Raw genomic sequence first — 40,506 nt, 5'->3', positions numbered from 1 at the left:
CCAAACGAGGCGGATACGGGGCAGAAAGACGCTGAAACGCCGTTTTGACGGCCGAAATAGGTCGAGGCGGTCATTTTTCGAACAATTGATGCTGTGGCGCTGGTTTGTTCAGCGTTTCCCTTTCTGAGCTGCCTACGCGGCAGCGAACCGATGGGAGGCGGGTCAGCTGGAATATCTACATTTCTGAGCTGCCTACGCGGCAGCGAACTACATCGAAGCGAACTGGTTTGACGAGCTGGTTTTCTGAGCTGCCTACGCGGCAGCGAACTAATCTGGCGATAGGTGTAGGCCGTTTTCTGTTTTCTGAGCTGCCTACGCGGCAGCGAACTTTCTGTATCAAGCACCGGATCGGCGGGCGCTTTTCTGAGCTGCCTACGCGGCAGCGAACCCGACAACGACGGAGACCACGTAACCGCCCATTTTCTGAGCTGCCTACGCGGCAGCGAACGCAGTCGTTAGCGTGCGCCACCAGCGCCCTCTTTTCTGAGCTGCCTACGCGGCAGCGAACAACCCATACGAGCGGGTTCTAACGCCTTTTATTTTCTGAGCTGCCTACGCGGCAGCGAACGGCGGGGCTGCGGGTGGATTGATGCTAGGCGTTTTCTGAGCTGCCTACGCGGCAGCGAACTTGCAGGAATCAATTTCCCGGCCCGCCCCGAGTTTCTGAGCTGCCTACGCGGCAGCGAACCGAGCGCTGGCCGCTGCGCACAATTCGGGCAATTTCTGAGCTGCCTACGCGGCAGCGAACGAGTCGATTTCCTGCTGGCCCGCCGTGGCGAATTTCTGAGCTGCCTACGCGGCAGCGAACGATGGTATCTAGTACGCTCATGGTGCCTCCTTTTTCTGAGCTGCCTACGCGGCAGCGAACGCTAGGGGTTAGCACCCGAACGCTTTTCGAGTTTTCTGAGCTGCCTACGCGGCAGCGAACCCCAGCTCAAAAACATAGAGCTGAGCGCCAACTTTCTGAGCTGCCTACGCGGCAGCGAACCAGGTCCAGCGTTCCAAGCGCGGTCAGGCGCTTTTCTGAGCTGCCTACGCGGCAGCGAACTAGACCAAAATAAACCGTTGTCCCTGATTTTAAAGAACTATTTAAACCGCACAGCCGCCCGCCCCTCCTCTCGAGGGGCGGACCTAACTCACTGTTTCAACGAAAAACTTTTTGCAGCCCGCAAAAAAGGGTCAAAACCATGGCACGGTCGCTTCCGCAGACAATCCATACCGACTAAAGACGCCCGCCCTCGGAGCAACGCCCACATCCCCTTGCTTGAGGAAAAGACAAAAAGACTGCCCCGTGCTGCGACTACGCACAGTCACGAAAGGCAGGCTCACCGAGCGCTCCACACTGTCCGGGATACGCTCAGCAGCCTCTAGCTCCGACACCTGATGACGTTTTATATAACGACGCCGCAACCGCGCCGCATTCGTCTTCGGCTGTACCCGCCGGACCTGGCGGTGCGGCGCATCCGCCGGAACATCACCAATGTCTCCGAGCTGAATGTGGTCATGCATACCGCTCAGCCAGTTCAGCGCCATAAGCTCCTTCAGCCGCTCGGCACGACTGTGCAAACGCATGGACTCACCGAGGGAGCGCGGGCTAATCGAGTAGCCTGGAAAGCTAACACCGATATCCTCCGCCTCTAGGCAGACAAGCCCGCGGTGCAACTTGCTGAACAGCGCGCTCATCAGCATCGGTGGAGAGAATTCCGGATCAGGCCTAAGCGTGATATCAAGGTAATGCTTCATGACTTACCCCGCTTCGCCAAAGACGCCGCCGCGGATCAAAGTTGCCATGACAAAATGCTGCTGCTCGGTAGACGGCACCTGGTCTTTGATAATCCAGTTGTCCAGCAAGCTATAGAAATCTGCTTTTCTCTTGGGTTGCCGGTAGGCCTTGCCCTGGGTGGTCACCGAGCCATACGGTTCCACCGCAATAGGCCCAAGATCCTCATCTGCGGGATACCAGGTATCAATGGTACGCAACGCATTGCCAATCTTTTGCGAATGCATCGCCGCGATCTCCCCGACGTGATAGAGCGTCTTGCTCTTGTCGCCTCGCCCACGATTCAGGACCAGTTCCTGGGATGGGAATACCTCCTGACCACCGCCAATGCGCGCGAAAGCCACGACATCCAGCAGTACGTGCTCTTCCCCGGCAAGGCCGCTGGCAATCAACGATGCCAGTTCCTGCAAGGCGGGCTGCGCCTCGGCACTGGGGTCGAACCCTCTTAGCGAGAGGGTCAAGGCGTCGAAGCGCCACACCGCCGCATTCTCACCCCGCACTTGCCTGCGCACCTGCACCTCGACCTGCTCCGCACCGACCCGGTTACGCCACAGGAATCGGCCATTGGCCAGGTTGAAGGCATAACGCCGCGCAAGCTCACCAAAGCCCTCGGCTTCCACATAACCCCGCACTGTTTCAATCAACTTCTGCTGGTATTCGGCGTTATTACACGCCGAAGGCTGCCCCGCGCCACCGAGTACCCGCAGCGAAAAGCGGGCCATCAAGGTATCCGCGTCACTGGGCAGGGTCGCAACGTCCACCGTCTGCAGGTTCGGGTTCTCGATCTCTGCATCAAGCTTCGCCGGATCCTGCTTGCTGGCCTTCAGGCGGTTAGATATGGTCCCGCGAACGGACTTCTCCCGGATGGAAACGCTCGGCCAGTTATCGGCACTCTGACGATCATCCCAGCGGCCGGCGAAAAACAGGGCATCAGAGGGGTCGAGCTTTCGCTCAAAAGCCAATACGGAAGCGGTTTTGAGTGCATTCGTCATGTTGTTACTCCTTAAAAATCACTCGTCAGCTGAAGCGGCGGGGCGATAGTCGTTGCGACAGCGGTACAAACCGGCGGAAGCTTCACTGTGCGGGTACCACACAAGATCGCCCGCCGTCCGCAGGCGATGGGGGCTTTTCCACTCGCCAATGGAATAGAGGCTCTCCACGAACCGGAATGGAGTCTGCGCATCGCGCGCGTTGGCCACGTGGCCCGGTGGATACAGCGGCGACAAAGCGCCATAACCAATGGCGATAGGCACAGTCCAGCCCGGCGTTCGCCGAACCTGCCAACGAACCTCACCGTTGGACGCATCACCGCCAGTCGCCTGTTCCGGCCGAAACTCCAGCCGGGTCAGTGACAGCCAAGCATCCAGCGCGGTGACTGTGCTGTCCTCTTGACGCAATTCCGCCAGTCGGCTTTGCAATAGATCATCGCGCGACACCAACGCGAAACCCGGCAGCCAACGCCGGCGCATCCCGCGAAACTGCTCCTCACGCCCCTCGGCATCTTCGTTAAGAGGCGTCAGCTCAGGACGCTGCGGGGTCGACCGCCCAGCCTGCGCCGGCACCACGCTACCGCCGGCTATACGCATGGTGGCCACGAGACCGGCCAACTCCTGCGCCATCGCCGCGCGCGCATCGGCTTCAGCGGTGCTGGCGGCGCCCTCGACCGCAAAAATCAGGGTGATCTCCAGATGCACCCGCCCTTCCTCGACAATGGCGGCTGTCTTGCCATCCTTGCCCACCGGGTTACGGGTCAGGTGAAAGGCGCGCGTATAACCGCTCCGGCTGACCTGCGGCTCAAAGGCATGGCAAATTACCCCCACCGCATTGAATTGCAGATCAATGTGTTCGGGCAGCTTGCGCTCGAGCGCATGCATCAGGCCGATAAACGCTGTCATCGACGGAAAGCCCCAAGTCATCGGGCTGGAAATCGCATTGGCGTTTTGCACCCGCAGCCGTGGCAATACCAACAGGGCTTCTATATCAGGCATGGCAAAGTTCCTCCTGCAGTGCGCTGAGTTCCTTATCGAAACGGGCCATCCAGCGACGGTCCGCATCCAGTCCCCGCGCCCAATTCGCATCATTCTCCAGCTCATCCGACCATTGCTTGTACTCCACATCGCCCACAGACAGCGGCCTACCGATTTCGCCATTTAGCCAAGTGGCGAAGCGATGCCGAATCGATTCAGGCCACGCCATGGCCTCTCGCTCGGTGCGAAAAGCCTCGTCGTTTGCCGCGCGCCCTCCATCCAGCCAAAGCCGCTCCTCCGGCGGTAACTGACATTCCGGTCTGGCGCTCCAGCCAGGCGCCAACTCGTTGATCTCGGCAGCAAACTGCAGGAGCTCATCGATCACGGCACTACTTAGCTCATCGCGCCGATCCCGCGTTGCCATCGTCTTGCCCGGGTCCGACCCGAGAAAACGGCGCAGCTCCGACACCAGCGCACGAACCGCTTTGCGCCGTGCAAAAATGCCGTTACGACCGAAAACCGTCTCGGTGTTTAGAGGCGCGGGGATATCGCGAGAGCGCCAAACCGGCGGCAGGGAGGCGAACAGGTAGTTGTTCCCACCTCGCTCACTATTGAGCTGGCTGATGTTCTGAGGCTTGGTGCCACCCATCTTCTGCACCGCCAAGCCGGGGTAGTCATAATGCGGCTCCGGGTGATGACGCTTTTCACGCCTTGCCTCCCGCGCAGCCTTGGCCGCCTCACCGAAGCGGTGTTTGTTGACCGTCTCGAAAACGCGATGGGATAACGATGAGGCATGCAACGGCGCCAGCAGGTGATAATCGGCATCATGGGTCGGATCGTCGCCGGCGAGCCAGTACAGCTGCTTGGACAACACGTGGGAGGACGGCGCGTACAACGGCTCCGCGATCTGTCCCAAGCCATCCAATAGCTGCGCTGCCCTGGTCGAATCGTCGCTTAACGCTTGCCGTAAAACTTCATCCCTTCGCAGCACACGCTTGAATAGCGGGATGCCTCTGAACTCCAGCCGCAGAAACTGGTTGATATCCTTGTCCAGATTCGCGGCATTGGCAGTGACAAGATCAGGGATGTAGTCCTCGCCAAGTACACCTGTGCCCAGATAGCCCCCCCTGCTCGCCCACTCCGGGTCAAGAGGCGCCAGTATGCTCGTCGCACCCTTGGCCGAAGGGTGGGAAAACTTTGCCGCATGGGTCACGCCTTGCAGGACTTTCATGCGCTCCGCTGCGTAAGCGAACCAGTTGTCGAACTCGAACCGCTGTATCAATGCCGCCTTTTTCTCGGCGTTGCCGCCGGCTTCTTCCAGGCGCAGCTGGAGCCGATCATGCAGAAAATCCTGCAGCGCAGCTCTCAGGCTCTTGGCTTCATCCTCACTCATCACAACTCCTGTAGTCGTTACTCTTGGGCGTCCCTCACCGCTGAGTCGCAAAACCCAGGCTCGGATGAAAACGCCACCCTCCATCGTTATCCGGTAATGTCACTGTGCCGAAACGCAGCGCACAGGCCTCCAGCGCCATCCCGCGAGCTTCGGCCAGCGCCACCAGCTCTGTGATGTAATCGCACCCACCCCAGGGGTTGATGCGCGGGCCAGCCAACTCATCGAGCCGCACGCGGTGGTTCTGGCTGTTTTCGACTTGCACCGGCAGAGGCGGCTTGTGCCGTCCCTGTTCATCCAGCCGCATCAAGGTGTAGTTTTCACCGGACTCATCGGGCATCAGCACCAGATCGACTCGCGGCGTGTTGTCCTCACGAAAACGCTGGTGTTGCTGCAAGCCGGCAGTCAAATGCGCACGGGGCAGTGCGTACCAGCTGTATGCCCCCGACGGAGGCAACTTCGGCGCGGCACGGAGCCTCTTGCGCTGGCGAGCCGATAGCTGACTGATGTCCTCCGGAACTGTGGGTGCCTGCGCCATGACAGGCGCCAGCATGTGCCGGCCCAGCCGGGCATGTTCCAGATCCACGAGCTTGTCGTTCGGGCGCAGATCATCCCGCGCGGTGATACGCGGCCTGGCATCTATCGCTTGATACTCCGAGGGTTCGAGCAGGCGCTCCAGGCGATGGCTGCTGAGCCGGAACTCATCACCATCCTCGAAGCCAGGCTTGCAATACGCCGGCTGCCCGGGCCGCTCCAGGTGTCTCAGGTTGGTATCCAGCAGACGCAGATTCGCCGTTTCACACTCGCCCTCGCGGTGGCGGCGAACCCGCCCCGCCAGCTGAATCAACGAACGCATGGAGGAAGGCTCCACCACCGCCCAGTCATAATCGTGATCGCGACCGACCTCGGTGACCGGGGAGCCGAGTACGATGAACAGGTGATCCTGCTCCTCATGGACGTCCAGATGCTCACGTATATCGGGCAAGTCGAAGGCAGCATCCGGCACACGGCGATTAAGAGCTTGGTCCAGCCGCGCCTCCATGGCCGAGCGCAGCAACAAGGGATACTGGGAGTGGTACACGCATAGATGAATGCGCTGGCCGGATGCCGCGCCCTGCCCGTACATGGCCAACGCCACATCGAACAGCGGCTCGATGTTGGCCATCCGAATCAGACCAAAACTCACCCGCTTCCCGCTACGCGGGTCGATGCTGTGGTGCGCCTGGTGCAATGCCTGGGCATGTCCGAGCATCTGGCCAGCCAGCTCCTGTCGGATGCCGGACTTCTGCCGAGCGCCGGTGCGCAGAGGCACGAGTTCGCAGCGCCGACGTACCGGCGCCTGAGCCAAGCGCTCCCGCCGCCGCTGCGCGAAGCGATCATGGGCCGTCGCGAACGCCTCGCTATCAGCACAGTCCTGGTGCATGCGGTCGTGCTCATCAAACCAGGCACAGCAGACGTCCACGGCAAGCCCCGGCTCGCCACGGTTGCGCTGAAAGACGGCGCGACCTTCCCGATAGGCCTGATACAGACCCTGGATTAGTGACGGCGGCAGCGTCGCCGAGGACAGTAGCACCCGCGAACCCAGCAACCCCGCCCAGTGCACCAGGCGAGTCAGCGCGGGCAGATCGTCCATATCGAAATCATCCGGCTCGTCAAGCACCAGATCACTGCTCATCAAGCGCAGCATGGGTGCTATCTGACGCCCACCCCGCTGACTCTCCGTGGCGGGAACGAGGTGATCTACGGTGCACACCATGACCGGCGCGGAGAGCAGCGCCTTGACGCCGGGGTCGTGCGCCACGCGCTTGAGCACCGGGTGGGTTTCGAGATTGCCCTCGAACAGCACGCAATTGTCTTCGTGGAGCAGGCTTTGCGAGGAGGCGGATCCACTTTGTTCCGCCATCTCCTCATAATGCTCATACAAGGCGCGATTGGCGGCACCACCCACCCGCACGGCAAGCTCATCCTCGCCCAGGCCCAACATCTCCCGGTAGGCCTTGCCGGTCTGCAGGGTCAAGGTGCGCAGACCCAGCGCAATGGAGAATCGAGCGCCCCGCTCAGGGTCCGCCAGGGCATAAAGGATGCGGCCGTTCGCCAGGGTCTTCCCACAGCCGGTGGAGGCCATGTTAACGCCGAAAAAACCCTGCTCCCGCGAGCGATCCCGCAGGGAGGCGGCCAGGTCGTAGGCCTTGTCCTGCCAGCGGAAACGCGCATCAGCGCTGCGCCGACGAAAACCCTTGTGGCGCAAGCGGGGCAGATGCCGCTCAAAGCCCGGCAAGGTGTTACTGACCGCCTGACTGTGCGCCTCTACCCCAATAAGGTGCTCATCCAGCGGCTGTTTGAGTTTCCCCGAAGCTCGGTCCGTGTTGGCATACAGCGGGTAACCCGGCTCGCCTTGTTCACGCGGGTCACCGTCGCCGAGGCTGGAGTAGTAATGATCGGCCAGCATCAGGCTGAGCCGAGCCAGATGCATCACGTAGGCGTTGTCCAACCAGCGCCTGTCGCTAAGCGGCAATCGTTTCAACAAGCGCCCGGCCAGCCGTCCGGCTCGCTGGCGCCATTTGTCGGTAAGCACCGGCAAGCGCTCATCGAAGCGCCAATACGGTGCGATGAGCTTCGGATCGGTGGTATCGCAGGCTTCGTTCCAGCCCGCGTGGATACACCCCGGGATATTCCGTAGGCGTTCGCTGCGAAAGTCCGAGACCTTGGCGCCGAGACGTTTAGATGATCGCTCTGCGCCAGCCTCCTCGGGCACCAGCGGTAAGCGATGGTGTGTCAGCACCAGCCAGCCTATGGCGCTTGCCAGGGGCGGCATGCCCTGAAACGGCGTGGGGCTGTCGACATCCAGGGCATCACGCTGCAGCCGTTGCAGCCACGCCGCGTCATCGTCGACACCAGAATGCTGCAAGCGTGCAAGCCAGGTTTCGTCGTCATCGTCCCCGACGAAGGCCTGGAACAGACGCAGCGAAATCCACTCGTGACGGTAGAGATTTCTCTCCTTCACCATCGGGTTGCGCAGCCGCTTCTGGAAGGCGGCACAGGCTTTGCCCAGGTCATGCAGCAAGGCCGCCATCCCCGCCAGCAGGGCGATATCCTGGCCGGTATGCCAGTCATTCTCATCGTCGCGACGCAGCACGTCCCGAGCCGTACGACTGGTAGGCACCGTGCCGCGCAGGCCAAACCGCCCGGCATCACCCACCACCCAAACCAGCTCGCTGTGGTCCCTGCCGCGTATCCAGTGACACGCAACCGCCGTGTTCCTGCGCGCACTTTTGCGCAACAAGCGGCGCAGGGTATTCAGGCCTTCCTGCGTAATGGCCGTCTGCCACGTTCGATCGCCCTTGCGCTCGGCAAACTGATCAAGAACGCGACGACTCTCCTTCAGCGCGTTCTTGTCGCACTGGGAAACCAGCAGCACATTCATGGCGCCTGCCTCCCAAGTGCCACGGCGATGTGCTTCAGCGTGTCGATCATGAAATCTAGAGATTCAGTCTGGGTGAGGCTCTCGATGCAGGCCTGCCGAAACTCCTGCTCTTCGTCGCCTCGCATGGCCGAAATAAAGGCCTGGGGGAGGATTACTGCGTCCTTCACCAGGTCCGCCACATCGAACACCAAGCCACCACGCCGGGTTTTACCGTGCAGCACCGCCAAACCATGGGGAACCCCCAGCACCCAGGTAGCCGTCGCTGCCAGGCCGTAGGCGAGATAGTTGCCGTGATCCAGAAAACGATTCGCCGGGTCGGTACCACCGCCGCGTTTTGTGCGCACAAAATCGCCGTAGGCGGAAGCTCGGGCGGCTGTTTTGAAAAGCTGTTTGGTGAGTCGCGCTTCCAGGGTCAGCAGATTTTCCACATCCGGTGCACAGGCGACTTCCTGGCGGGCGCGCTCCAGCGCACGGTGCAAAGCGTCAGGGTCCACCCCGAAGCCGGCGTCCTTGAGCGCCCTGCTCTGTAGCCAGTGGGTTTCTATGCGGTCAAGGCGGGCGCGCTGGAATGCGCGGGCCGCTTCCAGGCGCAGGGTATCGTCAAACCAGAAGCGCACCCAGTGCTGCAGATACTCGGTCGGCCGATATTCGCTTTGCGGGCTGAACCACGCGACCTCGACATCCACTTCGTTCGCGCTGAATAGTGGCGTCCCCCCACCCCCGCAAAAGCCGACCAGCACACCTGCCCTGGCCAACTCCCGCATGGCCGCCTGGGTAATGGAGGTGCCGGTACCCAGCAACAGGGTCGTGGTATTGGCGATGGGGATATTCCAGTAGAGCGCCCGCTTGCCCGCATCGGTGACGAACTCCACCCGACCACCCTTCACCAGCACCCGGCTGTGCTGCATGTAATAGATATTGGCCCGCTTCGAGTGCAGGATCGTCTTGAGGTCGCCTGGTGAGAAGTCGTCCATCTCGGTCTCGCCGTTACGTTTTTGATTGTTCCGGCTACTACCTATACATCAGGCACAGACTCAGAAGCTGAGCCTGCCCGCTGGTAGTGTTCCAACGCTGCCGTCAGGCTCGCCGCCACCGCGCTTCGCAAATGGGCTGGCGCAACCACCTCGGCGTCCGCGCCATAACGCAACACGTCCATAAGCAGTTCATCGGGGTGGTGATAGGGCAGGTAGAGGCGGTAACGGCCATCCGGCAGCCATTCGGCCCGTTGGTCAGGGTGCCAGCGCTCTTCCGCGACCCAACGCGCCCGCGCCGGCGTGAAATCGATAACGGCCGTCGCGGTGGGCTCGCCGGAGAAGATGCCGTAACTGCTGCTGAGGCAACGCTCCAGCTCCTCCTCAGGCACATCCAGCGCGGTCTCATCCAGCCGTTCCGGCGCCGCTATGCGTTCCACGGCGAAGCTGCGTAACCCCGCGGCCCTGTGGCACCAGGCATCCAGGTACCAGTTGTCCCGGTAGCGCACCAGCCGCTGCGGCGAGACGGTGCGGGTTTTCTCCTGGCCATCGCCGCGATTGCGGTAAACCAGCCGGAGCCGGCGACGCCCGAGCAAGGCATCCGCTACGGGCCGGAAGGCGGTGCCGGGATCGCGTCCGCCGATGCGCAGAACGCGCACCCGGCGCCGCAGTTCGACACTGTCCTGACCGTGATTGCGGCTCAGCTCGACCAGACGCTCGCGCAACGCATCCAGGGTGCCATCCAGCACCCCTTCCTCCAGCGTGTCCAGGGCATCCAGCATGACCAGTAACGCCGCCAGCTCATCGGCGCGGAACCAGAAGCCCGGCAGTTCAAACGCTTCGTCGCTGTAGTAGTAACCGTTTTGATCACGGTCGTATTCGATAGGCGCACGCAGGTAATCGCGCATCTTGCCGATCACGCGCACCGTGGTGGCTCGCGAGCATTCCAGCTCTTCCTCGATGCGTTGCCGGGAAACGGGTCGGCGCGACTGGCGCAACAAACGGTCCAGTGCACAGACCTGATCGAAGGTATGCATACCGCCTCATCCTGAAGGCTTTATTCGGATTCATTGTTTTTCTGGTGGGCGAAGCTCGCCACACCTCAAGACCATGCCACGCCAGAATGGATAAGCCCACCCCGGCTCACCACCACCCCTTGCGCTTGAACCACCACAACATCCCGCCGCCCGCCGCCGCCAGCAGCGCCAGCACCCCCGGATAACCATAGCGCCAGCCCAGCTCCGGCATGTTCCAGGGGCTTGCCGCGGGGTCGAAGTTCATCCCGTAGATGCCGGTGACAAACGACAGCGGAATGAAGAGGGTGGCGATGATGGTGAGCACGCGCATCACCTCGTTCATCTGCCGGTTCAGCGCGCTGATCAACAGGTCCAGCACCGCCGCGCTCATGTCCCGGTAGCTCTCGGCCAGGTCCAGGATGTGGCTGGCGTGATCCGCGGCATCGCGCAGGTACACCAGCGTACCCTCGCCGATAAGGGCCTGCTCGGTGCGCAGCAACTGCGCCAGCGCCTCGCGCTGGCTCCACAGGGCTCGGCGCAGGAACATCAGCTCGCGGCGGGACTCGTGGATGCGGTCCATCAGCTCCCGCTGCTTGGGGTTGGCCATCACCGCCAGTTCCAGCTCTTCCAGCTCCTCGGCATAGCCCTCCAAAATGGGGAAGCCCTGGTCCACCACCATGTCCACCAGCGCATAGAACAGGTAATCGACGCCGTTGGAGCGGATGCGCCCCCCGGGGCTGGTCTCCAGGCGTCGGCGCACGGGGGCGAAGAGATCCCCGCCGGTCTCGTCGATGCTGATCACGAAGCCGCGACCGAGGAACAGGCTCACCTGGCCGATGGCGAGCTTGCGCCCCACCCAGCTCGGCCGGCGCAGCACCAGGAACAGATGATCCTCGTAGTCTTCCACCTTGGCCCGCTGATCACCGTGCAACACGTCCTCCAGCGCCAGCGGGTGCAGCCCCAGGCTTTCATCGAGCTGGGCAAGCAGCGCGGGGTCCGGGCGGCCGTCCAGGTTCAGCCACAGGCGCTCGCCCCGGGCCAGCCATTCGGCGCACTGGCGCGGGCTGACGTCGTCTTCCAGCAGGTAGCGCTCGGCATCGTAGCGCAGCAGCTGCACCCGGCAGGGCGCGGCTTCGGCGCGGGGCTCCAGCAGACCCGGCGGGCTGCCGGGGGCGTTGTAGTGCTTGCGGAAATAGTTCATGGGGGCTCCGTGGCTGGGCGTCCGGGGAGAGTTTAGTGCGTGAACGGTGAATCCTCGATTCCCCGTCGCCAGCCCTCCCACACAGACGTACAGCCTTGGTGCTTCCCGTGGCCCCTTCGACGTTGCCCGCCAACAACAAAAAGGCCCGGTCGAACGACCGGGCCCTGCTGGGGCGAACGGCGGCGCCGGCCTTAGAAGTCCACGCTCAGACCCACGTAGGCGGTGCGCGGCAGGTTCGGCCGCGCGCCGTCGGGCAGGCGGGAGACGATGCGCTGCTCGTCGAAGACGTTGTCCACCTTGAGGAACACGGTGGCCCGGGGGGTCAGCGCGTAGCGGCTGATGAAGTCCACCACGGTGAGCGACTCGGTCTTGTTGAAGCTGCCGCGGCGCTCGCAGCCGGCTTCCGTGCACATATCGTCCAGGTAGCGGACCACGGCGTAGTTGTCCCAGCCGCTGTTGTGCTCCAGGCCCACCCGCAGGGCGAGCTGGTTCTCCGGTACGTCCTTGAGCCGATCCCCGGAACGCAGGCCCGACGCGGCGTTGTCCTTGCTGATCTCGGCCCTGGTGTAGGTGTAGCCGAGGCTCACCGGCAGGTAGAAGGCGCCGAGCTGGGTGCCGGTCTCGAACTGCAGTTCCAGGCCGGAGATATCCGCCTCGCCGGTGACGAAGGAGCCGGACGTGCTGCCATTGCTGCAGGGCGCGGCCAGGGAGCAGTTCTCGGTCTGGTCGGAGAAGTCGCTGTGGAAACCGATGGCCTCGGCGAAGAAGCGCTCGCCGAAGAAGCGCACGCCGGCTTCGTAGTTGGTGCTGTTCTCGGGCTCCACGTTCTGGGTGGCGCCGCCGCCCACCGGGGAGAAGCCGCGATGCACGCCGCCCAGCAGCTGCCAGCGGTCACTCACATCGTAGGTGAACGAGACGCCCGGCAGCCATTCGTCGCTGTCGTTGGAGCGGGTGCTGTCCACCGTGTTGCGGTCCGGGTCGCCGTACTGGGTGCGGGCCGTCTCCACATCCTCGTAGCGCAGCGCCAGGTTGAGTTTCAGCCGCTCGGTGGCCTGCCACTGGTCCATCACCCAGAAGCTCACCGCCTCGGCGGTCTCGATGCGGTTGTTGCTGCCACTGGGCGCGGTGCGCCCCTGGAATACCAGCGAGCCGTTGACCTGGTCGTAGGTCTCCACCGGCTGGAAGCGGTCCATCTCGTCTTCGTGGTAACGCGCGCCCACGGCGAGCTGGTGGGCGCCCAGATCCACATCGAAGTTGAGCTGCAGACCCTGGGACTCGTAGGCCCGGGCATTGTTCTTGTACTGCAGGCCGGCCACGTCCACGGTGCCGTCCAGGATGCCCTGGGCATTGGCGTCGCCGTTGTTGGCATCGCGCACATAGGCCGCACCACCACTGAGCTTGAACCAGTTCCGCTCGAACTCGTTGTGATACAGGGTGGCGGTACTGCTCACCCGGTCGGTCCACTGGAACTGGTGGGTGAGGTTCACGCCGGTGTGTTCATTGTTCATCTGGTCGATGCTGGAAAGGCCATAACGACGGTTCGGGTCGTCGTCGAAGTCCGCGTCGGTCAGGCCCAGATAGCTGGCGTTGGATGTCTCCTCGGAGTGCTGCAGCTTCAGCAGCACGCTCTGGCGCTCGCCCTGCCAGCGCAGCTTGCCCACGTAGTCCTGGATGTCGTAGCCGGTGTCGCGGTTGCTGCGGTCGATGTCCTTGTAGCCCTCGGCCGCGCGCTGCACGGTCTCCAGCAGGAAACCCCAGTCGCCCACCGTGTTGCCGTAATGGGCATGCACATCGGTGCCGCCGCGCTCGTTCACCACCGCTTCCAGGTGGCCGGCGGATTCGTCGGGAATGGGGGTGGAGACCAGGTTCACCACGCCGCCGGTGGTCTGGGGGCCGTGGCGCAGCAGCGGCGCGCCCTTGAGCACCTCCACCGAGGACATGCGCTTCATGGTGGGGAAGTAATAGGCGGCCGGGTTCGAGTAGGGCGCCGGCGCGATCATCACGCCGTCCTCCAGCAGGGTGATCTTGCTGGAACGCTCGGCGGTCGCCCCGCGGATACCGATGTTCGGGCGCAGGCCGAAGCCCTCTTCCTCGCGCACATAGATACCGGGGGCCGCCTTCAGCGCCTTGTTGATGTCCGTGGTGGCTTCACGCTCCAGCTGCTCAGCGCCCACCACATAGCCGGAGCCGGGCAGGGTCTGGGCGGCGGCGGGGTCGCCGATGATTTGCAGGGGGTCGAGCTTCACCGGCTCCCCGGCGTCCTGGGCCCAGGCGGCGCCTGAGGCCAGGCACAGGGTAGCGGCGATGGTAAGTGAAGAATGTCGGGACATGCTGGGCTTCCTGATTCTTGATTGCCAATGCCAATGAGAATGATTGCTATCACGGAACGCTGCGCAAATTACTCCCGCGCCCCGCCAAAGTCAACGCCCCCGCGCGCCACACCCGAGCCCGGCGGTGCCTGGCATGCCCCGCCCGCCTCATCTACCATGCTCACAGTCCCACGCCGGGCAACCCCCGCGCCCGGCGCCAGCCGAACAGAGTGAACCCATGAAGATCGCCTCCTGGAACGTCAATTCCCTGAAAGTCCGCCTGCCCCACGTACTGGACTGGCTAGCCCAGCAGCAGCCCGATGTGCTGGGGCTGCAGGAGACCAAGCTCACCGACGAGAACTTCCCCGCCGAGGCCATCCGCGAGGCGGGTTACCAGGTACTCTATTCAGGGCAGAAGACCTACAACGGCGTGGCCGTGCTCGCCCGCCAGCCCATGGCCGAGGTGGTCACCGACATTCCGGGCCTGGACGACCCCCAGCGCCGGGTGCTGGCGGTGACCGTGGGGGGCCTGCGCTTCATCAACCTCTACGTGCCCAACGGCCAGGCGGTGGGCTCGGACAAGTACGCCTACAAGCTCGGCTGGCTGAGCAAGCTGCACGATTGGATCGCCGATGAAGTCACTCGCCATGAGCACGTCGCGGTGGTGGGGGATTTCAACATCGCCCCGGAGGATGCCGATGTGCACGACCCGGAGGAGTGGGCCGGCAAGATCCTCTGCAGCGCCCCCGAGCGCAACGCCTTCACCGGCCTGCTGGGCCTGGGTTTTCGCGATACCTTCCGCCAGTTCGAACAGGAAGCGGGGCTGTTTTCCTGGTGGGATTACCGGATGAACAACTTCCGCCGCAACCGCGGCCTGCGCATCGATCTGATACTGGCCAGCGACAAGCTCGCCGCGCACTGCACGGCGAGCACCGTGGACGTGGCGCCGCGCCGCCTGGAGCGCCCCTCCGACCACGCCCCGGTGGTAGCGGAATTCGACCTGCCATGAAATACAAGGACCTGCGCGACTTCATCGCCAAGCTCGAAGCCGAGGGCGAGCTGAAACGCATCAGCGCCGAGGTGGATCCGCATCTGGAAATGACCGAGATCTGCGATCGCACCCTGCGCGCCGAAGGCCCCGCCCTGCTCTTCGAGAATCCCAAGGGCCACGACGTGCCGGTGCTGGCGAATCTCTTCGGCACCCCGCGCCGGGTGGCGCTGGGGATGGGCGAGGACTCGGTGGAGGCGCTGCGCGAAGTGGGCAAGCTGCTCGCCATGCTCAAGGAGCCCGAGCCGCCCCGGGGCATGAAGGATGCCTGGCAGCAGCTGCCGGTGTTCAAGCAGGTGCTGAACATGGGGCCCAAGCGGGTGAAGAAGGCGCCCTGCCAGGACGTGGTACTGGAGGGCGATGCGGTGGATCTCGCCCGCCTGCCCATACAGACCTGCTGGCCGGGGGACGCCGGCCCGCTGATCACCTGGGCGCTGGTGGTCACCCGCGGCCCACACAAGCCCCGCCACAACCTGGGCATCTACCGCCAGCAGGTGATCGGCCGCAACCGCCTGATCATGCGCTGGCTCGCACACCGGGGCGGGGCGCTGGATTTCCGCGACTGGCAGGAAGCCCACCCCGGCGAGCCCTTCCCCGTGGCTGTCGCCCTGGGCGCGGACCCGGCCACCATCCTGGGCGCGGTCACCCCGGTCCCGGACAGCCTCTCGGAATACGGCTTCGCCGGCCTGCTGCGCGGCTCGAAGACCGAACTGGTGCGCTGCCTGGGCTCCGATCTGGAAGTGCCGGCCAGTGCCGAATACATCCTCGAAGGCCATATCTACCCCGACGACATGGCCCCGGAAGGCCCCTTCGGCGATCACACCGGCTACTACAACGAGGTGGACAGCTTTCCCGTGTTCACCGTGGAGCGCATCACCCACCGCCGCGAGCCCATCTACCACAGCACCTACACCGGCCGCCCGCCGGACGAGCCGGCGGTGCTGGGGGTCGCGCTCAACGAAGTCTTCGTCCCGATCCTGCAAAAGCAGTTCCCGGAAATCGCCGATTTCTACCTCCCCCCCGAGGGCTGCTCCTACCGCATGGCGGTGGTGACCATGAAGAAGCAGTACCCGGGCCACGCCAAGCGGGTGATGCTGGGGGTGTGGAGCTTCCTGCGCCAGTTCATGTACACCAAGTTCGTCATCGTCACCGACGAGGACGTCAACGCCCGGGACTGGAAGGATGTGATCTGGGCCATGACCACCCGCATGGACCCGGTGCGCGACACGGTGCTGATCGAGAACACCCCCATCGACTACCTGGACTTCGCCTCGCCGGTCTCGGGTCTGGGCGGCAAGATCGGCTTCGACGCCACCAACAAATGGCCCGGCGAGACCGATCGGGAATGGGGCCGGCCCATCGTCATGGACCCGGCGATCAAGGCGCGGGTGGACGCCCGCTGGCACGAATTCGGCCTGGACACCGACACGGACTGACGCGCAGCAGGGCCCACCACCCTTCTCCTGCGGCCGACAAATGGGCGACAATGCACCCATGAGCTACACCATCACCATCGAGAACACCGGCGCCCGTTTTCCCGCCGAGGAGAACGAGAACATTCTGGACGCCGCCCTGCGGGCCGGCCACATCATCCCCTACAGCTGCCGGGGCGGGACCTGCGGCAGTTGCGCGGGCAAGGTCGTGGAAGGCCATATCGACTACCCCCAGGGCGAGCCGCCGGCGCTGAACCCCACCGAGAAGGCCGTGGGCCAGGCCCTGTTCTGCCAGGCCCAGCCGCGCTCGGACCTGGTCATCGAGGTGCGCGAGGTGCGCGCCGCCGACGACATCCAGCCTCGCAAGCTGCCGGTGCGGGTGATACGCAAGGAACAACTCGCCCACGACGTGGTGCGCCTGTACCTGCAGCCCCCGGGGCAGCAGCGGCTGCAATTCCTCGCCGGCCAGTACGTGGACATCCTGCTCAAGGACGGCCGCCGCCGCGCCTTCTCGCTGGCCAATGCCCCCCACGACGACGAGGCGCTGGAGCTGCACGTGCGCCACGTGGAAGGGGGCGAGTTCACCGCCTTCGTCATGACCGAGATGAAGGAAAAGGCGCTGCTGCGCCTGGAAGGCCCCCACGGCCAGTTCTACCTGCGCGAGGATTCCGAGCGGCCCATCCTGATGATGGCCGGCGGCACCGGCTTCGCGCCGCTCAAGGGCATGCTGGAGCACGCCTTCCACCACGGCGTGCAGCGCCCCATCCACCTCTACTGGGGCGTGCGGGCGAAGCGTGATTTGTACCTGGACGACCTGCCCCGCCAGTGGGCCGAGCAGCACCCCAACTTTCACTACACGCCGGTGCTCTCCGAACCCCAGCCGGAAGACGCCTGGGAAGGCCGCACCGGGCTGGTGCATAACATCCTGCTGCAGGACCACCCGCGGCTGGCCGGTTACGACTTGTATCTCAGCGGCCCACCGGCCATGATCCACGCCGCCACGCGGGATTTCAGCGCGCACGGTATGCAGGACGACCGGGTGTTCTCGGACGCCTTCGAATTCGCCGCCGACTCCAGACCCGGCGGCGGTTGAGCCCGCTGCGCGCCGCGCAGCGAAAACAATAACCACAGACGCCGCGCCATGACCTCCGCCCGCCCCCGTCTTCGATCACACGCCCAGCAATGGCTCACGCTGCTGCTGGGCCTTGTGGTTACCATGGCGCTGGTGGCCCTGAGCCACCACTGGAACCAGCAGCGCTGGCAGGCCCGGCTGGCGCAGGTCGCGGCGGAACGCAGCTACCTGCTCCAGAACGGTATGCAACGCGCCCTGGATCTCACCCTGCACGCCAATGCGCTGGTCGCCGCATCCGACAAGGTCACCCGCCGCGAGCGCTACACCTTCTTCCGCATGATGCTCAGCACCTACCCGGAGGTGCACAATATTCTCTGGCTGAAGCGCGTGGCGGCGGCGCAGCGTGAAGCCTTCGTGCGCGAACAACGCGCCGAGGATCCGGACTTTCGGGTCTGGGAGCGGGCCGCCCAGGGCCGACGCGCCACCACCCCCGGCATCACCACCTACGTCACCACCGAGACCGGCTTGCCCGGCACGCTGGAGACCATGCGCGGCTTCAGCCCCGGCGGCGAATATGATGAAAACGCCGAGGCGCTGACACGCGCTGTCGCCGAACGTCGAACAGTACTGGGGCCGCCGGTATCACTGGTCAGCGATACCCGGATTACCGGCGTGGTCGCCTTCATGCCCATCCCCCGCAACAGCCTCTCGGAGGACGATGTCCTTGGCGTCATCGCGCTGGTGTTCGATCTGCAGCGCACTTTCCTGACGATCTTCGGCCCCGACATGGCCCAGGGGCAAACACCGCTGCGCATCGAAGACGTCAGCGGTGAAACGCCGATCTTGCTCTATAGCAGCCATGCTGACGGCGCGGCGCTGCCGCCGGTGGCGCACCAGGAAACCCTGGAGTTGGGCGGCCGGCAATGGCGCATCAGCTTCATGCCGCAACCGGCCGGCATTCCGGCCAGCGGCTTCGCCGCCCTGCTCTGTGGCCTGTTGCTCACCACCCTGGCCGTGGCACGCCTGCGCCATCTACAACAACGCGCCGACCTGGTGGCCGCCGAAGTGGCCGTGCGCACCCGGGAACTGGCCGAGAGCAACGCGGCCCTGAACCACAGCCTCAGCGAAAAGCAGCAGGCCCTGGAGGAGCTGGCCGTCAGCGAGGCCCGCTACCGCCTGCTGGCCGACCACGCCTCGGACCTGATCACCCAAGCCACCCCGGAGAATGCCGTTTTCGAGTACGTCTCGCCCGCCAGCCGACGCCTGCTGGGCCATGAACCCGAGGCGCTCATCGGCCGCTCCGCCTACGAGCTCTTCCACCCGGGCGATGTGTACCGCATTCGCCTCGCGCATGAGGAAGCCCTGCGGGCACCGGGCGTGTATGCGTTAAACCACCGCATGCGCCACGCCGCGGGCCACTACGTGTGGCTGGAGACCACCCACCGGATCATCGCCGACGAACGGGGCCGCCCCACGGCCATCGTCTCGGTCATCCGCGACGCCAGCGACCACAGCGCCCCGCGACAGGCGCTACGCGAGCGCGAGGCGCTGTTCAGAGGCGTGTTCGAGGAAGCCCCGGGCGGCATGGTGCTGTTCGACACCCGGCGCCGCCTGCTGCGGGTCAACCAGGCCTTCTGCGAACTGGTGGGCTACAGCCGCGACGAGCTGCGTCACTTGAGCCTGGACGATATCACCCATCCCGGCGACTGGCAGACCACCCCCGGCTGCATGCAGAAGCTGATCGGCGCGGATGCCAAGCACTGCAGCTACGAGCAGCGCTACCTGAACAAGCGTGGCGAGACTCGCTGGACCCGCGTCCAGCTCTCCCTGGTGCGCGACAACCAGGGCGAGCCCCTGTACTTCATCGCCCAGAAACAGGACATCAGCGGCGAACGCGAACAATCCGCTCAGGTCTGACCCGCGGAACGGCCGTCACCGCCCCTTCCCGCCAACGCGACGCCAGACCCGCGGGCGCTGTTGAATGATCGGCCCCATCCAAGGTCTGCAATGACCTGAAACCGCGCGACGATTATACTCAGCCACCCGTACCGCGACAGAATCCGCCCGCCGGCGGCACAAGAACCCATGGCGTATTTCCAACACGACGGCCTGCGCTTTTACTACGAAGTCATCGAGCGCGAACATGATCCACAGTCCGCCGAGACCCTGGTGCTCATCACCGGGCTGGCCGGTGTCGTTCAGGGCTGGAGCCTGCAGACCGCCGCCCTCGCCCGTCATTACCGGCTGGTGATGATGGACAACCGCGGCGCGGGCCAGTCGGACAAGCCCGCCGGGCCCTACCACATGAGCGATTTCGCCGGTGACCTGGCCGCCCTTTTCCAGCACCTGGCCCTGGACGCCGCCCACGTGCTGGGCATTTCCATGGGCGGGCTCATCGCGCAGGAGTTTTACCACCGGCACCCAGGGCGGGTACGCAGCCTGGTTCTCGCCTGCACCGGCGTGGGGGCGAATGACCCGGCGTTCGTCCCCGCGGAGACGGAGGTCGAGCAGGCGCTGCTCATGGACCGCGCCGAGCACAGCCCGGAGACGGTGATGCAGGCCTGGGTCCGGAGCTTCTACCACCCGGATTTCCTGGCGAAAGTGCCCGACCTGGCCGAGCGCCTGCTGCGTTTCCAAGCCGCCTGCCCGCAACCGCCCGAGGCCTATGCCGCGCAACTGCAGGCCTGCCTGGACCACCCCCCCAACTCGCCCCGGCTCGCCGGAATCCAGGTCCCCACCCTGGTGATCCACGGCGCCCAGGACCTAATCTGGCCGCTGGCCAACGCCGAGTACCTGGCCGCCCATATTCCCGGCGCCCGCCTGGTCGTGATTCCCGACTCCGCGCACATGTTCCTGGTGGAGAAACCTCGGGCATTCAACGCCGCGGTACTGGAATTCCTGCAAGAACAACACACGGCCGCGGCTTGAGCGCCGCCGCCCATCCCCGGGGGAAAACACCCATGCTCCGCACGCCCGCACGGATCGCCACCCTGCTCCTCCTCGCGCTGCTGCTCGGCGGCTGCGCCAGCCAGGGCGCACTGCAGGGCGAAACCTACGACCCGCTGGAACCCGGCAACCGCGTCGTCTACGGGTTCAATGACAGCATCGACCGCCATGTGCTCGCCCCCACCGCCCGCGGCTGGGCGCGCATCACCCCGAGCTTCGTGCGCACCGGGCTGAGCAACTTCTTCCATAACGCCGGCTACCCCAACGTGGTGCTCAACGACCTGCTGCAGGGCAAGTTCCAGCGCGGCGCCCTGGACACCGGCCGTTTTCTCACCAACACCACCCTCGGCGTACTGGGCCTGTGGGACCCGGCGAGCCACCTGGGCATGCCGCCCCACGACGAGGACCTGGGCCAGAGCTTCGGGGTCTGGGGCGCCGGCCCGGGGGCTTATCTGGTGCTGCCGCTGTTCGGCCCCAATAGTGTGCGGGACGTGGGGGGGATACCCGTGGCGGCGCTCACCGATGTGCTCAATTACACGGTGAGCGGCGGCGCGCTGATTGGCCTGCGCGTGGTCGAGGTGATCAACCGCCGGGCGGAGCTGGAGCGGGCCGTGCGCATCCGCGACGAGGCGGCGCTGGACCCGTATCTGTTCACCCGTGAAGCCTGGCTGCAGATGCGCCGCACGCGCATCCATGACGGCAATCCGCCCATCGAATACTACGACGACGAGCTGTTCGAGGACGACCCCTACCTCGACGAGGACCCCACAGAACACGCCCGGGCGCAAGGAACGCGTTGATGACCCTATTGCAGATCGTAGTGCTCGCGGTGGTGCAGGGCATCACGGAATTTCTCCCCATCTCCAGCTCCGCCCACCTGATTCTCACCCCCGTGTTCGGTGACTGGCCGGACCAGGGGCTGGGCTTCGATCTGGCGGTGCATCTGGGCACCCTGGTGGCGGTGGTGGCCTATTTCCGCCGGGACCTGTGGCAACTGGGCGGCGATGGCCTGGCCAGCGTCGTGCAACGGCGCCACGTGGGCGAGAGTCGACTCGCCTGGCTGTTGGTGCTGGGCACCATTCCCGTGGGCCTGGCGGGCCTGTTGTTCGCCGATTTCATCGAAGGCGAGCTGCGCTCGGTGACGGTGATCACCGTCACCACCATTCTCTTTGGCCTGCTGCTGGGGTTCTCGGATGTGTTCGGGCGCCGCGCGCGGGGCCTGGCGAGCATCGGCCTGCGCGATGCGCTGATCGTGGGCGGCGCCCAGGCCCTCGCCCTGATACCCGGCACCTCCCGCTCCGGTATCACCATGACCGCCGGACTGATGATCGGGCTGGACCGCGAAGCGGCGGCGCGCTTCTCTTTCCTGCTGGCCGTGCCGGTGACCGTGCTCGCCTCGGCCCACAAGCTGCTGCAACTGGCCGGTAGCGGCGAACCGGTACAATGGGGCGCCTTTCTCCTTGGCGGCGTGCTCGCGGCCATCACCGCCTTCCTGTGCATCCATTACTTCCTGCGCTGGCTGAACCGCTTCGGCCTCCTGCCCTACGTGGTCTACCGCCTCGCGCTCGGCGGCATCCTGATCGCGCTGTTCTGGTAGGCACGCGGCTCGCCGCCCTTGATGCGCATCAAGGCGCGCGTCGGCGACGCCCTTGCATACTGCCGCCATGCAAAGGGAGGACTCACCATGAACACGCAGTATCTTCGGGACAGAACCCGCGAACTCTTCCGCGGCATGATGGCCGCCGCCACCGAACGCCGGCTGCACCTGGAGCTGGGCGACGCGGAACTGGGCCGCCTGTACAAGGAACTGGGCGTGGATCGCGACGGCTTTCGCGGGCTGCTACTCAGTGGCGGCGAATGGCGCGAGCGCCTGCCGCGCATGATGCGCCGTTTCGGTGTGAAACCCGAGGGCATTGCCGAGGGCGCACGGCTGGAGGACATGCAGCGGGTCTGCGCCGGCTGCCCGGCCCAGTACCGCTGCGCCCGGGCCCTCGCCCGGGGCGACAATGCCGCCACCTGCGCGGCCTTTTGCCCCAACGCCGACACCTTCGAGTCGCTGCAAGCCGCCTGACCCCGGCGGGCCGCGCAACTTTCGCCCCACGCTCACCGCCCCCATAGTTGGCTTGCCTGTCCACGGATAAGGAGCGGGCCATGCATATCGCACAGATCGCGCCGCTGTACGAAAGTGTGCCGCCGCGGCTGTACGGCGGCACCGAACGGGTGGTGAGCTATCTCACGGAAGAGCTGGTGGCCCAGGGCCATCAGGTCACGCTGTTCGCGAGCGGTGATTCACGCACCCGCGCCAAGCTGCACCCGGTCACTCCCCGCGCCCTGCGCCTGGACCCCGAGCGGCCCGGCAGCCTGCCGCCGCATCTGTGTCAACTCGACCAGGTGGCGCGCCGCCGCGGCGAATTCGACATCCTGCATTTCCATATCGACTACCTGCACTTTCCGCTCAGCCGCGCCCTGCGCCTGCCCCACCTCACCACCCTGCACGGGCGCCTGGACCTACCGGAACTGCCGCCGCTGTATAGGCAGTTCCCGGACATGCCCGTGGTCTCCATCTCCGACGCCCAGCGCCGCCCCCTGCCCGGTGCCGGCTGGCGCGCCACCATCCACCACGGCCTCCCCACGACCCTCTACACATTCAGCGACAGGCCCGGCGAACACCTGGTGTTCATCGGTCGCATCTCACCGGAGAAACGCCTGGACCGGGCCATCGAGATCGCCCTGCGCAGCGGCCGACCACTCAAGGTGGCGGCCAAGGTGGACCCGGCCGACCAGGATTATTTCCACCGCCACATCGCGCCCCTGCTGGCCCACCCCCAGGTGGAGTACCTGGGCGAAGTGGACGATGCCCGCAAGCAGGCGCTGTTGGGCGGGGCCGCCGCCCTGCTCTTTCCCATCGACTGGCCCGAGCCCTTCGGCATGGTGATGATCGAAGCCATGGCCTGCGGCACCCCGGTGATCGCCTGGGACCACGGTTCGGTGCCGGAGCTCATCCGGCCCGGGGTGAACGGCTTCGTGGTGCGCAGCATCGACGAAGCGGTGGCGGCCGTGGCCCGGCTGCCCGAACTGGATCGACGCAGCTGTCGGAATCTGTTCGAGCGGCACTTCTCGGCCGAGCGCATGGCGAGGGACTACCTGCGCCTGTATGACGAACTGCTGGTGCCACACGGAACAGCGAAGGAGGTGCGCGCGTGGCGGAGGATCTGATCCGGGTCGACGAGCAGTGGTATGTGCTGGCCACCTCCTCGCGGGCCGACGACCGCACGCACGTGCTCAAGGCCGGCGAAAGCTTTTCCCTGTGCGACCGCCACGGCGACATGGCCCCACTGGGCAATGGCGAGGCGGGGCTTTTCCACCGGGGCACGCGCTATCTCTCACGCTGGGAGCTGCAGCTGAGCGGACGCAATCCGCTGCTGCTCAATGCCTCGGTGAGCGAGGGCAACGAGCTGCTGCACGCCGATCTGACCACCCCGGACATCCACCAGGACCACACCCTGGTCCTGCCCAAGGGTACGCTGCACCTGTTTCGCGCCCGGGTGCTGCGGGACGGCGCCCAATACGAGCATCTGCGGCTCAGCAATTACGGCCTGCGCCCGGAGAGCACCTGGCTCGAGCTGAGCATGGACGCGGACTATGCCGATATCTTCGAGGTACGCGGCCACTCCCGTCGGCAGCGCGGTCATCTGCAGGAAGAGCAGCTGGAAGCGGATACCCTCACCCTGGGCTACCAGGGGCTGGACGGCGTGCACCGCTGCACCCGCATTCACTTCAGCGAAACACCCGCGCGGCTGAACGAGCATACGGCGCGCTTCGACGTGCAACTGGCGCCGGGCGCGCACTGGGAGCTTTTCATCAGCGTGCTCTGCGAGCAGGACGGCGTGTGCCCGACGCCCCTGAGCTACCCCGCCGCCCTGCGCAAGACCCAGCGCGAACACCGGCAAAGCCGCTGCGAGCAGGCCCGCATCAGCAGCTCTCACGAACAGTTCAATGACTGGCTGGAGCGTTCGGTGGCGGACCTGACCATGCTCACCAGCCCCACCCCCCAAGGCCCCTACCCCTACGCCGGCGTGCCCTGGTTCAGCACGCCCTTCGGCCGCGACGGCCTGATCACCGCCCTGCAGTGCCTGACGGTACGCCCGCAGCTCGCTCGCGGCGTGCTGGCCTATCTCGCCGCGCACCAGGCAGACACCCTGGACCCGACGAAGGACGCGGCACCGGGGAAGATCCTCCACGAGACCCGCCAGGGCGAGATGGCGCGTCTGGGCGAGGTGCCCTTCGCCGGCTACTACGGCAGCGTCGACGCCACCCCGCTGTTCGTGCAGCTGGCGGGCGCCTACTACCGGCGCAGCGGCGACCGGGCACTGATCGAGCGCATATGGCCGAACATAGAACGCGCCCTGGCCTGGATAGACGATTATGGCGACGCGGACGGCGACGGCTTCGTGGAGTACGCCCGCCACAGCACCAATGGCCTGGTGCAGCAGGGTTGGAAGGATTCCGAAGATTCCGTGTTCCACGCCGACGGCCGCGACGCGGAACCGCCCATCGCCCTGTGCGAAGTGCAGGGCTATGTCTACGCCGCCAAGCACGCCGCCGCGGACCTGGCCGCGCTGCTCGGCCACGAGGCCCGCGCCGCTGCTCTGCATGCCCAGGCCGAGAGCCTGAAAAAACGCTTCAACGAGGCCTTCTGGGTGGAGGAGATCGGCTGCTACGCCCTGGCCCTGGACGGTGACAAACGCCCCTGCGCGGTGGTCTCGTCCAACGCCGGCCATGCGCTGCACAGCGGCATCGCCGAACCGGACAAGGCCCGGCGGGTGGCCGACACCCTGCTCGCCCGCGAAACCTTCAGCGGCTGGGGCATACGCACCGTGGCGAAGGGCAGCGCGCGCTACAACCCCATGAGCTACCACAACGGCTCGGTCTGGCCCCACGACACCGCCATGATCGCCGCGGGGCTGGCCCGCTACGGGTTCAAGGAAGAAGTGCTGCGGCTGATGACCGGGTTGTTCGACACCGCCCTGGCGGTGGATCTGAAACGCCTGCCCGAGCTTTTCTGCGGCTTCACCCGGCTGCCCGGTCAGGGGCCCACCCTGTACCCGGTGGCTTGCCTGCCCCAGGCCTGGGCGAGTGGCGCGGTGTTTCAGCTGTTGCAGGCCTGCCTGGGTCTGGAATTCGACGCGCCCCGCCAGCGGCTGTGCTTCAACAACCCGCAGCTGCCCGATTACATACCATCCTTGCAGATCCGCCAGCTGCAACTGGGCGAGGCCTGCGTGGATCTCGCTCTGCGCCGTCATCCGCGCCACGTGTCGGTAAACGTGCAGAACAAGCGCGGCCCGCTGGAGATCATCGTGCGGGTCTAGGCCCGCCGTCTGCCGCTAGGCGGGCTTGAGCAGCAGCTTGCCCTTGCGCACCAGCTCCAGGGTTATCTCCATGGTGCGGCGGATATGCCGCTCGGTGGCCTCGCAGGCCGCCGCCACGTCCCGCTCCAACGTCGCCTGGTAGATCGCCTCGTGTTCGCCGCGCACATCCCGTGGCACATCCTGTCGCACCTGACGCGAAAGATTGCGATACCGCATGTGCTGGTCGTACAGACTGCGGTGGATACCGGGCAGCAGTTCGGAGCGGCAGCCGGCCAGCAAGGCGGAGTGGAACGCATCGTTCAGCCGCTCCCAATCCTCGTACCGGGCATCCGCCCGCCCCTCCAGCTTGCTCACCTGGTAATAGGCCGCCACCACCCCCGCCTCCCAGCGCTCATCGCCGTGGAGGATGCTGTCGCGCAGGGTTTCGCACTCGATCAGCACCCGCACCCGGGTCAGATCCTCCAGGTGCTCCGCACTCATGGGCACCACGCGAAAACCCCGCTGCCCGTGGGCGAGCACGAAACCGTCCGCCGACAGCCGGCTCAGCGCCTCACGCAGCGGGGTCGCACCGATGTCGTAGCGCTCTCGCAGCTGGTCCACCCGCAGTCGCGCCCCCGGCGCCAGCGACCCGGCGATGATGTCCTCGCGCAAGCGCCCGTAGGCGTAATCGGTCATGGTCTTCGGTGGCTCCGCGGCCGCCGCCAGGTCGTTCGGCATCATTTCGGCATCCCCCCGCTCGTTGTCTCCGCCTGTATGGATCATCGCACAGCCTAAGGAAAATATAGAATCGAGATTAATTGCAAGCATCGACGCACGCTGGCAGCCTGTTTTCAATCCAGCTCTTCAGGAGGCAGGGATCGATCCCCCGGGGCCGCCGGCCAGAGGCCCCAGGGAAGCAATCCATGTTTCCTCAACACCGCCCCGCGGGTCGGTACTGCCCAAGGTTGCCCCATGAGCAAAGCCACCGCTGCCGCGACCCATTCCGCGGCGCGCTTGATGATGATCGTCTTCGTGCCCTTCGCCCTGGGGCATTTTCTGTCCACCGCCTACCGGGCGCTGAATGCCATGTTGGGCAGCACCCTGCAGGCGGACTTGGCGATCAGCGCCTCGGAACTGGGTCTGCTGACCAGCGCCTTCTTCCTCGCCTTCGCGCTGGCGCAGCTGCCCGTGGGCCTGCTGCTGGACCGCTACGGGCCGCGCCGGGTGGAAGCCTCACTGCTGCTGGTGGCGGGCCTGGGCTCGCTGCTGTTCGCCCTGGGCGAAAGCCTCGCCACCCTCACCCTGGGGCGGGCGCTGGCCGGGATGGGCATGGCCTCCTGCCTGATGGCGAGCTTCAAGGCCTTCAGCCTGTGGTTCGGGCCCCAGCGTCTGTCGCTGCTCAACGGGTATCTGATGGCCATAGGCGGGCTGGGCATGATGAGCGCCTCGGCACCTGTGGAACTGTTCATCAGCCACGCCTCCTGGCGCTCGCTCTTCCTGCTGCTGGCCGTGGCCTGTGTGCTCATGGCGCTGCTGCTGTGGTGGGTGGTGCCTGAAAAGCCCAGCGAGAGCCGCGGTGAAACCCTGGGCCAGCAAGTGCGCGCACTGAGTCGGCTGCTCGCCGGTCAGCACTTCTGGATGGTGGCGCCGGCGGCCTTCACCGCCCACGCCCTGTCACTGGCGGTGCAGGGGCTGTGGGTGGGCCTTTGGTTTCGGGACGTGGGCGGGCTGAGCCGCGCCGAAGTGGGTACCCACCTGCTGTGGGTGGCAGTGGCGCTGACCGCGGGCTTCGCGGCCTGGGCGACACTTGCGGACCGGCTGCGCGCGCGTATCCCGCCGCTGTGGATCAGCGCCGCGGGCCTCAGCGGTTTCTGCCTGATGAACCTGTTGGTGGCCTGGCAACCGGCCGAGCATCACCTGCTGTTGTGGATGCTCTACACCTTCCTCGGCGCCAGCGGCACGCTGTTCTACTCAGGCCTGGTGGGGCTGCACGAGCCGGCGCTGGCCGGGCGCGTGAACACCGCCCTGAACCTGGTGGTATTCGCCGGCGCCTTCGTTCTGCAGTGGGGCATCGGCGTGGTGGTGGAGGCCTGGAGCATCCCCGGCGAGGCACTCAGCCCGGTGGGCTACCAGGTGGCCTTCGGCAGCCTGGCGGGCCTGCAACTGCTGAGCCTGCTGTGGCTGGTGCGCGGACTGCGTCAGACGCCGGGGGGCGTCTCTCGCTGATCAGATCGAAAATATAGATTGCATTGCTAAATCGGGGACCAGTGTTATATTCGAGTGGACTCCGCTCCATCGCGGAGCAATAAACAGAGCGACCGGCAGCCTGCCTCAGGGCAGGCACGGTCGCCGATAAATAATCAATTTGGAGGAGACGAGCCATGAAGCTCAATCGCACCCTATTGAAAACCGTCGCCGCCGGCGCCGCCCTGGCCCTGTCCGTGAGTGCCGCCGCCGAAGAGCGCGTGCGCCTGCTCACCGCCCCCACCGGCTCCATCGTGCACACCACCGGCTCCGCCATCGCCAGCGTAGGCTCCCGGCACACCGACATGACCGTGCTGGCCGCTCCCATGAGCGGCCCCCAGGTCTACGTACCCCAGGTGAACAACGGCCAGGCCGAATTCACCCTGATGAACGCCGCCGACTCCTACAACGCCCTGCGCGGCGGTACCGGCTACCGCACCCCGCAAAAGAACCTGCGGGTGGCCGCTGTAGGCTTCACCAACGAACTCGGCATCATCGTCAACCGCGACTCCGACATCCGCAGCGCCGAAGACCTGAGGGGCCGACGCGTGACCGGCGTGTTCTCCGCCCACAAGACCTGCGAGCAGTTGGGCACCGCGCAGCTGGCCAATCTGGGCCTGAGCTGGGATGACGTGCAGGTGGTCCCGGTGACCCACTCCCGCACCGCCGTGCAGGCGCTCGCCGACGGCCGCGCCGAGGTGGCCATGTGCGTGCCCCTGGGCCAGGCCATCGTGCAGGAGGTGAACGCTTCCAAGCCGATCCGCTTCCTCAGCCTGAACGACTCCGCGGAAGCCGTGAAGGCCACCCGCGCGCACTTCCCCGCCGGCGTGATCCGCGCCTACAAGGAAGGCGCCAATGTGGGCGTGCTCTCCGACATCAACGTCTGGAGCTACCCCTTCTACCTGGTGGCCGGCGCCGACGCCTCCGATGACGCGGTCTACAAGCTGGTGAAGGCCATCTACGAGAATGTGGACCAGCTGCGCGAGGTGAGCGGCGTGTTCAAGCGCTGGATCCCCGAGCAGATGGTCAACGCCGAGCTGACCCTGCCCGTGCACGAGGGCGCCCGTCGCTTCTATGAAGAGAAGGGCATGTGGAGCACGGCGGTGGAAGCCTCCCATCAGGAAAACCTGAAAGCCGCGCAGTAACTGCTGACACAGCAGGAGACCCCACATGGTAACGAAAGCCGAAAACGGCGCCGTGGTGGCGTCGAGCGCGCGCCTGCGCGGGCCCTGGCTGTGGCTGGCCCAGGCACTCCTGGCCGCCATTCCAGTGTTCGGCATGGCCTATGCCTTCAACATTACCTCCTACTTCGGCTACGCCATGTGGGGTCAACAGGCGGCACTGGCGGTGCTGGGCCTGGGCTTGAGCGCGACTTTCCTGCTCAAGCCCGCCGGCAGCGCCATCCTCAGCGAGGACGGCCCGGGCCGTCCTCCCCTCTACGATATTCTCCTGGCCGCGCTGGCCGTGGCGCTGTGCGCCCAGACCGCCATTCGCTACGAATGGCTGGTGGGCATCGGCTACCTCGGCAACGGCCAGGAGTATTACTTCAACATGACCGCGGCCGCGCTCACGCTGCTGCTGGTGATCGAGGCCCTGCGCCGGCTCACCGGCTGGGCCATGGTCATCCTGGTACTGGCGGCGCTGAGCTACGCGCTGGTGGCCGACAAGATGCCCGGTGCCTTCCAGGGCAGCGCCCAGCAGGTCGACTTCTTCCTGGGCTTTTTGCACCTGGACACCTCCGGCATCCTGGGCACGCCGCTCGCCGTGGTGGTGAGCACCGTGATCGCCTACGTGCTGCTGGGCAACGCCCTGTTCCGGCTCGGTGGCGGGCAGATCTTCCTGGATCTGCCGCTGGCCGCCATGGGCCGCTACCGGGGCGGCTCCGCCAAGGCTTCGGTGCTGGCCTCCTCGCTGTTCGGCTCGATTTCCGGCAGCGCCGTGGCCAATGTGGCCACCACCGGCATCGTCACCATCCCGCTGATGCAGCGCACCGGCTACAAGGGCCACCAGGCGGGCGCCATCGAGGCGGTGGGCTCCACCGGCGGGCAGCTCTTGCCGCCCATCATGGGGGCGGCCGCCTTCATCATGGCGGAGTTCCTGGGCATTCCCTACACGGAAGTGGCTCTGGCGGCCCTGCTGCCGGCGATCCTGTTCTACATGGCACTGCTGGTGCAGATCCACCTGCACGCGGCGCGCAATGGTCATCGCCCCCTGAGCCGTGAAGAGCGCCCCGACGCCGGCGCCACCTTCAAGAAGCACTGGCCGTACCTGGTGCCCATCGTCATGCTCATGGTGCTGCTGTTCGGCTACCGCTGGCGCCCGGAACAGGCGGCCTTCGCCAGTCTGATCGCGGTGATCGCCGCCGCCGCCTTCGTGCGCGAACATTCCATACGGCCCAGGGCGCTCTATCGCGTCCTGCAGGGCACCGGGCGCAGCCTGCTCGACATCATCGCCATCACCGCGGCGGCGGGCATTATCGTCGGCGTGCTCTCCACCACGGGGCTCAGCTTCTCGCTGGGCCTGAGCATCGCCGAGGCGGCGGGCTCCATCCTGATCGTGCTGCTGGTGATCGCGGCCGTCACCGCCATCGTCTTCGGCATGGGCATGCCCACCACGGCGGTGTACGTGCTGATGGCCACCCTCATCGCCCCGGCCCTGGTGGCCGCGGGGGTGGAACCGCTGGCCGCGCACCTGTTCGTGCTCTACTTCGGCGTGCTCTCCATGATTACCCCGCCGGTGTGCCTGGCCTCCTTCACCGCCGCTTCCATGGCCGGCGCGCCCTTCATGCGCACCGGCTGGAGCTCGCTGCGCTTCGGGCTGGTGGCCTTCATCGTGCCGTTCATCTTCGTCGCCTCGCCGTCGCTGCTGCTGCAGGGCGAGGGCTGGATGGAGACCGCCATCGCCTTCAGCACCGCCGTGATCGGCTTCCTGATGCTGGCCGCGGCGGTGGAGGGCTATCTGTTCGGCGTTATCGGCCGCGCCCTGAGAGCACTGTCACTGGTCGGCGGGCTACTGCTGATCATCCCCGAGAACGGCCGCATCGTGCCGCTCGGTTTCCACACCGACAAGGTCGGCCTGGCCCTCGCCCTGATCGCCCTGACCTGGGCCTGGTGGCAGAGCCGCGCTGACCGTAGTGGTGCCGCCGGCGCTGTAAAAGCGCGCGGCTGACGTTTTACCAGAGGAGAACCGTCATGAGTGCAAACCCCAAGCCGCTTGCAGGGCAGCCGTCCGTGCGCCCCGAGGACATGGTGGACAACCGCCTGGAAGACGGCATCTTCCGGGTCGATCGCAGCATCTACACCGACGAAGCCCTGTTCGAGCGGGAGATGAAGCAGATCTTCGAGAACGACTGGGTGTTCCTGTGCCATGAGAGCCAGGTGCCCAACACGGGTGACTACTACTCCACCTTCATCGGCCGTCAGCCGGTGCTGGTGATCCGCGACAAGGAAGGCAAGCTCAACGGCTTCATCAACGCCTGCGCTCACCGCGGCGCGGTGCTGACCGAGCGCCGTCAGGGCAACGCCACCACCCTGCGCTGCCGCTTCCACGGCTGGTGCTTCAACACCCAGGGCCGCTGTACCCGTATCAAGAACGAGAAGACCGGCTGGCCGGAAGGCGCCGACAAGGCCGAGCGCAGTCTGAAATCCATCGGCAAGCTGGGCAGCTACCGGGGCTTCGTCTTCGGCAGCCTCAACGCCGATGTGCCGGAGCTCGAGGACCATCTGGGCGAAGCCAAGCCCTTCATCGACCTGATCGCCGACCAGTCCCCCGAGGGCGTCGAGGTGATCGGCGGCCACTCCGACTACATCATCCGCGGCAACTGGAAGATGCAGGCCGAGAACGGCGTGGACGGTTACCACGTGAGCACCGTGCACCGGGTGTTCGCCGCCACCGTGATGCAGCGCGAGGAGCGCGAGGGCCGCGAGGGCACCGCCAAGACCGAGGCCGGGCGTATCGCCGGGATCGTGCCCACCGGCTGCTACGACCTGGACAACGGCCACATGTTGATCTGGGCCGGCCGCGCCACCCCGGAAGTGGGCCCGCTGTGGCAGTACCGCGACAAGCTGCTGGAGCGCTTCTCCGAGGACAAGGTGCGCTGGATGCTGGAGCGCGGGCGCAACCTGTGCCTGTTCCCCAATATGCTGCTCATGGACCAGCCCTCCACGCAGATCCGCGTGTTCCGCCCACTGTCCGTGGACCGAACCCTGGTGACCGTGTACTGCATCGCGCCCAAGGGCGAGAGCAAGGAAGGCCGCACGGCGCGGATTCGCAAGTTCGAGGACTTCTACATGGTCACCGGCATGGCCACGCCCGATGACCTGGCGGCGCTGGAAGACTGCCAGATCGGCGCCCACGGCGAATTGTCCCGCTGGACCGACGTCACCCGCGGCCTGTCCAGCATGCAGGAAGGCCCGGACGGCCCGGCGCAGGAACTGGGCATCAAGCCGGTGAGCAGCAACAGCGACTGGGACTTCGAAACCCTCTATTACAGCTTCTACCGCAAGTGGTTGAAGCAGATGATCAGCGACGAGAAAGGGGCCTGAACCAATGAGTGAGAAATTGCAACTGTGGGCCGACGTGAACGACCTGCTGGCCCTGGAAGCCGATCTGATGGACCGCAAGCAATGGCAGGACTGGGTGAACCTGTACACGGAAGACGCCCTGTTCTGGATGCCCGCCTGGCGCAACGAGGACAGCTTCACCGAGGATCCGGAAACGGAGTTGAGCCTGATCTACCTGCCCAATCGCGGCATTGCCGATCGGGTATTCCGCTTCACTTCGGGGGACTCCTACGCCTCCACCCCGCTGCCCACCACCAGCCATACCGTGGGCAGCGTACGGGTGCTGGCCGATGACGGCGAACACGTCACCGTCAGCGCCAAGGCGAGTGTCATCACCATGGACCCGCGCACCGGCGTGACCCCGCGGGGGGTGTGGTACGACATGAAACTGCGCCGAGTGGACGGCGAACTGAAGATCGCCGTCAAGAAGGTCACCATGCTGGAGAAGACCATCGACGGCACGGTGGACGTCTACAACGTCTGAGGAGACTGGCATGCTCGCACTCTGCAAGACCGCGCCCCAGGTCGATGGCCTGGAGCTGCGGGAAGTCCCGGTGCCGGATCCCGGCGCCGGCGAGCTGCGGCTCAAGGTCAAGCTCGCCGGCGTCTGCGGCACCGATATGCACATTTACCACTGGGCGCCGCGCATGGCGCGGCGCATGGTGCTGCCCCGGGTCATGGGCCACGAGGTCTGCGGCGTGGTGGATACCGTGGGCGCGGGCGTGAGCGGCTTTGCCGTCGGCGACCAGGTCAGCCTGGAGAGTCACATCTCCTGCGGCCACTGCCGCCCCTGCATGCTCGACCAACGCCATCTATGCGCCAGCACGACCTACCCCGGCATCGACATCGACGGCGGCTTCGCCGACTACGTGGTGGTGCCGGCCAGCATCGCCTGGAAAAACCCGGCGGGCTTCCCCGCCGAGCGCTCGGCCATGATGGAGCCCTTCGGCATCGCCGTGCACGCCTGCCACGAGGGCACCGGGGTGTCCGGCCAGACCGTACTCATCAACGGCTGCGGCCCCATCGGCCTGATGGCCGTGGGGGCCGCCAAGGCTCTGGGTGCGCGCAAGGTCATCGCCTGCGATCTCAATCCCCTGCGCCTCGCCAGCGCCGAGCGCATGGGCGCCGACGTGCTGGTGAACCCCGGCCAGGGCGGCGATCTGGTCAAGGAGGCGAAGGCCCAGACCCGGGGCGAGGGCGTGGACGTGGCCATGGAGTTCAGCGGCTCCGAGCCGGGCCTGCGGGCCTCGCTGGATTCCCTGCGCCGGGGCGGGGACTATCGCCTGATCGGCGCGCCTTCCCACCCGGTGGAGCTGGACCTGACCACCTGGCTGCGCACCGGCCCGACCATCCGCAACATCCACGGCCGGCGCATCTGGCGCAGCTGGCAGCAGGCCGTGGACCTGATCGACGCCGGCCTGGTGGACCTGGACCCACTGGTCTCCCACGTGATCCCGCTGAAAGACGCCCACGAGGCCTTCGAGCTGGTAATCCGCGGCGAGGCGGTCAAACCGCTGCTGGCCATGAATGACTGAACGGGGGAACAGCCATGGGCCTGCCCAAATACCGCATCACCTGTGTCTTCGAGGACGGAGCCACCCGGCGCTTCGAAGCCACCGCCATCGACACCGTCTACACCGCCGCCCTGCGCAGCGGTCTTATGCTGGAAACCGACTGCCGGGAGGGAGCCTGCGGCGTCTGCATGGCCCATTGCAATGAGGGCGAAGGCGATATCGGCGATATCAGCGACGAGGCCCTCTCCCCGGAGCAGGAAGAGGAAGGCTACGTGCTTACCTGCCAGTTCCGGCCGCAATCGGATCTGGTACTGGCGTTCGGCTATCCGCTCTCGCTGCTGAACAAGGAAGTCACCACCCTCCAGGCGAAGGTGGAGGCCCTGGAGCCGGTAGCCGACGCGGTGATGCGCCTGCAACTCAGCACCGCCGAGGAGCCGCCCGCCTTTCTGCCCGGGCAGTACATGAACATCACCATTCCCGGCACGGCGCAGGCGCGCAGCTACTCCTTCGCCAACCCCAGCGCCGAGCCGGGCAAGATGGAATTCTTCATCCGCCTGCTGGAGCAGGGCGCGATGAGCGATTACCTGCGTGATCGCGCCGCCGTGGGTGACGAGATCCAGCTGCAGGGCCCCTACGGCCAGTTCTTCCTGCGCAAGCCCCGGGCGGGGCAGGTGCTGATGATCGCCGGCGGCACGGGGCTTGCCCCCATGCTGAGCATGCTCGAAGAGCTCGCGCAGCTGGACGAGCGCCCGCAGGTCACCGTGCTCTACGGCGCCAACCAGCCGGGGGAGCTGTTCGGCCGCGAGCGCATCGAGGCCTATGGCGACTGGGTGCGGCTGCACCGCATCGTGGTGACCGGCGACCAGCACTGGGACGGCCCCACCGGCTTCGTCACCGATCTGTTGAGCGAAACCACGCTGCCGGATGCCGCCGCCACCGACGCCTACCTGTGCGGCCCGCCGCCCATGATCGAGGCCGCCGAGCAGGCACTGGCCGAGCGGGGCGTGCCCGCTGACCGGGTGTTCGCCGAGAAATTCCTGCCCTCGGGGAGTTAAGCCATGCACCCGGCACTGCAGCGGCTTTTCGCGCTGGACGAGCGCACCGCGCTGGTCACCGGCGCGGCCCGCGGCTTCGGCCTGGAGATGGCCCGGGCCCTGGCCCGGGCCGGCGCCCATGTGGTGCTCAACGACCTCCGCCCCGAGGGCCTGGAGCAGGCGGTGGACACCTTGCGCGGCGAAGGGCTGAGCGTCTCCGCCAGCGCCTTCGACGTGGCCGACGAACAGGCCGTGAGCGAAGCCGTCGCCGCCATCGGCCGCGCACGGGGCCTGGATATTCTGGTCAACAACGCCGCCATCCAACAGCGCAAGCCGGTACTGGCGTACAGCGCCGCCGAGTGGCGGCGGATCATCGACACCGACCTCACCGGCTGCTTTCTGGTCGCCCAGGCCGCGGCGCGCATCATGCAGCCCCGGGGCTATGGGCGGATCATCAATATCGCCTCCATTGTCGGACGGTTGGGCAAGGCGCAGCTCGCCCCCTACAGCAGCGCCAAGGGCGGGCTGGAAGCGCTCACCCGGGTGCTGGCGGTGGAGTTCGGCGGCGACGGCATCACCGCCAACGCCATAGCCCCCGGCTACTTCGAGACCGACTTCAACGCCGCCCTGCTGGAGAACGCCGAGTTCGTCGCCTGGGTGCGGGGCCGCACCCCCGCCGGGCGCTGGGGCAAGCCCCAGGACCTGGTGGGCGCGGTGCTGTACCTGGCATCCGCCGCCGGCGCCTATATGAACGGAAGTGTACTCACCATCGACGGCGGACTTACCGCCGCCCTGTGAGTTCGCTATAGTCCCCCATGGAAAAACGATAAAACGCCTATCCAAGGAGGCCATCGTGAGCTACAAACTGACCGCGCTCCTCACCGCCGCCGCGCTGACCCTGGGCAGCATGGCGGTACAAGCCAAGGACCTGCGCCTGGGCCTGATCACCCCGCCGCCCCATGGCTGGACCGTGGAAGCCAAGAAACTGGGCGAATCCCTGGAAGCCGCCACCGACGGCAAGTACACCATCAACGTCTTCCCCTCGGGCCAGCTGGGCAACGAGGCGCAGATGCTGCAGCAACTGCAGACCGGCGCGCTGGACATGGCTTTCATGACCATGGCCGAGGTCTCCAACCGGGTGCCCAATATGGGCGCGTTCTTCGCCCCCTATCTGGTGGAAGACATCGACCAGGCCGCGAAACTGCTGCAGAGTGACGCCGCCTACGCCATCCTCGACGAACTGCCGGGTCGCGTGGGCGTCAAGGGCCTGGGCTACGGCATGGCCGGCCTGCGCCAGCTGAACAGCACCTTCGAGGTGGACAGCGTGGACGATCTGCGCGGCAAGAAGGTGCGCATCACCCCCTTCGCCCCCACCCGCGACTTCCACAACCTGCTGGGTGTGGCCGCCACCCCCATGCCGCTGCCGGCCGTGTATGACGCGCTCGCCAACGGCCAGGTGGACGCCATCGAGATGGACGTGGAGAACATGGTGAAGCAGAAGTTCACCGACGTGGCCCCCCACGTGATCCTCTCCCGCCACATGATGTTCCCCATGGTGGCCGTGGTCTCGCCGCGCACCTGGGCGCAGATGTCCGCCGAGGAGCAGCAGACCCTACAGCGGCTCACCCGCGAGCACCTGGTCTCGCTGCTGGAAGACAACGCCCGCCTGGAGAAGGAATGGAGCCAGGAGTTGCGCGAGCGTGAAGGCGTGACCGTGGTCGATGTGGGGCCGGAATTCTTCGGCGACGCCATCGAGCAGTGGTACGACAGCTGGAGCAAGAAAGCGCCGGCGCTGAAGTCGCTGCAGCAGGAAGCCGCCAGCTACCGGTAGCAGGCCACGCGGTAACGACCCGCCCGGTGCGCCGCAGGCGCGCCGGGCGCTGCCCGAGTAACACCCATGACCGAAGCACCTCGCCACCAGCGCGCATCGGGCCTGCCGCGCCTGATCTATGCGCTGAGTTTCCGGCTGGCCGCGGTGGAGAAAGTCGCCGCCGCGCTGCTGATCGCCGCCGTCGCCCTGCTGATCCTGCTCAACGTCTTCACCCGCTACGTGGGCTACGCCCTGTACTGGGTAGATGAGCTGGCCATCTACGCCATGGTCTGGTCGGCCCTGGTGGCGGGCTCGCTGAGCGTGCACCTGCGCTCCCTGGTGAGCGTCACCCTGGTGCTGGACATGCTCCGCGGCACCCCGCGCCGGGTAATCAACCGGGTGAACGATCTGCTGATGTTCGGCTTCGGGGTGTTCTTCATCTGGCTGTGCTGGATCTGGTTCAGCCCCATCCAGTTCTATCAGGCCGGCTTCGACCCGGGCGAGTTCGCCATGAGCACGGGGCAGTTCATCTACGGCGAGCCCACCAACACGCTGGGCATCAAGAAGGTCTGGCTGTGGCTGATCATGCCGGTGTTCGCCGTCACCTTCACCGTGCATGCCCTGGCCAATGTGCTCGAAACCCTGGGGGCGCGGAAATGATCGGCGCGATCTTCGTCTTTCTGCTGCTGCTGGGCCTGCCCATCGCCTTCGTGCTGGCACTCACCGCCATCGCCTATATCTACGCCTCGGGCAACGAGGTGCTGCTGCTCTCCTACGCCCAGCAGATGTTCGCCGGCCTGGAGAGCTACGGCCTGCTCGCCATACCGCTCTTTATGCTGGTGGGCGAGATCATGCACGAGAGCGGCATTACCCGGCGGCTGATGAACGCCGCCCAGGCCTTCATCGGCACCCTGCGCGGCGGGCTGATGTACGTGAACCTGCTGGCGAACATGATGCTCGCCTCCATCCTCGGCTCGGCCGCGGCCCAGATCGCCATCATGACCCAGGTGATGGTGCCCGAGATGGAGAGAAACGGGTACCGGCGCGCCAATGCCGCGGCCACCACCGCCGCCGCCGGGCTACTCTCGCCCATCATTCCGCCGTCGATGCTGTTCGTCATCTACGGCGTGCTCGCCCAGGTCCCCATCGGTGATATGTTCATCGCCGGCATCATCCCCGGGCTGATGATGGGCGTGGGCTTTCTGCTGGTGGTGTTCATTCTCGGCCTGATCAACCCCTACCCCCGGGGCGAGAAACGCAGCTGGCGCGAGCGCGGCCAGGCCATCGCCTACGGCCTGCCCGCGGGGCTGGTGCCGCTGCTGATCGTCGGCAGCATCGTCGGCGGCTTCGCCACCGCCACGGAATCAGCGGCCATCGCCGCGCTGGCGGCCTGGATCGTCGGCCAGTTCTTCTACAAGGACTTCAAGCTGCGTATGTTCGGCCGGGTGCTGTACAAGGCGGCCATCAACGCCTCGATGATCCTCATGCTCATCGCCACGGCGCAGCTGTTCGGCTGGGTGATCATCTTCGAGAACGTCCCGCAGCTGGTCTCCGACTGGATGCAGACCGTGGCCACGAACCCGATCAGCTTCATGCTGCTGGTGATCGTCATGCTGGTGGTCATCGGCTGCGTGATCGACGCCATCGCCGCGCTGATCATCGTCGTGCCCATCCTGCTGCCCATCGCCACCGGGGTGTACGGTATCGACCAGTATCAGTTCGGCGTGGTGGTCTGCATCACCCTGGTGCTGGGGCTGCTCACCCCGCCGGTGGGCACGGGGCTGTTCATCGCCGCCTCACTGGCGGAACTGCGCCCCGGCGACATCTTCAAGGCCATCTGGCCGTTTTTGTTGTCGACCGTGATCGTGGTGCTGTTGCTGGCGATCTATCCCGGGTTCGTCACGGCGTTGCTGTAAGGCGTTTCGCGGGGGGCGAGCAAGCCACCACAGAGGGCACAGAGGAAAGACAGGGCTGGAAAGGGGATAGAGCACGGCTTCAAACCCTCTGTGCAACTTTGTGCCCTCTGTGCCTCTGTGGTGAAAAGGCCGATACACCCCCACTGACGCACCGCCGCAAGTCTTTGTAATCAACAGCGTATGCGTTAGTATCTTGCGCCTGCGCGGCCGGACGCTACCGACCGCGTTTTTTTTGCCGGAAATTTTCCGGCCAAGGGGGATACGCAGTCTCCACAGGCCCGGCGGCCCGCGCCCCGCGTTGTCCGCGCCGACCTGTGTACGCCGCGCTCCCGCCACAAACCCGAGCCGGCAGGGCGACTTGCCGGTTCACCGCGGCCCCAGGCCGCGGCCATAACGAACCGTGTAAAAGACGGAGAGCAGATTATGGCAATACGTGTAGGCGTGCCCCGGGAAACCCAACCGGGCGAGCGTCGCGTCGCCCTGGTCCCGGGCGTACTCAAGCAGCTCGACCAGTTGGGCGTCGAACTCCTGATGGAGAAAGGCGCCGGCGAACAAAGCGGTTTCGACGACGCCGATTACGAGGGCGTGAAGCTGGTGGATTCGGCGGATGCCGTGTACCAGGAAGCCGATATCGTCTTCAAGGTCCAGCCCCCCTCCGATGAAGAGGCCGCCAAGCTCAAGGAAGGCAGTGTGCTGCTGGGCTTCCTGGCGCCCCATACCGGTGACGAGCGCATCAAGAAGCTCCAGGAGCGCAAGATCAGCGCCTTCTCCATGGAACTGGTGCCGCGCATCTCCCGCGCCCAGAGCATCGACGCGCTCTCCTCCCAGGCCTCGCTGGCCGGCTACAAGGCCGTGCTGATGGGTGCCGACCTCTCCCCGCGGCTGTTCCCCATGCTCACCACCGCCGCCGGCACCGTGCGTCCGGCCAAGGTCGTGGTGATCGGCGCCGGTGTGGCGGGCCTGCAGGCCATCGCCACCGCCAAGCGCCTGGGCGCGATGGTGGAAGCCTATGACGTGCGCTCCGCCACCAAGGAGCAGTGCGAGTCGCTGGGCGCGAAGTTCATCGACACCGGCGTGAAGGCCGAAGGTGAAGGCGGCTACGCCCGCGAACTCACCGATGAGGAAAAGCAGCAGCAGGCCGAGGTGCTCGCCGACCACATCAGTGTGGCCGACGTGGTGGTCACCACCGCCGCCATCCCCGGTCGTCCGGCACCGAAGATCATCGACACCAAGACCGTGGAGCGCATGAAGCGCGGTGCGGTGATCGTCGATCTGGCCGCCGAGACCGGCGGCAACTGCGAGCTGACCCGCGCCGGCGAGACCGTGGACCACAACGGCGTGATCGTCCACGGCCCGACCAACGTCCCCAGCCGCGCGGCCTACCACGCCAGTGAGATGTATGCCCGCAACCTGCTGAACCTGATGAAGCTGATCGTGAAGGACGGCGAGCTGAACCTGGACTTCGAAGACCAGGTGATCGCCGACTCCTGCCTGACCCACGGCGGCGAGATCAAGAACGGC

General features: G+C 65.8%; 32 protein-coding genes and 1 CRISPR repeat array (1 of these 33 cut by a window edge). Of the genes, 22 read left to right on the top strand and 10 right to left on the bottom strand.

Annotation, left to right across the window (positions count from 1 at the left end):
* Positions 1-119 precede the first annotated feature (119 nt).
* Positions 120-1,048: direct repeats of the CRISPR family, unit length 29 nt; unit sequence TTTTCTGAGCTGCCTACGCGGCAGCGAAC.
* A 131-nt stretch (positions 1,049-1,179) separates the two neighbouring features.
* From cas6f to GBG68_RS08230, 9 genes are all read right to left on the bottom strand, one after another.
* Complete coding sequence (gene cas6f, locus GBG68_RS08270; RefSeq protein WP_152146464.1) at positions 1,180-1,743, bottom strand: type I-F CRISPR-associated endoribonuclease Cas6/Csy4; 564 nt, start codon at positions 1,741-1,743, stop codon at positions 1,180-1,182.
* Between the two features lie 3 nt (positions 1,744-1,746).
* The gene (csy3, locus tag GBG68_RS08265; RefSeq protein ID WP_152146463.1) at positions 1,747-2,772 is read right to left on the bottom strand and encodes a type I-F CRISPR-associated protein Csy3; all 1,026 of its coding nucleotides are present in this window, start codon (positions 2,770-2,772) and stop codon (positions 1,747-1,749) included.
* 18 nt (positions 2,773-2,790) lie between these two features.
* Positions 2,791-3,768 carry a type I-F CRISPR-associated protein Csy2 gene (gene csy2, locus GBG68_RS08260; protein WP_152146462.1) on the bottom strand — a complete coding sequence of 326 codons (978 nt, stop codon included), beginning with the start codon at positions 3,766-3,768 and terminating at the stop codon, positions 2,791-2,793.
* Positions 3,761-5,140 carry a type I-F CRISPR-associated protein Csy1 gene (gene csy1, locus GBG68_RS08255; RefSeq protein ID WP_193222262.1) on the bottom strand — a complete coding sequence of 460 codons (1,380 nt, stop codon included), beginning with the start codon at positions 5,138-5,140 and terminating at the stop codon, positions 3,761-3,763. The genes csy2 and csy1 overlap by 8 nt, the downstream gene beginning before the upstream one ends.
* Before the next feature lie 34 nt (positions 5,141-5,174).
* Positions 5,175-8,561, bottom strand: a complete 3,387-nt coding sequence (gene cas3f / locus GBG68_RS08250) for a type I-F CRISPR-associated helicase Cas3f (RefSeq protein WP_152146460.1) — start codon at positions 8,559-8,561, stop codon at positions 5,175-5,177.
* Positions 8,558-9,535, bottom strand: coding sequence for a type I-F CRISPR-associated endonuclease Cas1f (gene cas1f / locus GBG68_RS08245; RefSeq protein WP_152146459.1), 978 nt, complete (start codon positions 9,533-9,535; stop codon positions 8,558-8,560). Before cas1f ends, cas3f begins: the two co-directional genes overlap by 4 nt.
* A gap of 41 nt (positions 9,536-9,576) precedes the next feature.
* Positions 9,577-10,569, bottom strand: a complete 993-nt coding sequence (locus GBG68_RS08240; RefSeq protein ID WP_152146458.1) for a helix-turn-helix transcriptional regulator — start codon at positions 10,567-10,569, stop codon at positions 9,577-9,579.
* Positions 10,570-10,675: 106 nt separating this feature from the next.
* On the bottom strand, positions 10,676-11,749 hold the full coding sequence (corA, locus tag GBG68_RS08235) for a magnesium/cobalt transporter CorA (protein ID WP_152146457.1): 1,074 nt from the start codon (positions 11,747-11,749) through the stop codon (positions 10,676-10,678).
* A gap of 191 nt (positions 11,750-11,940) precedes the next feature.
* Complete coding sequence (locus GBG68_RS08230; protein ID WP_152146456.1) at positions 11,941-14,079, bottom strand: TonB-dependent receptor family protein; 2,139 nt, start codon at positions 14,077-14,079, stop codon at positions 11,941-11,943.
* A 217-nt stretch (positions 14,080-14,296) separates the two neighbouring features.
* Between GBG68_RS08230 and xth the strand changes: the two genes are divergently transcribed.
* The 10 genes from xth (at position 14,297) to GBG68_RS08180 (ending at position 25,926) form a co-directional block, all read left to right on the top strand.
* Positions 14,297-15,067: an exodeoxyribonuclease III gene (gene xth / locus GBG68_RS08225; RefSeq protein WP_152146455.1), complete on the top strand. Its 771-nt coding sequence runs from the start codon at positions 14,297-14,299 to the stop codon at positions 15,065-15,067.
* Positions 15,064-16,542 carry a 4-hydroxy-3-polyprenylbenzoate decarboxylase gene (gene ubiD, locus GBG68_RS08220; protein ID WP_152146454.1) on the top strand — a complete coding sequence of 493 codons (1,479 nt, stop codon included), beginning with the start codon at positions 15,064-15,066 and terminating at the stop codon, positions 16,540-16,542. The genes xth and ubiD overlap by 4 nt, the downstream gene beginning before the upstream one ends.
* A 58-nt stretch (positions 16,543-16,600) precedes the next feature.
* On the top strand, positions 16,601-17,632 hold the full coding sequence (locus GBG68_RS08215) for a CDP-6-deoxy-delta-3,4-glucoseen reductase (RefSeq protein WP_152146453.1): 1,032 nt from the start codon (positions 16,601-16,603) through the stop codon (positions 17,630-17,632).
* 48 nt (positions 17,633-17,680) lie between these two features.
* Entirely contained in the window at positions 17,681-19,528 is a 1,848-nt protein-coding gene (locus GBG68_RS08210) for a PAS domain S-box protein (RefSeq protein ID WP_152146452.1), read from the top strand.
* A 168-nt stretch (positions 19,529-19,696) separates the two neighbouring features.
* Entirely contained in the window at positions 19,697-20,539 is an 843-nt protein-coding gene (locus GBG68_RS08205; RefSeq protein WP_152146451.1) for an alpha/beta fold hydrolase, read from the top strand.
* A 32-nt stretch (positions 20,540-20,571) separates the two neighbouring features.
* Positions 20,572-21,357 (top strand): VacJ family lipoprotein, encoded by a 786-nt coding sequence (locus tag GBG68_RS08200; protein ID WP_152146450.1) that lies wholly within the window; start codon positions 20,572-20,574, stop codon positions 21,355-21,357.
* Positions 21,357-22,154 (top strand): undecaprenyl-diphosphate phosphatase, encoded by a 798-nt coding sequence (locus tag GBG68_RS08195; protein ID WP_152146449.1) that lies wholly within the window; start codon positions 21,357-21,359, stop codon positions 22,152-22,154. Before GBG68_RS08200 ends, GBG68_RS08195 begins: the two co-directional genes overlap by 1 nt.
* A gap of 87 nt (positions 22,155-22,241) precedes the next feature.
* Entirely contained in the window at positions 22,242-22,628 is a 387-nt protein-coding gene (locus GBG68_RS08190; RefSeq protein WP_152146448.1) for a DUF6455 family protein, read from the top strand.
* 80 nt (positions 22,629-22,708) lie between these two features.
* Complete coding sequence (locus GBG68_RS08185; protein ID WP_152146447.1) at positions 22,709-23,773, top strand: glycosyltransferase family 4 protein; 1,065 nt, start codon at positions 22,709-22,711, stop codon at positions 23,771-23,773.
* A complete protein-coding gene (locus GBG68_RS08180) occupies positions 23,758-25,926 on the top strand; it encodes an amylo-alpha-1,6-glucosidase (protein ID WP_152146446.1) in 2,169 nt (722 codons plus the stop codon). The genes GBG68_RS08185 and GBG68_RS08180 overlap by 16 nt, the downstream gene beginning before the upstream one ends.
* 15 nt (positions 25,927-25,941) lie before the next feature.
* Here GBG68_RS08180 and GBG68_RS08175 read toward each other — a convergent pair whose 3' ends face one another.
* Positions 25,942-26,646 (bottom strand): GntR family transcriptional regulator, encoded by a 705-nt coding sequence (locus GBG68_RS08175; protein ID WP_226801734.1) that lies wholly within the window; start codon positions 26,644-26,646, stop codon positions 25,942-25,944.
* A 231-nt stretch (positions 26,647-26,877) separates the two neighbouring features.
* Between GBG68_RS08175 and GBG68_RS08170 the strand changes: the two genes are divergently transcribed.
* The 12 genes from GBG68_RS08170 to GBG68_RS08115 form a co-directional block, all read left to right on the top strand.
* On the top strand, positions 26,878-28,131 hold the full coding sequence (locus GBG68_RS08170) for an MFS transporter (protein ID WP_152146445.1): 1,254 nt from the start codon (positions 26,878-26,880) through the stop codon (positions 28,129-28,131).
* Positions 28,132-28,286: 155 nt separating this feature from the next.
* The gene (locus GBG68_RS08165; protein WP_152146444.1) at positions 28,287-29,294 is read left to right on the top strand and encodes a TAXI family TRAP transporter solute-binding subunit; all 1,008 of its coding nucleotides are present in this window, start codon (positions 28,287-28,289) and stop codon (positions 29,292-29,294) included.
* A 25-nt stretch (positions 29,295-29,319) separates the two neighbouring features.
* A complete protein-coding gene (locus tag GBG68_RS08160; RefSeq protein ID WP_152146443.1) occupies positions 29,320-31,317 on the top strand; it encodes a TRAP transporter permease in 1,998 nt (665 codons plus the stop codon).
* Positions 31,318-31,340: 23 nt separating this feature from the next.
* Positions 31,341-32,693 carry an aromatic ring-hydroxylating oxygenase subunit alpha gene (locus GBG68_RS08155; protein ID WP_226801732.1) on the top strand — a complete coding sequence of 451 codons (1,353 nt, stop codon included), beginning with the start codon at positions 31,341-31,343 and terminating at the stop codon, positions 32,691-32,693.
* 4 nt (positions 32,694-32,697) lie between these two features.
* Entirely contained in the window at positions 32,698-33,195 is a 498-nt protein-coding gene (locus GBG68_RS08150) for an aromatic-ring-hydroxylating dioxygenase subunit beta (protein WP_152146442.1), read from the top strand.
* Positions 33,196-33,205: 10 nt separating this feature from the next.
* Entirely contained in the window at positions 33,206-34,246 is a 1,041-nt protein-coding gene (locus tag GBG68_RS08145) for a zinc-binding dehydrogenase (RefSeq protein WP_152146441.1), read from the top strand.
* 14 nt (positions 34,247-34,260) lie between these two features.
* Positions 34,261-35,280, top strand: a complete 1,020-nt coding sequence (locus GBG68_RS08140) for an FAD-binding oxidoreductase (protein WP_152146440.1) — start codon at positions 34,261-34,263, stop codon at positions 35,278-35,280.
* A 3-nt stretch (positions 35,281-35,283) separates the two neighbouring features.
* A complete protein-coding gene (locus tag GBG68_RS08135) occupies positions 35,284-36,057 on the top strand; it encodes an SDR family NAD(P)-dependent oxidoreductase (RefSeq protein WP_152146439.1) in 774 nt (257 codons plus the stop codon).
* Positions 36,058-36,112: 55 nt separating this feature from the next.
* A complete protein-coding gene (locus GBG68_RS08130) occupies positions 36,113-37,090 on the top strand; it encodes a TRAP transporter substrate-binding protein (RefSeq protein ID WP_226801731.1) in 978 nt (325 codons plus the stop codon).
* Between the two features lie 66 nt (positions 37,091-37,156).
* On the top strand, positions 37,157-37,729 hold the full coding sequence (locus tag GBG68_RS08125; protein ID WP_152146438.1) for a TRAP transporter small permease: 573 nt from the start codon (positions 37,157-37,159) through the stop codon (positions 37,727-37,729).
* Complete coding sequence (locus GBG68_RS08120) at positions 37,726-38,985, top strand: TRAP transporter large permease (protein WP_152146437.1); 1,260 nt, start codon at positions 37,726-37,728, stop codon at positions 38,983-38,985. Before GBG68_RS08125 ends, GBG68_RS08120 begins: the two co-directional genes overlap by 4 nt.
* A 423-nt stretch (positions 38,986-39,408) precedes the next feature.
* Positions 39,409-40,506: the 5' portion of a Re/Si-specific NAD(P)(+) transhydrogenase subunit alpha gene (locus GBG68_RS08115; protein WP_152146436.1), read on the top strand. It continues 33 nt past the right edge of the window; only the first 1,098 of its 1,131 coding nucleotides appear in the window; it begins with the start codon at positions 39,409-39,411; its stop codon lies off the right edge, out of view.

This window comes from Alkalilimnicola sp. S0819 (genome assembly GCF_009295635.1).
Classification (GTDB): domain Bacteria; phylum Pseudomonadota; class Gammaproteobacteria; order Nitrococcales; family WHIW01; genus S0819.
Note: the sequence above shows the minus strand (reverse complement) of the source record. Positions and strands in the feature narration are given on the sequence as shown.

Coding starts and splice junctions, on each gene's coding strand:
- GBG68_RS08190 (WP_152146448.1), top strand. CDS start 22,242: ATGAACACGCAGTATCTTCGGGACAGAACCCGCGAACTCTTCCGCGGC.
- GBG68_RS08195 (WP_152146449.1), top strand. CDS start 21,357: ATGACCCTATTGCAGATCGTAGTGCTCGCGGTGGTGCAGGGCATCACG.
- GBG68_RS08205 (WP_152146451.1), top strand. CDS start 19,697: ATGGCGTATTTCCAACACGACGGCCTGCGCTTTTACTACGAAGTCATC.
- csy2 (WP_152146462.1), bottom strand. CDS start 3,768: ATGCCTGATATAGAAGCCCTGTTGGTATTGCCACGGCTGCGGGTGCAA.
- GBG68_RS08160 (WP_152146443.1), top strand. CDS start 29,320: ATGGTAACGAAAGCCGAAAACGGCGCCGTGGTGGCGTCGAGCGCGCGC.
- corA (WP_152146457.1), bottom strand. CDS start 11,749: ATGAACTATTTCCGCAAGCACTACAACGCCCCCGGCAGCCCGCCGGGT.
- GBG68_RS08170 (WP_152146445.1), top strand. CDS start 26,878: ATGAGCAAAGCCACCGCTGCCGCGACCCATTCCGCGGCGCGCTTGATG.
- GBG68_RS08155 (WP_226801732.1), top strand. CDS start 31,341: ATGAGTGCAAACCCCAAGCCGCTTGCAGGGCAGCCGTCCGTGCGCCCC.
- GBG68_RS08145 (WP_152146441.1), top strand. CDS start 33,206: ATGCTCGCACTCTGCAAGACCGCGCCCCAGGTCGATGGCCTGGAGCTG.
- GBG68_RS08185 (WP_152146447.1), top strand. CDS start 22,709: ATGCATATCGCACAGATCGCGCCGCTGTACGAAAGTGTGCCGCCGCGG.
- GBG68_RS08175 (WP_226801734.1), bottom strand. CDS start 26,646: ATGATGCCGAACGACCTGGCGGCGGCCGCGGAGCCACCGAAGACCATG.
- cas3f (WP_152146460.1), bottom strand. CDS start 8,561: ATGAATGTGCTGCTGGTTTCCCAGTGCGACAAGAACGCGCTGAAGGAG.
- GBG68_RS08240 (WP_152146458.1), bottom strand. CDS start 10,569: ATGCATACCTTCGATCAGGTCTGTGCACTGGACCGTTTGTTGCGCCAG.
- GBG68_RS08210 (WP_152146452.1), top strand. CDS start 17,681: ATGACCTCCGCCCGCCCCCGTCTTCGATCACACGCCCAGCAATGGCTC.
- GBG68_RS08125 (WP_152146438.1), top strand. CDS start 37,157: ATGACCGAAGCACCTCGCCACCAGCGCGCATCGGGCCTGCCGCGCCTG.
- GBG68_RS08150 (WP_152146442.1), top strand. CDS start 32,698: ATGAGTGAGAAATTGCAACTGTGGGCCGACGTGAACGACCTGCTGGCC.
- xth (WP_152146455.1), top strand. CDS start 14,297: ATGAAGATCGCCTCCTGGAACGTCAATTCCCTGAAAGTCCGCCTGCCC.
- GBG68_RS08200 (WP_152146450.1), top strand. CDS start 20,572: ATGCTCCGCACGCCCGCACGGATCGCCACCCTGCTCCTCCTCGCGCTG.
- GBG68_RS08230 (WP_152146456.1), bottom strand. CDS start 14,079: ATGTCCCGACATTCTTCACTTACCATCGCCGCTACCCTGTGCCTGGCC.
- GBG68_RS08135 (WP_152146439.1), top strand. CDS start 35,284: ATGCACCCGGCACTGCAGCGGCTTTTCGCGCTGGACGAGCGCACCGCG.
- ubiD (WP_152146454.1), top strand. CDS start 15,064: ATGAAATACAAGGACCTGCGCGACTTCATCGCCAAGCTCGAAGCCGAG.
- csy1 (WP_193222262.1), bottom strand. CDS start 5,140: ATGAGTGAGGATGAAGCCAAGAGCCTGAGAGCTGCGCTGCAGGATTTT.
- cas1f (WP_152146459.1), bottom strand. CDS start 9,535: ATGGACGACTTCTCACCAGGCGACCTCAAGACGATCCTGCACTCGAAG.
- GBG68_RS08120 (WP_152146437.1), top strand. CDS start 37,726: ATGATCGGCGCGATCTTCGTCTTTCTGCTGCTGCTGGGCCTGCCCATC.
- GBG68_RS08165 (WP_152146444.1), top strand. CDS start 28,287: ATGAAGCTCAATCGCACCCTATTGAAAACCGTCGCCGCCGGCGCCGCC.
- cas6f (WP_152146464.1), bottom strand. CDS start 1,743: ATGAAGCATTACCTTGATATCACGCTTAGGCCTGATCCGGAATTCTCT.
- GBG68_RS08140 (WP_152146440.1), top strand. CDS start 34,261: ATGGGCCTGCCCAAATACCGCATCACCTGTGTCTTCGAGGACGGAGCC.
- csy3 (WP_152146463.1), bottom strand. CDS start 2,772: ATGACGAATGCACTCAAAACCGCTTCCGTATTGGCTTTTGAGCGAAAG.
- GBG68_RS08215 (WP_152146453.1), top strand. CDS start 16,601: ATGAGCTACACCATCACCATCGAGAACACCGGCGCCCGTTTTCCCGCC.